Below are 55,244 nucleotides of genomic sequence, written 5' to 3'. Positions count from 1 at the left end.
GAGGCCGGCGGTTTTATCCTGCGTACCGCCGCGGAAGGCGCCGGGGCCGATGAGATTCTGATGGACATCCGTTACCTGCGACGGCTGTGGGATCAGATCGGCGCCCAGATCAAGACCATCGGCGCGCCAAGTGTCATTTATGAAGACCTGGGCCTGGCCTTGCGCACGCTGCGCGACCTGGTCAGCCCCAAGATTGAGAAAATTCGCATCGACTCGCGGGAAACCTTCCAGCGCACCACGCAATTTGTTGCCGAGCTGATGCCGGAAATTGCCGACCGCCTGGAACACTATCCTGGTGAGCGGCCGATCTTCGACCTGTACGGCGTCGAAGATGAAATCCAGAAGGCCCTGGAGCGCAAGGTGCCGCTCAAGTCCGGTGGCTATCTGGTGGTGGACCCGGCGGAAGCCATGACCACCATCGACGTCAACACCGGCGCTTTTGTCGGCCATCGCAACCTCGAAGAGACCATCTTCAAGACCAACCTCGAAGCGGCCACCGCGATTGCGCGCCAACTGCGCCTGCGCAACCTGGGCGGCATCATCATCATCGACTTCATCGACATGGAAGACGAAGAGCACCAGCGCCAGGTGCTGCGCACGCTCGAGAAACAACTGGAACGCGATCACGCCAAGACCAACATCATCGGTATTACCGAGCTGGGACTGGTGCAAATGACCCGCAAACGTACCCGCGAAAGCCTGGAGCAGGTGCTGTGCGAGCCGTGCAGCAGTTGCCAGGGGCGCGGTAAGTTGAAAACTCCGGAAACGGTTTGCTACGAGATTTTCCGGGAAATCTTACGAGAGGCGCGGGCCTACCAGGCCGAAGGTTATAGAGTGCTTGCCAACCAGAAAGTGGTCGACCGCCTGCTGGATGAAGAGTCCGGTAACGTTGCCGAGTTGGAGGGATTTATCGGGCGCACGATTCGCTTCCAGGTAGAAACCATGTATTCCCAGGAACAATACGACGTGGTGCTGCTCTGATCCCCATTCGCTTGCCTTTTTTGATCCCGGCAGACCTTGTCTGCCGCCTGCCTACTGCCTTGAGGGTCGCCTGACATGGAGCGTCTGACACGCTTTTTTGCCGCTTTGACCCGTTGGGGCTTGGGCCTGTGCGCCTTGCTGCTGGTTTTGGCGGCGGTGTACGTGAGCCTGGGGCGTGAGTTGACACCGCTTGTTGCCGAATACCGAGCGCAGGTCGAGGCCAAGGCCCAGGCCGCGGTCGGTATGCCGATGCACATCGGCATGCTTGAAGGGCGCTGGAGCGGTTTCGCACCGGTGCTGCTGGCCCGCGATGTGATGGTGGGCGAAGGCAGCAATGCCTTGCGCCTGGATCAGGTGGAAGTGGTGCCGGATATCTGGGCCAGCCTGATGGCGCGTGAAGTGCGCCTGGCTCACTTGCAAGTCAGTGGCCTGCAACTGAGTGCCAAGGAAGACAGGGACGGCCATTGGGCACTGCAAGGCCTGCCGATGCCGGACGACCAACCGCTGGACCCGCAGCAACTGCTCACGCGCCTGCAGAGGGTCAAGCGCGTGTCGCTGCTCGACAGCCAGGTCACCTTGCAACCGCTCGACCAATCGCCCCTCACCCTTACCTATGTGGGCTTTAGCCTGCATACCGGTATCACCCGCCAACGTCTCGACGCGCGCCTGACCCTGCCCGACGGCCAGCCCCTGGCTGTCAGCCTGCGCAGCCGCATACGTGCCAGTCAATGGAAAGACGCCGAAGTCCAGGCCTACCTCAGCCTGCCGCAGAGCGACTGGGCCAAGTGGATTCCGAGCAAGCTGACCCAGCAGTGGAAGCTCACGCAGTTCAAGGCCGGCGGGGAGTTCTGGCTGAACTGGGGCAAAGGCGCCGTGCAAAGCGCGGTGCTGCGCCTCAACTCGCCGCAGGTCAAGGGCAGTTACGCCGAGCGCAAGCCGGTGCACATCGAAAACCTCGCCCTTACCGCCTACCTGCAACGCAGTGATAGCGGCATGAAGGTGCTGTTTGATTCGTTGGCGATGAACCTGGGCGATACCCGTTGGGAATCGCGCCTGCAATTGCAGCAGAGCCTGGCGACCGACAAGGGCCAGGAGGTCTGGAAACTGCAGGCTGACCGCCTCGACCTGACACCGATCACGCCGCTGCTCAACGCTCTGGCGCCATTGCCGGAAGGCTTCGCCAAAACCGTCGAACATCTCAAGGCCACTGGCCTGCTGCGTAATGTGCTGGTGGATTTTCGTCCCCAGGACACTACCGATCAAAAAGTCAGTTTTGCCGCCAACCTGGAACGGGTGGGCTTTGATGCCTACTTTGGCGCGCCGGCCGCACGCAATGTATCCGGTAGCATCAGCGGCGACCTGGGCCATGGCGAACTGCGCATGGACAGCAAGGATTTCTCCCTGCACCTCGACCCGATCTTCGCCAAGCCCTGGCAATACCTGCAGGCCAATGCGCGGCTGACCTGGAAGCTCGATAAGCAAGGCTTCACCCTGATCGCCCCTTATATCAAGGTGCTGGGTGAAGAGGGCAAGATTGCCGCCGACTTCCTTATTCGCCTCAATTTCGACCATAACCAGGAAGACTATATGGACCTGCGGGTCGGCCTGGTCGATGGCGATGGGCGCTTCACCCCCAAATACCTCCCCGCAGTGCTGAGCCCCGCATTGGATGAGTGGCTGCGCACCGCGATTCTCAAGGGCGCGGTAGACCAGGGGTTCTTCCAGTATCAGGGCTCGCTGAGCCATGGTGCGCTGCCGGCCTCGCGCAATATCAGCCTGTTCTTCAAGGTGCATGACGCCGAGTTGGCGTTCCAGCCGGGCTGGCCCCATGTGAGCAAGGTTGATGGCGAGGTGTTTGTCGAGGAGAGCGGCGTCCGCATTCTGGCCGACAAAGGCCAGTTGCTCGACACCCAGGTCAAGGACATCTACGTCAATATTCCCCACGCTCTGCCCGGCAAGGACAGCCATTTACTGCTGACCGGGGCGTTTGCCGGCGGCCTGGGTGATGGCCTGAAAATTCTTCAAGAGGCGCCGATCGGCACCGCTTCGACCTTTGCCGGTTGGAAGGGCGAGGGCGACCTGCAAGGCAAGCTGGACCTGGATATTCCGTTGGCCAAAGGCACTGAGCCCAAGATCGTGGTGGACTTCCAGACCGATAAGGCACGGCTGCAATTGGCGGAACCCACCCTGGACCTGACGCAGCTCAAGGGCGATTTCCGTTTTGACAGCACCAAGGGCCTGAGTGGCGAAAAAATTACCGCCCAGGCGTTTGACCGGCCTATCACCGCGCAGATTTTTGCCGATGGCAAGCCGGGCAATATCAGTACCCGTGTCGCAGCCAAAGGGCAGGTCACGGTCAAGCGACTGATGGACTGGCTAAAAATAACTCAGCCGCTGCCGGTGTCCGGCGACATTCCGTACCAGTTACAACTGAACCTGGACGGTGCCGACAGCCAGTTGATGATCAGTTCCAACCTCAAGGGCGTTGCGCTGGACCTGCCGGCGCCGTTCGGCATGCCCGCCAGCCAGGGGCGTGACAGCGTCTTTCGCATGACCTTGCAAGGCGCCGAGCGCCGGTATTGGTTCGATTATGGTGAGCTGGCGAACTTCACCTTCGCCGCGCCGCCGGACAAATTCAATGAGGGCCGTGGCGAGTTGTTCCTCGGCGATGGCGACGCAGTACTGCCGGGCGCCAAGGGTTTGCGCATTCGGGGCGTGCTGTCGGAGCTGGACATCGATCCGTGGAGAAAGCTGGTCAACCAATACGCCGGCAACGATCCGGGCGGCAGCGCCAAGCAACTGTTGAGCAGTGCCGATTTCAAGATTGGCAAGCTCACGGGTTTAGGCACCCAGTTCGATCAGGTCAATTTGCAACTCGATCGCAAAGCCGCGGCGTGGGGCCTGCAGTTCGACAGTCAGCAGGCCAAGGGGCGCGTGAACCTGCCGGATGCCAAGGGCGCACCGATTGCGATCAACCTGCAATACGTAAAACTGCCGGCAGTGGACCCTTCCGTACAGGCGGATGAAAATGCGCCGGACCCACTGGCGAGCATCGACCCCAAGGATATTCCAGCGCTGGATATCGCTATTGACCAGCTGTTCCAGGGCCCGGACCTGGTGGGCGCCTGGTCGCTGAAGATTCGACCTACCGCCAAGGGCCTGGCCTTCAACGATCTGGACCTGGGCCTCAAGGGCATGCTGCTCAAGGGGGCCGGAGGATGGGAAGGCGCACAGGGCGACAGCGGCAGTTGGTACAAGGGGCGCCTGGACGGCAAGAACATCGGCGACGTGCTCAAGGGTTGGGGCTATGCGCCAACGGTAACCAGCGAGGACTTCCATCTGGATGTGGATGGGCGTTGGCCGGGTTCGCCGGCCTGGGTCGGGCCAAAACGCTTCTCCGGCAGCCTGGATGCAACCTTTCGCAAGGGCCAGTTCGTTGAAGTGGAAGGCGGTGCGCAGGCGCTGCGGGTTTTCGGCCTGCTCAACTTCAACTCCATCGGGCGCAGACTGCGCCTGGACTTTTCGGACCTGCTTGGCAAAGGCTTGAGCTATGACCGGGTCAAAGGGTTGTTGGCCGCGAGCAATGGTGTGTTCGTGACCCGCGAACCGATCACATTGACCGGCCCGTCGAGCAACCTGGAGCTCAACGGCACCCTGGACCTTGTGGCTGACCGCGTGGATGCCAAGCTGTTGGTGACGTTGCCGGTGACCAACAACTTGCCGATCGCGGCGCTGATCGTCGGCGCACCGGCCATTGGCGGTGCATTGTTCCTGATCGACAAGCTGATCGGCGACCGGGTTTCGCGTTTTGCCAGCGTGCAATACAAAGTGGAAGGGCCGTGGAAGGACCCGAAAATCAGCTTCGACAAACCATTTGAAAAACCAAACTGAGGGTCTGTGGAGTAGCATGGCCGCATGCCCATTACGGAGTGTCGGCCCATGTCCTTTGCGGTAATTCAAATGGTCAGCCAGAGCGATGTACTGGCCAACCTGGCCCAGGCCCGGCGTTTGCTGGAACAAGCGGCGGCCGGCGGTGCGAAGCTTGCGGTGCTGCCGGAAAACTTCGCCGCCATGGGCCGTCGCGATGTGGCGGATATCGGTCGTGCCGAAGCGCTGGGTGAAGGTCCGATACTGCCCTGGTTGAAACAGACCGCCCGCGACCTCACCTTATGGATAGTGGCTGGCACATTGCCGTTGCCGCCCAGGGGATCAACCGCACGCCAAGCCCAATGCCTGTTCGCTGCTGATCGATGATCGCGGCGAAATCGTTGCCCGTTACGACAAGCTGCATTTGTTTGATGTGGATGTGGCGGACGCTCGGGGTCGCTATCGCGAATCCGATGACTATGCTTTCGGAAGCCATGTGGTGGTGGCGGATACGCCGGTCGGTCGCCTGGGCATGACGGTGTGTTACGACCTGCGCTTCCCCGAGTTGTACAGCGAGTTGCGTGCGGCGGGGGCTGAACTGATTTCCGCGCCCTCGGCCTTTACCGCCGTGACCGGAGCGGCGCATTGGGATGTGCTGATCCGCGCCCGCGCCATCGAAACCCAGTGCTATTTGCTGGCGGCAGCCCAGGGCGGTGTGCATCCGGGGCCACGGGAAACCTATGGCCATGCGGCGATTGTCGATCCGTGGGGGCGTGTGTTGTCTCAACAGGATCAAGGCGAAGCGGTGTTGTTGGCCGCGCGCGATAGCAGTGAACAAGCGTCGATACGGGCGCGCATGCCGGTGGTCAACCATCGGCGCTTTTTCTCGCAGGGCGCGCAGCGGCCTGCCTCGCAACGATGAATTTAAGGCCAAACCTATGAGCGAGTTGTTGTCCTCAGTCAGTGAACACCTCCTGGCACCCGGTGGCGTGACCATCGAAAGTTTGCAAACCGTGCTGGGTGATCTCGCCGGGCCGGGTATCGACGCGGCAGACCTGTATTTCCAAGGGCAGATCTCCGAGTCCTGGGCGCTGGAAGATGGCATCGTCAAGGAAGGTAGTTTTAATCTCGACCAGGGCGTCGGTGTGCGGGCGCAATCCGGGGAAAAAACCGGTTTTGCCTACAGCAACGCGATCACCCTGGAGGCCTTGGGCCTGGCCGCTCGTGCGGCGCGCTCGATTTCCCGCGCCGGCCAAAACGGTACGGTGCAGGCGTTCAGCACCCAGGACGTGGCCCAGTTGTACGCGCCGGATAACCCACTGGAAGTGATCAGCCGTGCGGAAAAGGTCGAGCTGCTAAAGCGTGTCGACGCGGCCACCCGCGCCCTGGACCCGCGTATCCAGCAGGTTACCGTGAGCATGGCGGGCGTATGGGAACGCATCCTGGTGGCCTCGACCGATGGTGGCCTGGCGGCGGATGTTCGACCGTTGGTGCGCTTCAACGTCAGCGTGATCGTCGAACAGAACGGCCGCCGTGAGCGCGGTGGTCATGGTGGTGGCGGGCGAACCGACTACCGTTATTTCCTCGCCGAAGACCGCGCGATGGGCTATGCCCGTGAAGCGCTGCGTCAGGCGCTGGTGAACTTGGAAGCCATTCCGGCACCGGCGGGTACGTTGCCGGTGGTGTTGGGTTCGGGTTGGTCCGGCGTGTTGTTGCACGAAGCGGTGGGGCATGGCCTGGAAGGCGACTTCAACCGCAAGGGCAGCTCCGCCTATAGCGGGCGCATGGGCGAAATGGTTGCATCCAAGTTGTGCACCATCGTCGATGACGGCACCCTGGCCGGTCGTCGGGGCTCGCTGAGCGTGGACGACGAAGGCACACCCACCGAATGCACCACGTTGATCGAAAACGGTGTGCTCAAGGGCTACATGCAAGACAAGCTCAATGCCCGCCTGATGGGCGTGGCGCGTACCGGTAACGGTCGCCGTGAGTCCTACGCCCATCTGCCGATGCCGCGTATGACCAATACCTACATGCTCGGCGGCGAAAGCGACCCGGCGGAAATCATCGCGTCGGTGAAGCGTGGCATCTATTGCGCCAACCTCGGCGGCGGCCAAGTGGACATCACCAGCGGCAAGTTCGTGTTTTCCACCAGCGAGGCGTACCTGATCGAAGACGGCAAGATTACCGCGCCGGTCAAAGGGGCAACGTTGATTGGCAACGGGCCGGAGGCCATGAGCAAGGTGTCGATGGTCGGTAACGACCTGTCGCTGGACAGCGGCGTGGGCACCTGTGGGAAAGATGGGCAGTCGGTGCCGGTGGGTGTCGGCCAGCCAACGCTGAAGATCGATGCAATCACCGTGGGTGGCACGGGATCGTAAGCGGTGGAGCTTCGGGTGGCGAGGGCCGCCACCCGGGGAAAGGCATCAACGCAGGCCGCGTTGAGTCTCGTCCAGCTCACGGATGTACTTGAAGATTTTACGGCTGGTGGCCGGCGCCTTGTTATGCGCCTGCTCGTGCTGGGCCTGACGGATGAGGGAGCGCAATTGCTGGCGGTCCGCGTCCGGGTAGTCCAGCACGAATTTTTCCAGCACCGCGTCATCGCCCGAAATCAGGCGGTCACGCCAACGCTCCAGGTTGTGGAAGCGTTCATTGTACTGGCGAGTGGAGGCATCGGTTTGATCGAGCAAGGCCAGAATGGCGTCAGTGTCCTGATCACGCATCAGCTTGCCGATAAACATGATGTGCCGTTTACGCGCGATATTCGCGGTGTGCTTGGGCGCGTCCGCAAGTGCCCGGCGCATTTCGTCGGTCAGCGGCAGTTTTGCAATCAAGTCTTTTTTGAGCGTTGTAAGGCGCTCGCCAAGGTCAACCAGAGCATGCAGCTCACGTTTGACCTGGGTTTTGCTTTTCTCCCCATCGAGGGAGTCGTCGTAAGAATCAACCATGGTGGCAGTCCGCAAAGAAACGCCGCCATGATAACCAGTCGGGGGCCGCTTGTCCGGCCCGGTCGCTCGATGGCCTTAACCGAAAGCAGAATTTGAGTGGAGAAAACCATGAGTGCAGCCCAAAGCGTCGGCCCACAAGCGTTACCGGCCCTGCAGGAACAAGTCGAGCAGATCCTTGCCGAGGCCAAGCGCCAGGGGGCCAGTGCGTGTGAAGTCGCGGTGTCGCTGGAGCAGGGGTTGTCAACGTCGGTACGCCAGCGGGAAGTGGAAACCGTTGAGTTCAACCGTGACCAGGGGTTTGGCATCACCTTGTACGTGGGGCAGCGCAAAGGCTCAGCCAGTACCTCGGCCAGTGGCCTGGACGCGATTCGTGAGACCGTGGCCGCCGCGTTGGCCATCGCCAAGCACACCTCCGAGGACGAAAGCTCAGGCCTGGCCGACAAGGCGTTGATGGCCAAGGACTTGAAAGACTTTGATCTGTTCCACGCCTGGGACATCACGCCAGAGCAGGCCATTGAACAGGCACTGACCTGCGAAGCCGCCGCGTTCGATGCTGATGCCCGCATCAAGAACGCTGATGGCACCACATTGAGCACCCATCAGGGTTGCCGCGTATACGGTAACAGCCATGGTTTTATCGGCGGTTATGCGTCCACCCGCCATAGCTTGAGCTGCGTCATGATCGCCGAGGCCAATGGCCAGATGCAGCGTGATTACTGGTATGACGTAAACCGCCAGGGTGAATTGCTGGCAGACCCTGTGAGTATTGGCCAGCGCGCCGCACAACGTGCCGCGAGTCGTTTGGGCGCACGCCCGGTGCCGACCTGTGAGGTGCCCGTGCTGTTTTCGGCGGAACTGGCCGGTGGGTTATTCGGCAGTTTCCTGGGGGCGATTTCCGGCGGCAACCTGTATCGCAAGTCGTCGTTTCTTGAGGGGGCAATTGGCCAGGAACTGTTTCCGCACTGGCTGACCATCGATGAGCGACCGCACTTGATGCGCGCCATGGGCAGCGCGGCGTTCGATGGTGATGGCTTGGCGACCTATGCCAAACCGTTCGTCGAGAAGGGTGAGTTGGTGTCCTACGTGCTGGGCACCTACGCCGGCCGTAAACTTGGCCTGCCAAGTACTGCCAACTCGGGCGGCGTGCATAACCTGTTCGTAACTCATGGCGACGAAGACCAGGCGGCGCTGCTGCGGCGTATGGGGCGTGGCCTGCTGGTGACCGAATTGATGGGGCACGGCTTGAACATGGTTACCGGTGATTATTCCCGTGGCGCGGCGGGCTTTTGGGTGGAAAACGGTGAGATTCAATTCGCCGTCCAGGAAGTGACCATCGCCGGCAATATGCGCGACATGTTCAAACAAATCGTCGCGGTAGGTAATGACTTGGAATTGCGTAGCAATATTCGCACGGGTTCGGTACTAATCGAGCGGATGACCGTCGCGGGCAGCTGACCGACTCGTTCCACAAATAAGAAGCGCGCTATCCCCGGATAGCGCGCTTTTTTTATGGGCGCAGGAAAAGTGGAAGACCATGTTGGCGTTGCTTTGATTCTCAATATCATTTAATAATAAATATCATTACCGAATGAGTGTGGATCATGAGTTCTGTCCTGCATGAGGATCCGTACCTGGAAAGCTGGCGCTGGATGAGTCGTCAGATTCGCTGCGGCCTCGATCCCAATGAGCCTCGCCTGATCGAACATTACCTCAATGAGGGGCGATACCTGGCGTGCTGCACCGCGACTCATCCGTGGACGATCGCTGAAACCTCTTTCCGTCTGTTGATCGACACCGCCAGCGATATCGCGTTGCCCTGGCATTGGCGCTCCATGTGCCTGGACCAGGCCTGGCGACCGCTGCGTGACCTGGAAAAACTCTCCCACTGTGCCTGCCGCCTCAAGCGCTGGCAGACCTTTGCCTGGCAATTGGCGACGTGCCAATTGCTGCCTTCGATTTCTCACTCCGACTTGGTGCAAGGATCTAACGATGAGTAACACCCGTATCGAACGCGACAGCATGGGCGAACTGCAAGTACCTGCCGAGGCCCTGTATGGCGCCCAAACCCAGCGCGCGGTGAATAACTTTCCGATCAGCCACCAACCCATGCCGGCGCAATTCATTCGTGCGCTGATTCTGGCCAAGGCCGCAGCCGCCAAGGTCAACGTCGACCTCAAGCAGATCAGTGAAGGGCAGGGCAAGGCCATCGTCGATGCCGCCCAGGGTTTGCTTGAAGGTGATTTCATGCCGCATTTCCCGGTGGATATCTTCCAGACCGGTTCCGGCACAAGCTCCAACATGAACGCCAACGAAGTGATCGCTACCCTGGCCAGCCGTTTGCTCGGTGAGGCGGTCAACCCTAACGACCACGTGAACTGTGGGCAAAGCAGCAACGACATCATTCCGACCACCCTCCATGTCAGTGCCGCGCTGGTGCTGCATGAGCAAACATTGCCGGCCCTGCTGCACCTGGTGCAGGTGATCGAGCGCAAAGCCGAAGAGGTTCACCCGTTCATCAAAACCGGGCGCACGCACCTCATGGATGCCATGCCGGTGCGCATGAGCCAGGTGCTCAATGGCTGGGCGCAGCAACTCAAGGCCAATATCGGTCATTTGCAGGACTTGTTGCCAAGCCTGCAAGCCCTGGCACAGGGCGGCACGGCGGTGGGCACCGGGATTAACGCGCATCCTGAATTCGCCGCACGCTTCAGCCAGCAACTAAGCGGGCTGACGGGGGTTAAATTCACCCCCGGCAAGAACCTGTTCGCGTTGATCGGCTCCCAGGACACCGCTGTCGCCGTCTCCGGACAGTTGAAAGCTACCGCCGTGTCGTTGATGAAAATCGCCAATGACCTGCGCTGGATGAACTCCGGCCCGCTTGCCGGTCTGGGTGAAATCGAGCTGGAAGGCTTGCAGCCCGGCTCTTCGATCATGCCGGGCAAGGTCAATCCGGTGATCCCGGAGGCGACTGCGATGGTCGCCGCCCAGGTAATCGGCAATGACACGGTGATCACCGTCGCGGGCCAATCCGGCAACTTCGAGCTGAATGTAATGCTGCCGATCATTGCCCAAAACCTGCTCAGCAGCCTCGAGTTGCTGGCCAATTCCAGCCGCCTGCTGGCAGACAAAGCCATCGCCAGTTTCAAAGTCAACGAAGCCAAGCTCAAGGAAGCGCTGTCGCGCAACCCGATTCTGGTCACCGCACTCAACCCGATCATTGGTTACCAAAAGGCCGCTGAAATCGCCAAACAAGCCTATCAGCAGGGCCGTCCAGTGATTGATGTCGCCCTTGAACACACCGACTTGCCTCGCAGCCAGCTGGAAATCCTGTTGGATCCGGAAAAGCTCACGGCCGGCGGCGTATAACCACAGACCCTGCTTTGGAGGCTCACCATGGAGCACTGGAAACGCACGATCGAACGCGCCAATCGCTGCTTTATGCGGGGCGAACTGGTGGACGCTCGCGAAGCCTATTTGCAGGCCCTGGCCCTGGCCCACGTGTTGTTCGAACGCTGGGCGGATGCTGACGAAGCAGTGGCAGCCTGTGTCATTTCCCATCACAACCTGGCGGACCTGCACCTGCGCCTCAACCAGCCGGAAGAAAGCGCCGAATACCTGTGTGCCATCCACCAGCGCCTGCTGCAGGCCATGCAGGACTTGCGCTTGAGCCCGCAATTACGCGAAGCAGCGCTGCGCCAGAGCAGCAAGACCTACGTCGAACTGTTGAATTTCATCAGCGATCACGGCGAGTACCCGCGTACCCATCGCCTGCTGGGCGGTACTGCGGCGCAGCCGAATACGCCTCAATACGGAGCACATTGATATGACTTACACCCTGCCTGCCTTGCCTTATGCCTACGACGCCCTGGAACCGCATATCGATGCGCAAACCATGGAGATTCACTACACCAAGCATCACCAGACCTACATCAACAACTTGAACGCGGCGGTAGAGGGCACTGAGTTCGCCGGTTGGCCGGTGGAGAAACTGGTGGCCAGCGTTCAGCAACTGCCGGAAAAACTGCGTGCAGCGGTGATCAACCAGGGTGGTGGTCATGCCAACCATTCGTTGTTCTGGGCGGTGATGTCACCTAAAGGGGGGGCAAGCCCGAGGGCGCACTGGGCAAGGCGATTGACGACCAGTTGGGCGGCTTCGATAGCTTCAAGGAGGCGTTCACCAAAGCCGCATTGACGCGTTTCGGTAGTGGCTGGGCCTGGCTGAGCGTTACGCCGCAAAAGACCCTGGTGGTGGAAAGCAGCGGCAACCAGGACAGCCCGTTGATGAGCGGCAACACGCCCATCCTTGGCCTGGATGTCTGGGAGCACGCCTACTACTTGCTGTACCAGAACCGTCGTCCTGAATACATCAATGCCTTCTACAGCGTTATCAACTGGCCAGAAGTCGCCGCACGCTATCAGGCCGCTCTGGCCTGACATTCGTCTTCATAACAAGATCTAAGGCCGACTATGGGTACTGAAACACTGGCGATCAGCAGCGTGCGGATGTTTCGTTATGCGTTTGGTTCGCTGCTGCTATTGGCGGGGGCTGCATTGCTGGTGGCCCATGGGCTGGCCTGGCTGGACCTGGCGCCGCGCATCCTGCGCGCGTTGCAGGGCGGGGCGATATGCGCGCTTGGCACGGCGTTGGGCGCGGTTCCGGTGCTGGTGATTCGGCGGATGCCGGTAGCCTTGAGCGATACCTTGCTGGGCTTTGGTGCTGGAGTGATGCTGGCGGCAACCGCCTTTTCGCTGGTCGTGCCGGGTATTACTGCGGCGCAAAGCCTGGGGCTCTCGCCCTGGGGCGCTGGCGGCTTGATCAGCTTGGGCATCATGCTGGGGGCGTTCGGGTTGTATCTGGTCGACCGCAAGGTCTCTGGAGCCAGCCCGGAGATGCTGGTGGGTAGCCCCGACAAACCGGTGATTCCTCCACGCATCTGGCTGTTTGTGTTCGCCATTATCGCTCACAACATTCCGGAAGGCATGGCGGTCGGCGTTTCCGCCGGTGGCGGCATGCCGGATGCCGACAGCCTGGCCATGGGCATTGCTTTGCAGGATGTGCCCGAAGGCCTGGTGATTGCCTTGGTATTGGCGGGGGCGGGGATGTCGCGGGTCAAGGCATTCCTGATCGGCGCGGCCTCAGGTTTGGTAGAGCCGGTATTCGCCGTGCTGTGCGCCTGGTTGGTGAGCCTCGCACAAGTGTTGTTGCCTTTGGGGCTGGCATTGGCGGCTGGGGCGATGTTGCTGGTGGTGACTCACGAAGTCATCCCCGAATCGCGCCGCAATGGCCACGAAAAGCTGGCCAGCCTTGGCTTGTGCATCGGGTTCTGCTTGATGATGGTGATGGATACTGCGTTGGGCTGAGGCCATTGCGGCCTCGTGCCTGAGTCAAAAGCGGGTTTATTCGCCCTCGTCAAAGTAGTTGTTGATCAGCGCCACCAGGGCGTCCAGCGCTTCCTGCTCTTGCTCGCCTTCGGTCTTCAAATGAATCTTTGTGCCCTTGCCGGCAGCCAGCATCATCATGGCCATGATGCTTTTGCCATCGACCATGGTTTCCGGGGTGCGCCCGGCGCGGATCTGGCAGGGAAACTGCCCGGCAACGCCGACGAACTTGGCCGAGGCTCGGGCGTGCAAACCCAGCTTGTTGATGATTTCAATTTCCAGAGCGGGCATCGCGGGGGTGTTCCTTTCAGCTAAGGTCGCGGTGGCGGACCTGGACGTTCTTGAGGGTTTGTTGCAGCACCTGGCCCAGGCGCTCGGTCAGGTAGACGGAGCGGTGGTGGCCGCCTGTGCAGCCAATGGCAATCGTGACATAGGCCCGGTTACTCGCGGCAAAGCGTGGCAACCATTTGAGCAAATAGCTGGAAATGTCCTGGAACATCTCCTCCACATCAGGCTGTGCGGCCAGATACTCAGCCACAGGTTGGTCCAACCCGGACTGCTCGCGCAGTTCAGGTTTCCAGTAGGGGTTGGGCAGACAGCGCACATCGAACACCAGGTCGGCATCCACCGGCATCCCCCGCTTGAAACCAAATGACTCGACCAGAAACGCCGTACCGGGTTCGGGCTGGTTGAGCAGGCGCAACTTGATGGCGTCACGCAATTGATACAGGTTGAGGCTGGTGGTGTTGATCTTGAGGTCGGCCAGGTCAATGATCGGCCCCAGCAGCTTGGTTTCATCCTCGATGGCTTCGGCCAGGGAGCGGTGGGGGCTGCTGAGGGGGTGGCGTCGACGGGTTTCGGAGAAGCGCTTGAGCAGTGTCTCTTCGTCAGCGTCCAGGTACAGCACATCACAATGAATATGTTTGGCGCGCACTTCCTCAAGCAGTTCCGGGAAGCGCGAGAGATGGCTGGGCAAGTTGCGGGCATCAATCGAAACCGCCACCAGGGGTTGCGCCAACTCGGTGTGGATAAGCGCCCGTTCGGCCAGTTCCGGCAGCAGGCCGGCGGGCAGGTTGTCGATGCAATAGAAGCCGCTGTCCTCAAGAACATTGAGGGCGGTGCTTTTACCCGAGCCTGAGCGGCCGCTGACGATGATCAAACGCATGATTACTGCCCGTTTTGTTCATCCAGGACAACTTGATACAGCGCCGCGTTGCTGCTGGCACTGCGCAGTTTGTCGCGTACCTCCTTGCGGTCGAGCATGCTGGCGATCTGCCGGAGCAGTTCCAGGTGCGCATCGGTGGCGGCTTCCGGGACCAGCAGCACAAACAGCAGGTCAACCGGGGCGCCGTCGATGGCGTCAAAATCGATCGGAGCTTCCAGATGCAGCAGGGCGCTCACGGGGGTGTCACAGCCTTTGAGGCGGCAGTGAGGAATGGCGATGCCGTTGCCAAAACCGGTGGAACCGAGTTTTTCACGGGCAACCAGTGCCTCGAAGACAACTTGCATCTCCAGATCCGGCACTTCGCGGGCGATCAGGTTGGCAATTTGTTCAAGGGCTTTTTTCTTGCTGCCGCCCGGCACGTTCACGAGGGAACGGCCGGGGGTCAGGATGGTTTCAAGTCGGATCATGGGGGGAGAGTTAACGACCTGTACCTTGCATCAGGTGCAGATTCTTTTCCTTATGCTTTATGAGTTGGCGGTCCAGCTTGTCGTAGAGCGAGTCAATCGCCGCGTACATGTCCTCATGCTCAGCATTGGCGACGAGCTTGGCATTCGGTACGTGCAGGGTGGCCTCGATTTTCTGCTTGAGCTTATCGACCTCCATGATGACCTGCACGTTGGTGATCTTGTCAAAATGCCCCGCAAGCTTGTTCAGCTTGCTCTCGGTGTACTCACGCAGGGGCTTGGTGACTTCCAGCTGGTGTCCACTGATGTTGACTTGCATACAGCTTCTCCTTCGTTGCCAGTGCATAAAGCGGCAGGCAAAGACGCCTGCCACTGGAACGCTGTGGCCCGCCCGTCACATCAAACGCTTACGCTCGCTGGAAGGCGCGATCCCAAGGGACTCGCGGTACTTGGCGACGGTTCGACGGGCGACCTGAATGCCTTGTGCCTCCAGTAAACCAGCGATCTTGCTGTCACTCAACGGCTTTTTCTGATTTTCCGCGGCAACCAGTTTTTTGATGATCGCGCGGATCGCCGTGGACGAGCATTCGCCGCCTTCGGAGGTGCTGACATGGCTGGAGAAAAAGTATTTGAGCTCATATATACCCCGTGGGGTATGCATGAATTTTTGCGTCGTCACCCGTGAAATCGTTGATTCGTGCATGCCTACCGCCTCGGCGATGTCATGCAGCACCAGAGGCTTCATCGCCTCGTCGCCGTATTCCAGGAAGCCGCGCTGATGCTCGACGATCTGGGTGGCAACTTTCATCAGGGTTTCGTTACGGCTCTGCAGGCTCTTGATGAACCAGCGGGCTTCCTGCAACTGGTTGCGCATGAAGGTGTTGTCGGCGCTGGTGTCGGCGCGGCGCACAAAACCGGCATATTGCGGGTTGACCCGCAGGCGTGGCACCGACTCCTGGTTCAATTCCACCAGCCAGCGTTCGTTGTCCTTGCGCACAATCACGTCAGGGACCACATATTCGGCTTCGCTGGACTCGATCTGCGAGCCCGGGCGCGGGTTGAGGCTTTGCACCAGTTCGATAACCTGGCGCAGGTCATCTTCCTTGAGCTTCATGCGGCGCATCAACTGGCTGTAGTCGCGGCTGCCCAGCAGGTCGATGTAATCGGTGACCAGGCGCTGGGCTTCAGCCAGCCAAGGTGTCTTGGCGGGCAGCTGGCGCAGTTGCAGCAACAGGCATTCGCTCAGGGAGCGGGCGCCAATGCCCGCAGGCTCGAACTGCTGGATGCGGTGCAGGACGGCTTCGATTTCGTCCAGCTCAATGTCCAGTTCAGGGTCGAAGGCCTCCAGAATCTCCTCGAGCGTCTCGTCCAGATAACCCTGGTTGTTGATGCAATCGATCAGCGTGACGGCGATCAGGCGATCGGTGTCGGACATCGGTGCGAGGTTCAGTTGCCACAACAGATGGCTCTGCAGGCTTTCGCCGGCGGAGGTGCGGGTGGTGAAGTCCCACTCGTCATCATCGTTGCTGGGCAGGCTGCTCGCGCTGGTCTGGTAGACGTCTTCCCAGGCGGTATCCACCGGGAGTTCGTTGGGAATGCGTTCGTTCCAGTCGCCTTCCTCAAGGTTATCCACCGTTGGGGCGGTTTCCTGGTAGGAGGGTTCCTGCACGTCGGAATTGGTTTTTTGCTCGATGTTGTCGGCCAGCGGGTCTGCATTATCGAAGTCGTCGCCTTCTTCCTGGCGTTCGAGCATCGGATTGGACTCCAGGGCCTCCTGGATTTCCTGTTGCAGGTCCAGGGTCGACAATTGGAGCAGGCGGATGGCCTGTTGCAGCTGCGGTGTCATCGTCAGCTGCTGGCCCATTCTCAGGACTAGCGATGGTTTCATGGCAGGGGCTTAACACCTTATTCGCCGGCGCAATGCGCCATCCACGACAGGGCGCGTGAGCGCCAAACATAAGCAAATTATATGCCTGATATCGAGGGCTTTGCCTAGAGCGCGGTAACAATAAAAAAACCGTAGGTTTTTCTTTGGTACGCGCGCTTCGGACAAACGACCTGCCACCCCCTGTTCATACAGGTGGTTTTACAGGCGGAACTCGTGACCCAGGTACACTTCCTTGACCAGTTCGTTGGCCAGGATGGTCGCGGAATCGCCTTCGGCGATCAACTGGCCATCGTTGACGATATACGCGGTTTCGCAGATATCGAGGGTTTCACGCACGTTGTGGTCGGTGATCAATACGCCGATACCCTTGGCCTTGAGGTGATGGATGATCTGCTTGATGTCGCCGACCGAAATCGGGTCGACGCCGGCAAACGGTTCGTCCAGCAGGATGAACTTTGGCGCGGTCGCCAGGGCGCGGGCGATTTCCACGCGACGACGCTCGCCACCGGACAGGCTCATGCCAAGGTTGTCGCGAATGTGGTTGATGTGGAACTCCTGCAGCAGGCTTTCCAGCTCTTGGCGGCGGCCGTCACGGTCGAGTTCCTTGCGGGTCTCAAGGATAGCCATGATGTTGTCGGCAACCGACAGTTTGCGGAAGATCGAGGCTTCTTGCGGGAGATAGCCGATACCGGCGCGAGCACGGCCGTGCATCGGCTGATGGCTGACATCCAGGTCGTCGATCAGTACGCGACCCTGATCTGCCTGGACCAGGCCGACGATCATATAGAAGCATGTGGTCTTGCCGGCGCCGTTGGGGCCGAGCAAGCCGACGATCTGGCCGCTGTCGATCGACAGGCTGACGTCGCGCACGACCTGACGGCTTTTATAGGCCTTGGCCAGATGCTGGGCTTTCAGGGTTGCCATTACTCGGCCTTCTTCTTCGGCTGGATAACCATGTCGATACGCGGACGTGGCGCAGTTACCTTGTTGCCATTGGCTCGACCGGCGTTGGCGATCTGCTTCACGGTGTCATAGGTGATTTTTTCACCTTCCGTGGAGTTGCCATCGGGGCTCAGCACCTTGGCCTGGTCGATCAATACAATGCGGTTCTGCTGGGCATGGTACTGGATGGTCTTGCCGTAGCCCTTCATCGGGCCTGTATCGGTAGCCGACTGCTTCTGTTCGAAGTAAGCCAGGTTGCCCACCGAGGTCACGACGTCAATATCACCGTTTGGGGTGCGCGTCAGTGTCACGGTATTGCCGGTGATCTTCATCGACCCCTGGGTAATGATCACGCCGCCGGTGTAGGTCGCTACACCTTGCTTGTCATCCAGTTGCGCATCGTCAGCCGAGATGTGGATCGGCTGCTGGCTATCGTTCGGCAGAGCCCAGGCGCTCACGCTTCCCAGTGCTGCGCCCAGACTGAGCAAAATAGGGAGAGTTTTAACGAGCCTCATACTGTCCTCTTACGTTCGATAGCAGGTGTATCCTGCTTTCTTTCAAATACGCTTTCATTCCCTTGCCAGTCGATACACCGCCAGCGCCGTCGATTCTAACGTCTTGCTCGGTCTGCGCATATTGCTTCTGCGGGAATACGGTCATGCGACTGGTAGTAATCACCGTGTCGCGTTTCTGGGCGTCAGTGCGTGCAACACGCACCGAATCAATCAGTTCTACCTCGGTACCGTCCGGGTTCACCTCGCCACGCTTGCTGGTGACGTGCCACGGAAACTCAGTGCCGCGATACAGGTTCAGGTCCGGATTGGTCAGCAGGGTGACTTCGGTCGTCTTCAAATGCTCGACCTTGTCCGAGGTCATTTCGTACTGCACCTTGCCGTCCGGCAGGAACTGCACGCTGTAGGCGTTGGTGGCGTAATAGTCGATAGCGCCTTCGTCGACCTGCGCGGCAGGTTGGTCGAGGAAGCGCTCCGGGCTGATATTCCAGTAGCCCACCGCCAGGAATAGCGCGGCGATGACCCCGAATAGCAGGAAGTTGCGAATCTTTTTGCTCAACATAAAACGCTCTATAGGTAGGCGGCGTGGGCCGCTTCAAGGCTGCCCTGGGCACGCAGGATCAGCTCGCAGAACTCGCGGGCAGCGCCTTCTCCGCCACGGGCGGTGGTGATGCCATGGGCGTGTTCGCGAACGAATGCCGCCGCATTGGCGACCGCCATGCCCAGGCCCACTCGGCGAATGACCGGCAAGTCCGGCAGATCATCACCCAGGTAGGCGACCTGCTCATAGCTTAGGTTGAGTTGGCCAAGAAGCTCGTCCAGAACCACCAGTTTATCCTCGCGACCCTGATACAGGTGAGCAATTCCCAGGTTTTGTGCGCGGCGTTCCACAACGGGGGTTTTTCGACCGCTGATAATCGCCGTTTGCACGCCCGCCGCCATCAGCATCTTGATGCCCTGGCCGTCGAGGGTGTTGAACGTCTTGAATTCGCTGCCATCTTCGAGGAAATACAGGCGCCCGTCAGTCAGCACGCCGTCTACGTCGAAAATCGCCAGTTTGATGTGTTTGCCGCGTTGCAGCAGGTCGCTGGTCATTTACATCACTCCCGCACGCAGCAAGTCGTGCATATTCAGGGCGCCAACCGGATGGTCGTGGCTATCGACCACTACCAGCGCGCCGATCTTGTGGTCTTCCATGATCTTCAATGCTTCGGCTGCCAGCATTTCAGGGCGTGCGGTCTTGCCGTGAGGGGTCATGACCGCGTCGATGGTGGCGGTGTGAATATCGATGGTACGGTCCAGGGTGCGGCGCAAATCACCGTCGGTAAACACGCCGGCCAGGCGACCGTCGGTTTCCAGGATCACGGTCATGCCCAGGCCCTTGCGGGTCATTTCCATCAGCGCGTCCTTCAACAGGGTGCCGCGCTGGACGTGGGGCAATTCATCGCCCGAATGCATGACATTTTCGACTTTCAGCAGCAGGCGGCGGCCCAGGGCTCCGCCAGGATGTGAAAACGCGAAGTCCTCGGCGGTGAACCCGCGGGCTTCCAGCAACGCCACGGCGAGCGCATCGCCCATGACCAGCGCGGCGGTGGTGGAGGAGGTCGGTGCCAGGTTCAGCGGGCAGGCCTCGTGGGCCACGTGAACATTGAGGTTCACCTCGGCGGCCTTGGCCAGCGTCGAGTCCGGGTTGCCGGTGAGGCTGATCATCTGGATCCCGAGGCGCTTGATCAGTGGCAGCAAGGTCACGATTTCGTTGGTGGTGCCGGAGTTGGACAGCGCCAGGATGACGTCATCCTTGGTGATCATGCCCATGTCGCCGTGGCTCGCTTCGGCCGGATGCACGAAGAACGCGGTGGTCCCGGTGCTGGCCAGGGTGGCGGCGATTTTGTTGCCGACATGGCCGGACTTGCCCATGCCGACCACGACAACGCGGCCCTTGCTGGCCAGAATCATCTCGCAGGCGCGTACGAAATCTGCGTCGATATGCGCCAGTAAGCCTTCTACGGCTTCAAGCTCGAGGCGGATGGTGCGTTGCGCGGATTGAATAAGGTCGCTGGATTGGCTCATGTCTGAAATCGTATAGCCTGACGAAAAGTCGGCGATTATAGCGGTAATGATCAATTCCCTCACACAAGTTCGTCAGGCTTTATTCCGCGCTAGCCCGAGATTCATGCCTGGCAACGTTTTTTCACTGTCCCGGATCTGAACAAGCACCGTTCCGGCCTTGGGCGCGTTGTACCAGCAGTGATATAGTTCGCCGCCAGTTCGGTCCGCCCAGCCCACGTGGCTATCTGTTGCGTAACCGTTGAATAGGTTTATCGCATGCGTGGTGTCTGAGTGAAAGGCTGCATCCCAAGGAGTTTAGATGAGTGCCGATAACGCTTACGCGGTCGAGCTGAAGGGACTGACCTTCAAGCGCGGGACGCGCAGCATCTTCAATAATGTCGATATTCGCATTCCCCGTGGCAAGGTCACGGGCATCATGGGGCCGTCCGGTTGCGGCAAGACCACCCTGTTGCGCCTGATGGGCATGCAATTGCGCCCCAGCGCCGGCGAAGTGTGGGTCAACGGCCAGAACCTGCCGACGCTGTCGCGCAGCGATCTGTTCGATGCGCGCAAGCACATGGGTGTGCTGTTCCAGAGCGGTGCGCTGTTCACCGACCTGGATGTGTTCGAGAACGTGGCCTTTCCGCTGCGAGTGCATACCCAGCTGTCTGATGAAATGATTCGTGACATTGTCCTGCTGAAACTGCAGGCCGTGGGCCTTCGCGGAGCTATCGACCTGATGCCCGACGAGCTCTCCGGCGGTATGAAGCGGCGTGTGGCCCTGGCGCGCGCGATTGCCCTCGACCCCCAGATCCTCATGTACGACGAGCCCTTCGTCGGCCAGGACCCGATCGCCATGGGCGTTCTGGTGCGCTTGATCCGCCTGCTCAACGACGCACTGGGCATCACCAGCATCGTGGTGTCCCACGATCTTGCAGAAACCGCGAGCATTGCCGATTACCTCTATGTGGTAGGCGATGGCCAGGTATTGGGGCAGGGCACGCCTGAAGAACTGATGAACGCCGATAACCCGCGCATTCGCCAATTCATGACCGGCGATCCCGATGGCCCTGTGCCTTTTCACTTTCCGGCGGCGGATTACCGCTCAGATCTTCTGGGGAAGCGCTGATGCGCAAGACATCTCTAATCGAGAAGGTTCGCCTTTTCGGTCGCTCCGGCATCGACATTGTCGAAGTGCTGGGCCGTTCGACTATTTTCCTGTTCCACGCCTTGCTCGGGCGCGGTGGCATTGGCGGCGGCTTCGGCCTGTTGATCAAGCAGCTGCATTCGGTAGGCGTGATGTCCCTGGTGATCATCGTGGTTTCCGGGATTTTCATCGGCATGGTGCTGGCGTTGCAGGGCTTCAATATCCTTTCCGGCTACGGTTCGGAGCAGGCCGTTGGGCAGATGGTTGCCCTTACGCTGCTACGTGAGCTGGGGCCGGTGGTCACTGCGTTGCTGTTTGCGGGCCGTGCCGGTTCGGCGTTGACCGCCGAGATCGGCAACATGAAGTCCACCGAGCAATTGTCCAGCCTCGAAATGATCGGCGTGGACCCGCTCAAGTACATTGTTGCCCCGCGCCTGTGGGCCGGCTTCATTTCCCTGCCACTGCTGGCGATGATCTTCAGTGTGGTGGGGATCTGGGGCGGTTCCTGGGTGGCGGTCGACTGGCTGGGCGTCTATGACGGCTCGTACTGGGGCAACATGCAGAACAGCGTGACCTTCAGCGGTGACGTGCTCAATGGCATCATAAAGAGCATTGTCTTCGCTTTTGTCGTGACCTGGATCGCCGTTTTCCAAGGCTATGACTGTGAGCCCACCTCAGAAGGGATCAGTCGCGCCACCACCAAGACCGTTGTGTACGCCTCGCTGGCGGTACTGGGTCTTGACTTTATTTTGACCGCCTTGATGTTTGGAGATTTCTGATGCAAAACCGCACTGTGGAAATCGGTGTCGGCCTTTTCTTGCTGGCTGGCATCCTGGCTTTACTGTTGCTGGCCCTGCGAGTCAGCGGCCTTTCGGCCAGCCCCACCGCCGATACTTATAAACTTTACGCATATTTCGACAATATCGCCGGTTTGACTGTCAGAGCTAAAGTGACGATGGCCGGTGTCACCATCGGCAAGGTCACGGCAATCGATCTGGACCGCGACAGCTTCACCGGTCGAGTGACGATGCAACTGGACAAGAAGGTCGATAATCTGCCGACTGACTCCACTGCATCTATCCTCACTGCGGGTCTGCTGGGCGAGAAGTACATCGGTGTCAGCGTGGGCGGGGAGACAGCCCTGCTCAAGGATGGCTCGACCATCCACGACACACAGTCGTCGTTGGTACTGGAAGACCTGATCGGTAAATTCCTGCTCAATACGGTCAATAAAGACGCCAAATGAGGAATGTGTACATGATCTCTACCTTGCGACGTGGCCTCCTGGTACTGCTTGCAGCGCTGCCATTGATGGCTAACGCGGCGGGTTCTGCGCACGAACTGGTGCAGGACACTACTAACAAGATGTTGGCCGACCTGTCGGCCAACAAGGAAAAGTACAAGCAAGATCCCAGTCAGTTCTATAACGCGCTCAATACCATCGTCGGCCCGGTTGTCGATGCCGAAGGTATTTCCCGCAGCATCATGACGGTCAAGTATTCGCGCAAGGCTACCCCGGCGCAGATGCAGACCTTCCAGGAAAACTTCAAGAAAGGCCTGTTCCAGTTCTACGGCAACGCGCTGCTTGAATACAACAACCAGGGCATTACCGTCGCCCCAGCCGGCGATGAGTCGGGTGATCGCACCAGCGTCAACATGAGCGTCAAGGGCAACAATGGCGCCGTTTACCCTGTGCAGTACACGCTGGAGAAGGTCAACGGCGAGTGGAAGCTGCGTAACGTGATCATCAACGGCATCAACATCGGCAAGCTGTTCCGTGACCAGTTCGCCGACGCCATGCAGCGTAATGGCAATGATCTGGACAAGACCATCAACGGTTGGGCCGGTGAAGTCGCCAAGGCCAAGGAAACTTCCGACAAGGAAGCAGGGAAGTCCGCGCAATGACCGAGTCGGCTGTTCGTCTTGGCGACGCCGGGGAGTTGTTCCTCAGCGGCGTGCTGGATTACCGCACCGGGCCGGACCTGCGCAAACAGGGCCAGGCCCTGATCATGGCCAGCAATGCTCCGGCGCTGGTGTTGGATTGCTCGGCGGTGACCAAGTCCAGCAGTGTTGGTTTGTCGTTGCTGTTGTGCTTCATGCGTGACGCAGGCGCGGCCAAAAAGCCGGTCAGCGTCCGCGCTTTGCCGGAAGACATGCGCGAAATCGCCGAAGTTTCCGGGTTAACCGAGCTGCTGGCGCATCCTTAATACACATTATTAAGAAGCCCCCCGTCAGAGTCCTGCTATGCGGGGTTCGCAGGCGCGGGGCTTTTTTGTATGATGTGCGACCCGTGCGCACTGGGCGCCGATAGAGGTTGAGCATGCAGGCCAACGAAGTGAAGAGCTTCCTTGAAGGAAAGCTGCCGGAAACGACTGTTGAAGTTGAAGGCGAAGGCTGCAATTTCCAGCTGAATGTGATTAGCGATGAACTGGCGGCATTGAGCCCGGTCAAGCGTCAGCAGCAGATCTATGCCCATTTGAACCCATGGATCACCGATGGCAGCATCCATGCGGTCACTATGAAATTTTTCAGCCGCGCGGCCTGGGCCGAGCGCACCTGAGCCCCCAAGGCGTCGAGATTCTTATGGATAAATTGATTATTACCGGCGGTGCCCGCCTTGATGGCGAGATCCGCATTTCCGGTGCGAAAAACTCCGCCTTGCCGATCCTGGCAGCGACCCTGCTGTGCGATGGCCCGGTAACCGTGGCCAACCTGCCACACCTGCACGACATCACCACCATGATCGAGCTGTTCGGTCGCATGGGCATCGAGCCGGTGATTGACGAGAAGCTGGCGGTCGAAATCGACCCGCGCACCATCAAAACCCTGATCGCCCCGTACGAACTGGTGAAAACCATGCGTGCGTCGATCCTTGTGCTGGGCCCGATGGTTGCTCGTTTCGGCGAAGCCGAAGTGGCGTTGCCCGGTGGGTGCGCCATCGGTTCGCGTCCGGTGGACCTGCACATCCGTGGCCTGGAAGCCATGGGCGCAGTCATTGACGTCGAAGGCGGCTACATCAAGGCCAAGGCACCGGAAGGCGGCCTGCGTGGCGCGAACTTCTTCTTTGATACCGTCAGCGTGACCGGTACCGAGAACATCATGATGGCCGCGGCCCTGGCCAAAGGCCGCAGCGTGCTGCAAAACGCCGCGCGCGAGCCGGAAGTGGTCGACCTGGCCAACTTCCTGAACGCCATGGGTGCGAAGGTTTCCGGTGCTGGCACCGACACCATTACCATCGACGGCGTAGAGCGCCTGCACAGCGCCACCTACAAGGTCATGCCCGACCGCATCGAAACCGGTACCTACCTGGTTGCCGCCGCCGTTACCGGTGGTCGCGTCAAGGTCAAGGACACCGATCCGACTATCCTGGAAGCGGTCCTGGAAAAACTGCGTGAAGCCGGTGCCGAAATCACCACCGGTGAAGACTGGATCGAGCTGAACATGCACGGCAAGCGTCCGAAGGCCGTCAACGTGCGTACCGCTCCGTACCCGGCCTTCCCGACCGACATGCAAGCGCAGTTCATCTCCCTGAACGCCATTGCCGAAGGCACCGGCGCGGTAATCGAGACCATTTTCGAAAACCGTTTCATGCACGTGTATGAACTGCACCGCATGGGCGCGAAGATCCAGGTCGAGGGCAACACTGCCATCGTCACCGGCACCGAGAAGCTCAAGGGCGCGCCGGTGATGGCGACTGACCTGCGCGCTTCGGCCAGCCTGGTCATTTCGGCATTGATCGCTGAAGGCGATACCCTGATCGACCGCATCTACCACATTGACCGTGGTTACGAGTGCATCGAAGAAAAACTGCAGATGCTCGGCGCCAAGATCCGCCGCGTACCGGGCTAGCCCCTGGCTTGCTGTGGTGAGCGGGCAAGCCCGTTCACCACAGCCGGTACCCGCTGGCCGCTCGCTGAATTGGTTTCAAATCGAGGCTGTAATGGCCTCGATCTGTGTCTGGCGCCGTTTGCGTCCGGACAGCAATAGCCTGATGAAGGACTGACGTTTCCCATGTTGACCATCGCACTGTCCAAGGGCCGCATCCTTGACGACACCTTGCCGCTTCTGGCTGAAGCGGGCATCGTGCCGACCGAGAATCCGGACAAGAGCCGCAAGCTGATCATCCCCACGACCCAGGATGACGTCCGTCTGCTGATCGTGCGGGCTACCGACGTGCCGACCTACGTTGAGCATGGTGCAGCCGACCTGGGCGTCGCCGGTAAAGACGTGCTGATGGAGTACGGTGGCCAGGGCCTGTACGAGCCGCTGGACCTGCGTATTGCCCTGTGCAAGCTGATGACCGCCGGCCGTGTCGGTGATGTCGAGCCCAAGGGTCGCCTGCGCGTGGCCACCAAGTTCGTCAACGTCGCCAAGCGCTACTACGCCGAACAAGGCCGTCAGGTCGATATCATCAAGCTCTATGGCTCGATGGAGTTGGCGCCATTGATCGGCCTGGCCGACAAGATCATCGACGTGGTCGACACCGGCAACACCCTGCGTGCCAACGGTCTCGAACCTCAGGACTTTATCGCCGACATCAGTTCCCGCCTGATCGTCAACAAAGCATCGATGAAGATGCAACACGCCCGTATCCAGGCGTTGATCGACACCCTGCGCACCGCCGTGGAGTCTCGACACCGCGGTTGACCTACCCGCGTAGCTGAAAAGCTGCGCCCGTCTATCCGCCTCATAGCCAGAATTCTCAGGTGCCCAAGCGGAAACGACTGCTAGTTTAGGGCGCCTGAGTTTTTGCCAATTCTATTGAGGCCCTCGCTATGACCACGTCCACTGCAATTGCCCGACTCAACGCTGCCGACCCGGATTTCGCCCATCATCTGGATCATTTGCTGAGCTGGGAAAGCGTGTCCGACGACTCGGTCAATCAGCGAGTACTCGACATCATCAAGGCTGTGCGCGAGCGCGGTGACGCAGCGCTGGTGGATTTCACCCGCCAGTTCGACGGCCTGGACGTCAAGTCCATGGCAGACTTGATCCTGCCTCGCGAACGCCTGGAACTGGCCCTGACGCGCATCACCGCACCACAGCGGGAAGCCCTGGAAGTCGCGGCAGCACGCGTGCGCAGCTACCACGAAAAGCAGAAACAGGATTCCTGGAGCTACACCGAGGCCGACGGCACCGTGCTGGGCCAGAAGGTCACGCCGCTGGACCGGGCGGGCCTCTACGTGCCGGGTGGCAAGGCGTCGTACCCGTCATCGGTGTTGATGAACGCGATTCCCGCCAAAGTGGCGGGCGTGACTGAAGTGGTCATGGTGGTACCGACCCCGCGCGGTGAAATCAACGAGCTGGTGCTGGCAGCCGCTTGCATCGCCGGCGTGGACCGGGTGTTCACCATCGGTGGCGCTCAAGCTGTCGCGGCGTTGGCCTATGGCACCGAAAGCGTGCCGAAGGTCGACAAGGTGGTCGGCCCGGGCAACATCTATGTCGCCACCGCCAAACGCCACGTGTTTGGCCAGGTCGGCATCGATATGATCGCCGGCCCCTCGGAAATCCTCGTGGTGTGCGACGGCCAGACCGATCCGGACTGGATCGCCATGGACCTGTTCTCCCAGGCCGAGCACGACGAAGACGCCCAGGCGATCCTCGTCAGCCCGGACGCCGAGTTCCTCGACAAGGTCGCCGCCAGCATTAATAAGCTACTGCCGACCATGGACCGCGCCGAGATCATCGAGAAGTCAATCAATGGCCGTGGTGCCCTGATCCTGGTGCGTGACATGGAGCAGGCCATCGAAGTGGCCAACCGCATCGCGCCGGAGCACCTGGAACTGTCGGTGGCCGACCCGCAAGCGTGGCTGCCATCGATTCGCCACGCCGGTGCGATCTTCATGGGCCGCCACACCAGCGAAGCCCTGGGCGACTATTGCGCGGGCCCGAACCACGTGTTGCCGACCTCCGGCACCGCGCGATTCTCGTCGCCGCTGGGGGTGTATGACTTCCAGAAGCGCTCGTCGATTATCTTCTGCTCCCCACAGGGTGCCTCCGAACTGGGCAAGACCGCTTCGGTGCTGGCCCGTGGTGAATCCCTGAGCGCTCACGCCCGCAGCGCTGAATACCGCATCCTTGACGACAAGAAAGGTAATTGAGATGAGCAAATTCTGGAGCCCGTTCGTCAAGGACCTGGTGCCTTACGTACCTGGTGAACAGCCGAAGCTGACCAAACTGGTCAAGCTCAACACCAACGAAAACCCCTACGGCCCGTCGCCCAAGGCGCTGGCTGCGATGCAGGGCGAGTTGAACGACAACCTACGCCTGTATCCGGACCCCAACAGCGACCTGCTCAAGCAGGCCGTGGCCAAGTACTACGGGATCGACGCCGGCAAGGTGTTCCTCGGTAACGGTTCCGATGAAGTGTTGGCGCACATCTTCCACGGTCTGTTCCAGCACGACCTGCCGCTGCTGTTCCCGGATATCAGCTACAGCTTCTATCCGGTGTACTGCGGCCTCTATGGCATCAAGTCCGAGCCGGTGCGGTTGGACGAGCAGTTCCAGATCCGTGTCGCGGACTACGCCAGGCCCAACGGCGGGATTATCTTCCCCAACCCGAACGCGCCGACCGGCTGCGTGCTGGCACTGGATGCGGTGGAGCGGATCGTCAAGGCCAGCCCCGACTCGGTGGTGGTGGTCGATGAGGCGTATATCGACTTCGGCGGCGAAACCGCCATCAGCCTGGTGGACCGTTACCCCAACCTGCTGGTGACCCAGACCCTGTCCAAGTCGCGCTCACTGGCCGGTTTGCGCGTGGGCCTGGCCGTGGGCCACCCGGACCTGATCGAGGCGCTGGAGCGGGTCAAGAACAGCTTCAACTCCTACCCGCTGGATCGCCTGGCGATTGTCGGCGCGGCGGCGGCGTTCGACGACCGTGAGTACTTCGACAGGACCTGCCGGTTGGTGATCGACAGCCGCAACACGCTGGTCGCACAGCTGGAGGCTAAAGGCTTTGAGGTGCTGCCTTCGGCCGCCAACTTCATCTTCGCTCGCCACCCACGGCACGATGCAGCCGGATTGGCCGCCAAGCTGCGTGAGCAAGGGGTGATCGTGCGTCACTTCAAGCAGGAGCGAATTGCTCAATTCCTGCGGATCAGCATCGGTACGCCGGAGCAGAACCAGGCGCTGATCGATGGTCTCGGCGAGCTCTAACAGGCGCTGAAATCAAATGTGGGAGGGGGCTTGCTCCCTCCCACATTGGTTTTGTGTTGCTAATTACAGCAACGGCTCATCCGGCTTCTTGTTCTTCCAGCCATCATTGCCCGGCAGCAGCAGGTTCAAACCAATCGCTACCACCGCACACAGGGCGATGCCCTTGAGGCCGAAATCATCCGGGCCGGTGCCGGTACCGACCAGCACACCGCCAATCCCGAACACCAGGGTTACCGACACAATCACCAGATTGCGCGCCTCTCCAAGGTCGATCTTGTGGCGAATCAGTGTGTTCATGCCAACGGCCGCAATCGAGCCGAACAACAAGCACAGAATCCCGCCCATCACCGGTACCGGAATACTCTGCAGCAGTGCGCCGAACTTGCCGATAAACGCCAGGCTGATGGCAAACACTGCAGCCCAGGTCATGATTTTCGGGTTGTAGTTCTTGGTCAGCATCACCGCGCCGGTCACTTCGGCGTAAGTCGTGTTCGGCGGGCCGCCAAACAGGCCGGCGGCCGTGGTGGCGATGCCGTCACCGAGCAATGTGCGATGCAGGCCAGGCTTCTTCAGATAGTCGCGACCGGTCACGCTACCCACCGCAATCACACCACCGATGTGTTCGATCGCCGGGGCCAGGGCCACCGGGACGATAAACAGGATGGCCTGCCAGTTGAATTCCGGTGCGGTGAAGTGGGGTAGGGCGAACCAGGGTGCAGCGGCGATTTTTGCCGTGTCGACTACGCCAAAGTAGAACGCCATGGCAAAGCCCACCAGCACGCCGGAGATGATCGGCACCAGGCGGAAAATACCTTTGCCGAACACCGCCACGATCAACGTGGTGAGCAGCGCCGGCATCGAGATCATCATTGCCGTCTGGTAATGGATCAGCTCGGCACCGTCGCCGGACTTGCCCATCGCCATGTTCGCGGCAATCGGCGCCATGGCCAGGCCGATGGAAATGATCACTGGCCCGATCACCACAGGCGGCAGCAGCCGGTCGATAAAACCGGTGCCCTTGACCTTCACCGCCAGGCCCAGGAACGTATAAACGAAACCGGCCGCCATCACGCCGCCCATGGTTGCCGCGAGGCCGAACTGGCCCTTGGCAAGGATGATTGGGGTGATAAAGGCAAAGCTCGAGGCCAGGAACACCGGCACCTGCCGGCCTGTCACCACCTGGAACAACAACGTGCCCAGGCCGGCGGTGAACAGTGCGACGTTTGGATCAAGACCGGTGATCAGCGGCATCAACACCAGCGCGCCAAATGCTACAAAAAGCATTTGTGCGCCAGACAGGATCTGGCGCCAAAGCGGGTCGTTGAATTCATCCTGCATGCTCACGCGTCCTTCTGCTTGGTGCCGAAGATCTTGTCGCCGGCATCGCCCAGGCCCGGGATGATGTAGCCGTGTTCGTTCAGGCGTTCATCGATCGAGGCGGTGTAGATCTGCACGTCGGGGTGCGCTTTCTCGACGGCGGCGATGCCTTCGGGGGCGGCGACCAGCACCATCGCACGAATGTCCTTGCAGCCAGCTTTTTTCAGCAGGTCGATGGTGGCGACCATGGAACTGCCGGTGGCGAGCATCGGGTCGATGATCATGGCCAGGCGCTCGTCGATTTCCGGGACAAGTTTTTCCAGGTAGGTGTGGGCCTGCAAGGTTTGCTCATTGCGGGCTACGCCCACGGCGCTGACCTTGGCGCCGGGAATCAGGCTGAGGACGCCTTCGAGCATGCCGATACCGGCGCGCAGGATCGGCACCACGGTGATTTTTTTACCGGCGATTTTTTCCACCTGGACGGGACCGGCCCAACCGGGGATCTCGTAGTTCTCCAGGGGCAAATCCTTGGTGGCTTCGTAAGTGAGCAACGCTCCGACTTCCTGAGCAAGCTCACGGAAATTCTTCGTGCTAATGTCGGCGCGGCGCATAAGGCCGAGCTTGTGTCGGATCAGCGGGTGGCGGATCTCGCGAGTGGGCATGGGAAAGGCTCCGGCGGCGGGCAAAAAAACCGGCCTAGATTAATCTATCCGAGGGTGTTGTCCTATAGACATCTAGCACGTTAGTCCATTAAGGCTTGCTCGGAGCGCACGAGAAGCGTACCTTCGCCCGCTTTTCTTGCCACAGCACCCCTTGGAGAGCGCCATGTCCGCTGATCTCGAGCATATCCGTCAAATCATGCGCGAGGCTGACTGCCTGTACACTGAAGCGCAAGTCGAAGAGGCGATCGCCAAGGTCGGCGCACACATCAGCCGCGAAATGGCCGACACCAATCCGGTGGTTTTCTGCGTGATGAACGGCGGCTTGATCTTCGCCGGCAAATTGCTCACTCACCTGCAATTTCCATTGGAAGCGTCCTACCTGCACGCCACCCGCTACCGCAACGAAACCACCGGCGGCGACCTGTTCTGGAAAGCCAAGCCGGAAGTCTCGTTCATCGACCGCGACGTACTCATCATCGACGACATCCTCGACGAAGGTCACACCCTGGGAGCGATCATCGACTTCTGCAAACACGCCGGCGCACGTAAAGTGCACACCGCCGTGCTGATCGACAAAGACCACGATCGCAAAGCCCGTCCGGACCTGAAAGCCGATTACGTCGGCCTGCCGTGCATCGACCGCTACATCTTTGGTTACGGCATGGACTACAAAGGCTACTGGCGCAATGCCAATGGGATCTACGCCGTCAAAGGGATGTAAGCCATGACCCGTTTTCTTGATCAGACGCTATTTGCCGAACTGGCCGAGAAAGCGGGCGCCAGCCCTCGCGGGCGGCATCACCATAACTTCCACCAAATGCAAGAGCCGTGTCATCGCCTGGCCGTGGGCCTGCAACCGGACACGTACGTGCCACCCCATCGACACTTGAGCGCCGACAAGGCGGAAACCTTGCTGGTGCTTCAGGGGCGCCTGGGGTTGCTGGTGTTCAATGACGCCGGGGAGGTCATCGCCAAGCGTGTAATGCAGGCGGGCGGCGAGTGCTCCGGCGTTGATCTGCCGCCCGGTGTTTTCCACGGCCTGGTGGTGCTGGAACCCGACACGGTCATGTTCGAATGCAAGGCCGGGCCTTATCGTCCGATAGGCGTGGGGGAGCTGGCCGATTGGGCGCCGCGTGAAGGCGACGCCGATGTGCTCGCCTATCAACGCTGGATGCTTGCCCAGTTCGATTGAGCTACAGTGCTGGGCTATCTCGCACGGAGCGGCCCATGAGCCTGTTGATTCGCACCTGCGCCGCCCTGGCGCTGACCCTCAGTTTGCCTCTGGCCGCTGCCCCGGCCCCGATGCACGGCCAATTCCTGCCGCCCGATGACCTCACCCTTCGCACCGAAACGCCTGACCAGCAACAGTTGCTGCAAGTCACCGAGTACGCGGTGGTGGTGGGCAATCAGCGCCAGTCCAACCAGCAACCGATCCCGGTGACCTCGCCGCTGATGATCCGCCTCAAAGGCAAGTCCCTGAATAAAGGCGCGACCATTGCCCAGGTAGTGCTCAACTTCGATGCCGAAAGCAAAAGCCTGAAAAAGCCGGTGTTCGACGATAAGACCAAGACCCTGACGCTGTCTTATCCCGTTGCCCAATACCGCGTGATCATCGACCTGCTGCGCAATGACACGGTATATGTGCAGTTCCTCAGTTATGCCAATGGGCATATCTGGGCGGATTTGCACACCGGGGCGGTCCGTACCCAATAGCAAAAACGCTGAATATCCAAATGTGGGAGGGGTCTCCAGCGCTTTCGAAGCTTGCACGCCGCAGGTAGACTTCAAACCCCGTGTAATGTCTGCAGGCTGGAGTCGGTAATGCGTAAAGATAAGAAACAGGTGATTGGTGACGAGATTGGCGACGACCAGATCAAGTTATTCCTGGACTTCGAGCCGGTCGACGCGACTTCACCGTCCCTGCACAAGCTGATCAAGGCCTACCGTGGCCTGCGTATCGACGACTTCGAGCGGTTCCTGGGTTTTTTCAAGGCGGCCGGCCTGGATCTGGATGGCAAGGATGAGCATGGCCAGACATTTGTTGATCTGATCAAGGACCAGCGCAACGCCGCCGAATACATCGAGCTGATCGATAACGCCCGCGACTGATTCGCCGAGCGAAAAAAAACGCCCCGAGGGGCGTTTTTTTATGGCTTGGCAATGCCTTAAGCGTAGCTTTCGGCCTCGTTGCTTTGCTCAACCAGTTCCAGGCTGATGTTGTTTTGCGTGTTGATCTTGCGATACAGCTCGGCATCCGTCTCCAGTACCTTTTCCCGAGCCGGGAAAATCTCCTGCAGCTTGGTCGCCCACTCGCCGGCGGCTTTGGCCGGGAAGCAACGCTCGATCAGTTCCAGCATGATCGACACGGTCACCGAAGCGCCTGGGGATGCGCCCAACAGAGCGGCCAGCGAACCGTCCTTGGCGGCAACCAGCTCGGTGCCGAATTGCAGCACGCCGCCTTTCTTCGGGTCTTTCTTGATGATCTGTACCCGTTGGCCGGCCACTTCCAGGCGCCAGTCTTCGGCTTTCGCCTGCGGGTAGAAGCGGCGCAGGGATTCCAGGCGTTGCTCCATGGATTGGCGAACTTCGCTGACCAGGTACTTGGTCAGGTCCATGTTGTCGCGGGCCACGGCCAGCATCGGGCCGATATTGCCGGCGCGAATCGACATCGGCAGGTCGAGGAACGAACCGTGCTTGAGGAACTTGGTGGTGAAACCGGCGTATGGCCCGAACAGCAACGACTTCTTGCCGTCCACCACGCGGGTATCCAGGTGCGGCACGGACATCGGCGGCGAGCCCACGGCGGCCTGGCTGTAGACCTTGGCCTGGTGGTGCTTGACCACTTCGGGGTTGTCGCAACGCAGCCACTGGCCGCTGACCGGGAAGCCGCCGAAGCCTTTGCTCTCTTCGATGCCCGAGGCTTGCAGCAGGGGCAGCGCCGCGCCGCCGGCGCCAAGGAACACGAATTTGGCGTCCACTTCACGGCTATTGCCGCTGTTGACGTCCTTGATGCTCACGGTCCAGCCGGCACCGTTGCGCTTGAGGCCGGTGACGCGCTTGCTGTACTTGACCTGAGCGTCCGGCGAGCTGGTCAGGTGGCCGAGCAACTGGTTGGTCAGGGCGCCGAAGTTGACGTCGGTGCCGTTCGTCACACGGGTAGCGGCGATTTTTTCGTCGAGCGGACGCCCCGGCATCATCAGCGGCATCCACTCGGCCATCTCGCTACGGTCTTCGGTGTAGTGCATATCCGAAAACGCGTGGTGCTGGCTGAGGGTTTCAAAGCGCTTCTTGAGGAACGACACGCCTTTTTCGCCCTGCACGAAGCTCAGGTGCGGCACGGGGCTGATAAAGGACTTGGACGAGCCAAAGGTGCCCTTTTTGGTCAGGTACGCCCAGAACTGCTTCGACACCTCAAACTGGGTGTTGATGTGGATGGCTTTCTTGATGTCGATGGAACCATCGGCGGCCTGCGGGGTGTAGTTCAGCTCGCACAGCCCGGCGTGGCCGGTACCGGCGTTGTTCCACGGGTTGGAACTCTCCGCTGCACCCGAGTCCATCAGCTCAACGACTTCCAGCTTGAGGCCGGGGTCGAGCTCTTTGAGCAGAACGGCCAGGGTGGCACTCATGATGCCGGCCCCTACCAGAACTACGTCGACTGCTTCGTTATGCGCCATTTAACGCGTCTCCAAAATCTGCAGCACCAAATTGACGGCATGGCTGCCAGGAGTGACGGGGCGGTTCACGTGATGCCCCAGGTTACCCATGGCCAGGATCGCCATGTCCGTTTCGCAATTCTTTGCAACTTCAGCGCACGCTTCCTGCCTGCCTAATCCGCCTATGAACGCATTCATGGGCGCCTGTGGCAATTCGACTTATGGTCAAAGCGTGCGATGGGTGCAATCAATCCGTAGCGGACAGGCTCAAGCTCCCGTTGTCGAGGAGTACTCAATCCTGTGTGGTTGGGCTGTTCCAGACGCTGATGGTGCTTGTACAAACGCCAAACTATTCATTTGCTCGCCACACTCTTGTGAAGTTGTGAAAACCCGTTTTTTCACGCTCTTTTGAAGACGTGAACCTCAAAAAAGGGCTGCCTCAGCCTGGCACCTGGCCCGCGGTACTTTTGCCGACATGCGGCAAAACGGGCAAACAACTCAAGTGGCCGAGCGCAATGGCAGCTCTGGCAGATTCGGTAAAGGCGGGTGGTTTGCAAAGGAAACAGCAAGCGCGCCAGCTTCACTCGATCTGTGTGGGCGGCTCTCTGTGGGCGATTCTTGAGGTTAATACCGAGGCATTAACGTTGCTGCGAGGCCCGATCAGGAGACGTCCTTATAATCGGGGGGAGATTGTAGCGAAGAACGTCAGGGAAATGGACGTGTTTTATGACTTTTATTCGAGTTGTGGTCAGGAGGCCAACGCTTGGCGCGGTTGTGCGTGTATCACCGCTGGGCGAACCCGGGCGCTGGCCGGCAGCGGGCGGTGCATCCAGCATAGCCGGGTCTCGGTCACTTCCACCCAGCCTTCGCCGACAGGCGGCAGGCTGCACTGCTTGAATGCCAGGCAATGGCCCTTGGCGTCGAGCAAGGCGAACTGGCGATGACGGGTGTGTGACATGAACAGCGATTTGAGAAGGCGCATGGTTTTGTACCGGTTGCGTTACATGCTTGAAGGTTGCCAGTCTGCCATGACATTGAAATGACGGATTTATGCGAAATTGTAATTTCGCCGTGGTTTCAGGTGCTGTTCAGGATGACTGGTGGGTGCCCTGCGCACACCGTTATACTGCCCGCCTGTTTGCACCTAGTCCTGGAGAAATGAGTATGTTGCAACGCCTGTTGTTCGGTTTGATCACTGTGACCAGTTTGACTTTGGTTGGCTGCGCCAACAGCCCGCAACAACTCAGCCCGCAACCTAAGCTCACCACCCAGCTGGCGCCGGTAGGCCATGGCCAGCCGGTGTCGGTGCGTGTAGTGGATGGTCGCCCGTCGCCTACGCTCGGTTCGCGCGGCGGCCTGTACCCGGAGACCGCGCTGATTTCGGTCACCGGCCAGGACGTGCTGCCCAAGCTGCAGGCTCAGGCTGAAGCGGCCGTGCGCCTGTTGGGCTTCACCCCGAGCCCCAACGCCCCGGGCGCTCCCCAGTTGACCATCACCCTGGCGGAGCTGAAGTATCAGTCGCCCAAAGAAGGCCTGTACGTGACTGAAGCCGCCATCGGCGCTACGTTCAAGTCCGACGTCACCGCCGGCACCCGTCGCTACAGTGGTCGCTATGGTGCGTCGCTCAACCAGCGCTTCGGCATGTCGCCCAACCAGGAAACCAACACCAAGCTGGTCAGCGACGTCCTCAGTGACGCGTTGACCCGCCTGTTCAAAGACCCGAGCATCGGCCAGTTGCTCAGCGCGCAATAACCGTTTCGCAAAAAAAACCGGGCTTGGTTGAGCCCGGTTTTTTTATGTCTTGAGTTTCATGCGGCTGTGTCGATACGGAAGTCCAGCATGCTTACCCCCGTCAACAGGTCGGCTTCCGGCAGGTCGGCATGTTGATGTCCGCCAAGGGCGCAATACACCAGCCAGTGGCGGTCCTGCACGTTGAACGCCAGGCTGCCGACCAGCGCCTCCTGCTCGTCGCTTTGGGCCATCAGATACAGCCGATCCTGGTTGTGTGCGTGCAACATGACAAGCTCCCGAACGTTCGAAGGGCAACAGAGTGGCTTGTTAAGGTGACGTTCAGGTGACGCTGTAAATTACTGGATACATTAACCGTTCATGGGGGATGGAGCGTTTTCGGCGCTGGAGGCCACTATCGTCCAGGTTTGTAGCTGGGCTGATACCCAGTCACTGTTTCGCTGAGGTTTGCGATGGCCCTGCCCGCACTATTGATCAATGCTCTCGCTTTAGCGGTGGCCTGCCCCGGCGCAGCGCTCCTGTTCATTACCCGACTGCGCGAGCAACGCGCGATGGCTGACCTGACCGCGCAAAGTGAGAAGCGCACGATCGACCAACCCATGCTGTTTCTGGATGTGCGCACCGAGCGGGCGCACCGTGTGGCTTATCGAGTCGGTTTTGTGTGTATGGGGCTGGCGCTGAGCATCTCCTGGCTCAGCACCCACCTATAAACGCAGCGCAAACCAAATGTGGGAGGGAGCAAGCCCCCTCCCACATTTTCAAGCTCGGCGTTTACAGGGGAATGCCGGCTTTAACGCGGTACTGGTTGCGCACAGGTGTCGCGTACTGCACCACCAGGTAGGGCCGGTGCTCAGCGGGGCACTCGTTCAAGCGTCGGTCCCATTCCGCTTGCGCCTTGGCCAGTTCATCTGCGGGGAACAGCTCGGCGGCCTTTGGTACCTGCAATTGCGGGTCGGCGTCGCTCCACTGGGCGTAGGCCAGATAGTGCACCGGGAACAACCGATAACCGCCCAGAATCTGCCGGTCCATCTCCACGGCCAGTACTTTGGTGTCTTCGAAACGCTCGGTAATCGGAGGTGCGAAGTTGATATGGACGCGGCCTTTATAGCCGGTGATGCCCAGGGCAATGCTGACGTCATCCTCGCCCTGCGCTTTTACATAAGTGCCCGTGGTTGCGCGGATGTACAACTCGCGCGCCTTGGCCGAATCACACGGGTCGTATTCGTAGCTGATGGACACCGGCGTCAGGTTCAGCGACTGGATCACTTCGGCAAACGGCTCGTCCTTGCGGCTGACGTGAAACATCTTGAGGATCGCCGATTCGGTGCGATCATCCCCATCCTTGGCCCGGCCTTCTGCCTGGGCTATCCAGATCGACTGGCAGTCGTTGCGGATCGAATGATTGATGTAGGCCGACAATAGGTTGAACGCCGCCATCTTCTCCTTTCGCCCAGTGATTGAACGGTGCACGATAAAGCTCTTGTTCAGGCGCATCAGGTCGCTGACGAAGGGCTTTTGCAGCAGGTTGTCACCAATGGCGATGCGTGGCGTCGGCAGGCCAGCGTGATACACGGCGTAGTTGACGAAGGCCGGGTCCATCACGATATCGCGGTGGTTGGCCAAAAACAGGTAGGCGCTGCCGGACTTGAGCTGCTCGACGCCAGTGTAGGTCACGCCGTCGGTCGCCCGGTCGATGGTGTGGTCGACGTAATACTCGACTTTGTCCTGCAGCGTGGCCACGGTGGTGACCCCGGCGAATTCACGGCGCAGCTTGCGAGCGATCATCGGCTTGAGCAACCAGCCCAGGGGGCCGGCGAAGCGCGGGAAGCGGAAGTGGGTCAGGATGTCCAGAAAGGCCTTGTCACTGAACAGCCGGTCCAGCACTGCCGGGACTTCGCTGTCGTTATAAGGTCGGATGGTATCGAATTCGCCCATCATGCTCTCTTGTTAGAAACGGCTAGGGTAAGTAAAGGAAAAACCAGGGTGCGGACCAGGTAATGGGCCAGGCCGAAAATAGCCCTGTAAATAGACCGGCGATTATACGCACAAGTCACTTGGGAGACTGCGATGCTGGAAACTGCGACGTACGATTGTCCTTATTGCGGTGAAAAGGTCGAGACGACGGTGGACTTGTCGGGCGCAGATCAGTGTTATATCGAAGACTGTCAGGTGTGCTGCCGCCCGATTATTTTCGACCTGCAGGTGCATGGTGACGAGTGGATGCTCGACACCCGCAGTGAAAACGAATAGCAGGTACGCCCATGCAGCGAATCTACGAACCGGAAAACCTGATGGAGGGCGAGCTGTTGCAAAAGATGCTCGCCAGCGAGGGCATCGAGGCGCACCTGGTGGGGCGTCATTTGCTCGGCGGCACCGGCGAATTGCCGATCTTCGGCTTGCTGGGTCTGGAAGTCGATAATGACCGCGCCGCCGATGCCCGCGAGCTGATCACTGCCTATATCGGTGCGCAGCCCTTGCCCGGCGATGAACCCGACAGCTTCCCCGACGTGCTGGTCTGTTAGGCTGTCGGTCGGTTTACCCAAGAGTCGTGTTGCCCCATGTGTGGACGTTATGCCCTGTTTCGCTGGAACCCTTCCTTTGCTGCCTTGCCGGGCTTTCCGGCCGACCAGCAAGCCCAGTGGAACATCTCCCCGAATGATTCCGTGCTGATCCAGCGCGCCGCCGACGGCCAGCGCACCCTGGCCCGCGCCCGCTGGGGCCTGACGCCACCCTGGCTCACCGACCTTTCCCGCACCCCGGCCCATGCCCGCGCCGAAACCCTGGCCGAACAACCGATGTTCCGCGAGGCGTTCCGTCAGCGGCGCTGCCTGCTACCGGCCAATGGTTTCTACGAGTGGCGTGGCACCCAGCGCAAGCGCCCGTACTGGCTGACACCGGGGGAGGGTTCCACATTGTTTTTTGCCGCGATCTGGGAAGCCTATCCGGTGCAGGAGCAGGTGTGGCTGAGCACGGCAGTGGTCACCCAGGCCGCGCAGAGCCAGCGTCGACCACTGATTCTGGATGTGGCGGGGCAGGCGGCCTGGCTCGACCCCGAGACGCCGCTGCATGTGCTGCAAGGCCTGTTGGCCAGTGAACCGGTCGCATTGCGCGAGCGCGTCCTGGCCAATATGGTCAACGATCCCAAGCTCAATGGGCCGGAGTGCCTGACGCCGGCTTAAGCCTGGCGACTGTGGGATGTATCTGAAAATTTGCAGCTACACGTCTGGTGTATCTGGCGTGGATACAAATGAGCGCCTACGATACGCGCCATGTTTCAAGGGCGTTTTTTCAGGGAGAGAGTGTTGATGAAAAAAACAGTGGCGGTAAGCGTACTGGCTGCGGCGATGCTGCTGGCTGGGTGTCAGTCGGTCAATACCACCAGCGGCGGCGCCGTTGGAGTTGAGCGCAAGCAATACATGTTCAGCATGCTGTCGAGTCAGGAAGTTGACCAGATGTATGCCCAGTCCTATCAGCAGACCCTGGGTGAAGCCAGTGGCAAAGGGGTTTTGGACAAGACCAGCGCCAACGCCAAGCGCGTGCAGGCCATCGCCAAACGCTTGATCGCCCAGGCGCCGACCTTCCGTGCGGATGCCGCCCAGTGGAACTGGGAAGTCAACCTGATCAAGAGCGATGAGATGAACGCCAACTGCGGGCCTGGCGGCAAGATTCTGGTTTACAGCGCGCTGATCGACAATCTCAAACTCACCGATGACGAGCTGGCTGCGGTGATGGGCCATGAAATCGCCCACGCCTTGCGTGAACACGGTCGCGAAGCCATGTCCAAGGCCTACGGTATCGAGATGGCCAAGCAGGGCGCCGGTGCGTTGTTCGGCCTGGGCCAGGACAGCCTGGCACTGGCCGACACCGTGGCCAACTATGGCATGACCTTGCCCAACAGCCGCAGCAATGAAAACGAAGCCGACCTGATCGGTCTGGAGCTATCGGCCCGCGCCGGCTACAACCCGAACGCGGCCATCACGCTGTGGAACAAAATGGCCAAGGCATCGGAAGGTGCGCCGCCGGAGTTCATGAGTACGCACCCTGCGTCCGACAGCCGGATTGCGTCGCTGCAGGCGGCGATTCCGAAGGTGATGCCGCTCTACCAACAGGCCAAGAAGTCCTAAGGCTTGATGAAGACCTAAATGTGGGAGGGTTCTACACCCTCCCACATTGGTTTGGGTTTGCAGGCTTAGCGCCTTAGATCCAGCCACTGCTTTGCATGGCTTTGTACACCGCCACAATCGCCAGCACGAAGAACGCCGTTGCCGCCAATCGACGAATCAACGTCAACGGCAATTTTTCCGCCGCGAAATTCCCCGCCAGAACCACCGGTACGTTGGCAATCAACATACCCAGGGTGGTACCGATGATGACCAGCCACAGCTCAGGGTATTGCGCCGCCAGCATCACCGTGGCGATCTGCGTCTTGTCACCTATTTCTGCCAGGAAAAATGCAATCAGTGTGGTCAGGAACGGCCCGAACTTGCGTGTGGTGCTGGCTTCGTCGTCGTCGAGCTTGTCGGGCACCAGGGTCCACAGGGCGGTCGCGCAGAAGCTCGCCGCAAGGATCCAGTGCAACACCGCATCCGAGAAGAAACTGCCAAACCAGGCGCCCACGGCACCGGCGGCCGCATGGTTGGCCAGGGTCGCGGCAACGATGCCGGCGATGATCGGCCAGGGCTTGCGGAAGCGAGCGGCGAGAATGAGTGCGAGCAGTTGCGTCTTGTCGCCGATTTCGGCCAAGGCAACGATTGCAGTTGGAACGAGGAGTGAATCCAGCATCAGGTAGGTTTCCAGGGGCGGGTCGACACGGCTATGACACGTACAGCCTTCCCGCCCCGGGTAAGGTGTGCGTGCCATAGGTCTTGTCAAACCCCGGTCCGTCTGTGCGGACTCCTGGGTCGCATACGCCATGGTCTGCTGACCAAGTATGTTGACGTATGCCGGACGAGCGTGAGGCTCGTGGGAGACTACTCCCCTAGGACGGAGCGGATTCTGCCTAGGCAAAACCTATTCGGCAAGCCTTCTTTTTCAAACGCCTGTCAGCCGCGCTTGGCGCGGTAGATGCGAAAACCATTGCCCTCGGCCTTGATCGCACACACGCCCAAGTGCTCTTCGATCAGCGGCTGGTACTTGAGGAAACTGTTGGCGACCAGCCGAAGTTCACCGCCTTTTGCCAGGTGTTTGGCTGCTTTTCGCAGCAGGTTCTCGGTGGCGAAATAATCGGTGTGTACCCCGACATGGAACGGTGGGTTGCTCAGAATCGCATTCAACCCCATCGGCGCGGCGTCGATGCCATCGCCGGTCAGCACCTCGGCTTCCAGGCCGTTGGCCGCCAGGGTCAGGCGGCTGCTGGCAGCCGCGAAGGCGTCTACGTCCAGCATCGTCACGCTGTTGTGCGGGTAACGGCGTTTCACCGCAGCCCCCAGCACGCCGGCGCCGCAACCGAAGTCCAGCAGGTGGCCACTCGGCAGTTTGTCCAAGTGCTCCAGCAACAGCTCGGTGCCACGGTCCAGGCGGCCATGGCTGAACACACCCGGCAAGCTCACGACATTGAGTGGACCTTCGGCCAGCGGCACTTCAAAGACTTGCGCCAGACTCTCCAGCGCCACCGCTTGTGGTGCGTTGGCCACGGTGATTTGCCACAGCTGGCAATGCCGCGCGTTGTCGAGCTTGCGCGGCTTGCCCAAGGGGATCATCTGTTTGGCGGCGCTTTCAATACCGCTTTTTTTCTCTCCGACCAGAAACAGCTCGGCGCCGGGTAGGCGCGCGGCCACGGCGTTCAGCAGGTAATCGGTGAGGTCCTTGGATTTGGGCAGGAAGATCACCGCTGCATCGAACTCACGCTCTGGCACATTCACGCCAAACTGGCTGCGCTCGGGGAACCGTGCGTCGAGCGCCGCCTGGTCACCGGCGTGCCAGCACCAGCCGTGGGCATTGGGCAGTCGTCCCAGCAGGTCGTCGGCGGGCAAACCCACCAACAGCAAATTGCCTTGAAAAAGTTCGGCCTGACGAAGCAGTACTTCACTGCGCGGATCCATGGTCTGCTCCTTGAAAAGGGGCGCAGTTTATCAACTGACGACGCGCAGCGGGGCGCCGCTGAAAAAGCCCAAGGCGTTTTCCGTCAGTTGGCCGACGATGCGCTGTCGTGCTTCGCGACTGCCCCAGGCGTTGTGGGGGGTGACGATCAGCCGTGGAATGTCAGCGGCCAGCAACGGGTTGCCGTCGACCGGCGGCTCCACGCTCAGTACGTCGGTGGCCGCGCCACCCAGATGACCGCTGCGCAAGGCCTCAGCCAGGGCCTGTTCGTTGATCAAACCACCGCGCGCCGTATTGACCACCAACGCGCCCGGCTTGAGCAGTGCCAGTTCACGGGCGCCGATAAAGCCGCGGGTGTGCTCGTTGAGCGGGCAGTGCAACGTGAGGGCGTCGACTTGGGGGAGCAACTCATCCAACGGCACGCGATCTGCGCGGGCGGGGCGCCCTGGGATGGCGCCGAGCAGCACGCGCATGCCAAAAGCTTCGGCCAGGCGCGCCACGGCACTGCCCAGCTCACCGTGGCCCAGCAGACCAAGGGTCTTGCCTTCCAGTTCGACGATAGGATGGCCCAGCAGGCAGAACTGCTTGGCTTCCTGCCACTTGCCGGCGGCCACATCCCGTTGATAGTCCTTCAGGCGCGTCGCTAGGTTAAGCAGCAGCATAATCGTATGCTGCGCCACCGACGGCGTGCCGTAACCCTGGCAATTGCTCACGGTGATGCCGTGGGCGCGGGCCGCTTGCAGGTCGACGTTATTGGTGCCGGTGGCCGACACCAGGATTAGCTTGAGCGCCGGGCAAGCCGCGAGGGTTTCGGTGTTCAAGGCGATTTTGTTGCTGATGACCACCTCGACGCCTTGCAGGCGCTCAATCACATTCGTCGGCGTGGTATCCGAGAACAACTGCAGGTCACTGAAGCAGTTGCGTAAGCGGCTCAGATCCAGGTCCCCAAGGTCCAGGGACGGGTGATCAAGGAAGACGGCGCGGCGATTGTTCGTCATCAACTGTACCTTTTGCGGCAGGGTTCGAAGGCGTAATCTCCCGAGCCTATCAGATGAAATAATCCGTTACTTAATGGAGTGCGTATGTACCTCGCCGAGTTTTTGACCGTGGCCCTGATTCACCTCCTGGCGGTGGCCAGCCCCGGCCCGGATTTCGCCGTGGTGGTGCGTGAAAGCGTGACCCATGGCCGTCGCGCCGGCACCTGGACGGCGCTGGGCGTGGGCTCGGCGATTTTTCTGCACGTGGGGTATTCGTTGCTCGGCATCGGCTTGATCGTGTCCCAGTCCATCGTGCTGTTCAATGCATTGAAATGGGCTGCGGCGGCGTACTTGCTGTACATCGGTTTCAAGGCCCTGCGCGCGCAACCGGCCAAGCCCGCCGCCGAGGGCGAGTTACATCGTGAAGCGGGCGAACGCACCCCACGCGGCGCGTTTACCGCGGGCTTTGTGACCAACGGCCTGAACCCCAAGGCGACGTTGTTCTTTCTGTCGCTGTTCACCGTGGTCATCAACCCGCACACGCCGCTCGCGGTGCAGGCGGGTTACGGTGTGTACCTGGCGGTGGCGACGGCGTTGTGGTTTTGCATGGTAGCCATGTTGTTCAGCCAGCAGCGCGTGCGTGCGGGCTTTGCGCGAATGGGCCACTGGTTCGATCGCACCATGGGCGCGGTGTTGATCGCCATCGGCGTGAAGCTGGCCTTTACCAGCATGAAATAACCGCTGCTCGCTCAAGTAGGCACGGTCAAAATGTGGAAGGGGGCTTGCCCCCGATAGCGGTGGATCAGTTGATAAACATTTGCCTGAAACGCCGCCATCGGGGGCAAGCCCCCTCCCACATTGATCTTTGTGAGTCCAGGATGGTGGCGCAAAGCTAGTATTTGCCGGGCTCTGCAAATCATTCCTTTGGCTGATTTGGCTGAAACATAAGCGCTCTACAGTGCAGATCGTTCAGCCAAGACCGTGCAGTCATAAAAGGGATTCGTATGTTGCAGACCCGTGTTATCCCCCCCGCCGAAGGTGCCTACCAGTACCCGCTGTTGATCAAGCGTTTGCTGATGTCCGGCGCCCGCTACGAAAAAACCCGGGAAATCGTCTATCGCGACAAACTGCGTTACACCTACCCGACGCTGATGGAGCGGGTTGCGCGCCTGGCCAATGTGCTGACCGAGGCCGGGGTCAAGGCCGGTGATACCGTGGCGGTGATGGACTGGGACAGCCATCGCTACCTGGAATGCATGTTCGCCATCCCGATGATCGGCGCGGTGATCCACACCATTAACGTGCGTCTGTCGCCGGAACAGATTCTCTACACCATGAACCATGCCGAGGACCGTTTCGTACTGGTCAACAGTGAGTTCGTGGGGCTTTACCAGGCGATTGCCGGGCAACTGACTACGGTTGACAAGACCCTGCTGCTCACCGACGGGGAGTCCAAAACCGCCGAGTTGCCCAGCCTGGTGGGCGAGTACGAAACGCTGCTGGCCGCCGCCAGCCCTCACTACGACTTCCAGGACTTTGACGAGCATTCCGTCGCCACCACCTTCTACACCACCGGCACCACCGGCAACCCCAAAGGGGTGTACTTCACCCATCGTCAATTGGTGCTGCACACCATCGGTGTGGCGACCATTATGGGCAGCGTCGACAGCGTGCGCCTGCTGGGCACCAACGACGTGTACATGCCGATCACGCCGATGTTTCACGTACATGCCTGGGGCTTGCCGTATGTGGCGACCATGCTCGGCCTCAAGCAGGTTTACCCTGGCCGCTACGACCCGGAATACCTGGTGGAGCTGTGGCGCAAAGAAAAGGTCACCTTCTCTCACTGCGTGCCGACCATCCTGCAAATGGTGCTCAATGCCAAGGCTGCCCAAGGCGTGGATTTCGGGGGCTGGAAAATCGTCATCGGCGGCAGCGCGCTCAACCGTACGCTGTATGAAGCGTCCAAGGCCCGTGGTATCCAGCTGACCGCCGCGTACGGCATGTCCGAGACCGGGCCGCTGGTGTCCTGTGCCCATCTCAACGAAGAACTGCTGGCCGGCGGCGAAGACGAGCGCATCACTTACCGTATCAAGGCGGGGGTGCCGGGGCCGCTGGTGGAAGCGGCGATCATGGATGGCGACGGTAACTTCCTGCCCGCCGACGGTGAGTCCCAGGGCGAGTTGGTGCTGCGCGCGCCGTGGCTGACCGAAGGCTATTACAACGAGCCGCAAAAGGGCGCCGAGCTGTGGGCCGGTGGTTGGATGCACACCGGAGACGTGGCCACGCTGGATGCGTTCGGGGTGATCGATATCCGCGACCGCATCAAGGATGTCATCAAGACCGGTGGCGAGTGGATTTCCTCGCTGGCTCTTGAGGACCTGGTCAGCCGTCACCCGGCGGTACGCGAAGTAGCGGTGGTGGGCATCGCCGATCCGCAGTGGGGCGAGCGCCCGTTTGCGCTGTTGGTGGTGCGTGATGGCCATATGATAGGGGCCCGCGAGCTCAAGGAGCACCTCAAGCCTTTTGTGGAATTGGGCCATTTGAGCAAGTGGGCGATTCCGAGCCAGATCGCCGTTGTTACGGAAATTCCCAAGACCAGCGTCGGCAAGCTCGACAAAAAACGTATCCGCATTGACATCATTGAATGGCAGGCCAACAACAGCACCTTCCTGTCCACCCTCTGACGCCCTTCGCCGTGCCCGTTCGGGCACGGCAATGCTCTATCTTGCGCCTTCACTTGTGATTTACGGATTTTCAGCCATCCTCTCCGCGTCGGCCTTCGCCGGCATGGCGAAAGGACTGTGGCAGACGGGTCGGTGATGCAAATCACACTTTAGAGGGATCAAGCGGTACCCCCTGCTGGCTATAGTCCCACCATGGGTTTTTCAAGGATGCGTCGCTTCGGGCCATGGAGGTTCAGTTGCCGGGCGGCATTGGAATCGTTGTATTCCGGCCGATACAAGCATCACAGAAAGAACTCACTGCCATAACAATAATGCACATGGAGTAGCGTCGATGACCTCAGTAAACCAGTTCTGGCGCCGGGCAAGATTGCCCCTGGCCGTCAGCCTCGCCTCTACGCTCGCCGGGCCTGCATTCGGCGTCAGTTTCAATATCGGTGAAATCGAAGGGAGCTTTGACTCGTCGCTTTCTGTGGGGGCGAGTTGGGGCACGGCTAAACCCAACAAAGATCTGATTGGCGTCAACAATGGTGGCTCGGGCTTGTCCCAAACCTCCGACGACGGTCACCTGAATTTCAAACGTGGTGAGACGTTCTCGAAGATCTTCAAGGGCATTCATGATCTGGAACTGAAGTACGGCGATACCGGTGTGTTTGTGCGTGGCAAGTATTGGTATGACTTTGAGTTGAAAGACGAGAGTCGTCAGTTCAAAGACATCAGCGACAGCAACCGCAAAGAGGGGGCCAAGTCATCCGGCGGCCAAATTCTTGATGCATTCGTTTATCACAACTATGCAATTGCCGATCAGCCTGGGTCGGTGCGCTTTGGCAAGCAGGTTGTCAGTTGGGGGGAAAGTACCTTCATCGGCGGCGGCATCAACTCTGTCAACCCTATCGATGTGTCCGCGTTCCGTCGTCCGGGGGCCGAGATCAAGGAAGGCCTGATTCCGGTCAACATGTTCTATGTGTCGCAGACCTTGACCGATAACTTGTCGGCCGAGGCGTTTTATCAGTTGGAGTGGGATCAGACTGTTACAGATAACTGTGGGACATTCTTTTCGCAGCCGGACGTAGTTTCGGATGGTTGCAGCGACAATTTGCGCCTGCTCGCCAAGCGTTCGACCATTGCAGCCACTGCTCCAGGCCGTGGCGCGTTGGCACAGTTCGACGCGCGGGGTCTGAACATCAACGAAGAGGGTACGTTGGTGCGGCGTGGCGGTGATCGTGACGCGCGTGATAGTGGCCAGTTTGGTGTGGCCATGCACTACAACTTTGAACCGCTGGACACCGAGTTCGGTGCCTACTTCATGAATTATCACAGTCGCGCACCGATCTTCAGCGCAACCGCCGCTCCTGCATCGGCCTACACAGTGGCTCCCGCTTTTGGCTCCCTGGCGCCAGTGTTCATTGCGGGTAACTCCAAGTATTTCATTGAGTACCCTGAAGATATCCGTCTCTATGGGTTGAGCTTCTCCACCACTTTGCCTACAGGGACGGCCTGGAGCGGTGAAATCAGCTACCGCCCTAATGCACCGGTGCAACTCAATACAACCGACATTCTCTACGCGGGTGTGAGAGATTTGGGCGGTCTTTATCAAAATGCTTCCCCGCTTCGCGGTGCGAAGGGTCAAGACTTGAATGGCTACCGTCGCAAGGAAATCACTCAATTCCAGACCACACTGACGCATTTCTTTGATCAGGTGATGGGCGCGAGCCGTTTGACCCTGGTAGGTGAGGTGGGTATCACTCATGTGGGTGGGCTGGAGAGCAAGTCTGATGCACGTTACGGTCGTGACCCGGTGTTTGGTCCGGGTGCATTGCCAGCCACTTTAGGACGTAATACCTGCTCGGCAATTCTTAACACGGGAACCATCGGTGGTGCAGGGCCCGGCGCCGATGCCAGCAATCTTTCCGAGAATTGCAACAATGACGGCTTCACCACTGCTACCTCCTGGGGTTATCGCGGTCGTGCGATCTGGGAATACCCGGATGTCTTCGCAGGTGTGAATCTCAAGCCAAGCGTGGCGTGGTCCCACGACGTCAAAGGTTACTCGCCAGGCCCTGGTGCTAACTTCGAAGAAGGTCGAAAAGCCGTCAGCCTCGGTCTGGACGCCGAATACCAGAACACCTACACCGCCAGCCTGAACTACACCAACTTTTTTGGCGGTGATTACAGCACTGTTGATGATCGAGACTTCGTCGCCCTCAGCGTTGGCGTGAACTTCTAAGCACACTGCATTTCAGGAAGAACAAGAACATGAAAATAACCAAAAGTCTGTTGCACGTGGGTGTGCTTGGGCTGTCGATCCTGGCGAGCAATGTCATGGCGGCAGTGTCGGCGGATGAAGCCGCCAAGCTGGGCACGACCCTGACGCCGATGGGCGCGGAAATGGCCGGTAACGCGGCCGGCACCATCCCGAAATGGTCGCCGATGCCGACCAACGCCGGCGCTGTGGATGCCAAAGGTTTCCTCGCCAACCCGTACGCCAGTGAGCAACCGCAATTCACCATCACCGCGCAGAACGTCGAGCAGTACAAGGACAAGCTGGCGCCGGGGCAGTACGCGATGTTCAAGCGTTACCCGGAGACCTTCAAGATGCCGGTCTACCCGACCCATCGCGGTGCCACGGTGCCGGCGGAGGTGTTCGCCTCCATCAAGAAGAACGCCACCACCACCAACCTGGTGTCCGGCGGCAACGGCCTGGAAAACTTTGAAACCGCCGTGCCGTTCCCGATCCCAAAAAGCGGTGTGGAAGTCATCTGGAACCACATCACCCGTTATCGCGGCGGCAGCGTGACGCGCCTGGTCACCCAGGCTACGCCGCAAACCAACGGTTCCTACAGCCTGGTGTACTTCCGCGATCAGTTCGTGTTCCGCGACAAGATGAAGGATTTCGACCCGAAAAATCCGGGCAACATCCTGTTCTACTTCAAGCAGCAAGTGACGGCGCCGGCACGTCTGGCCGGTGGTGTGCTGCTGGTGCATGAAACCCTGGACCAAGTGAAGGAGCCGCGTTCGGCGTGGGTCTACAACGCCGGCCAGCGCCGTGTGCGCCGGGCACCGCAAGTGTCCTATGACGGCCCGGGTACCGCCGCCGACGGCCTGCGCACCTCCGACAACCTCGACATGTACAACGGTGCGCCGGATCGCTACGACTGGAAACTGGAAGGCAAGAAGGAAATCTACATCGCCTCCAACAGCTACAAGATCGACGATCCCAAGCTCAAGTACGCCGACATCATCAAGGCCGGCCACATCAACCAGGACCTCACGCGCTACGAACTGCGCCGCGTCTGGCATGTGGTCGCCACCTTGAAGGAAGGCCAGCGTCACATCTATGCCAAGCGTGACTTCTACATCGACGAAGACACCTGGCAAGCCGCGGTGATCGATCACTACGATGGTCGTGGCCAACTGTGGCGCGTCGCCGAAGCCCATGGCGAGAACTACTACGACAAGCAAGTGCCGTGGTACGCCCTGGAAACCCTCTACGACCTGCAGTCCGGCCGCTACCTGGCCCTGGGCATGAAGAACGAAGAGAAGCAGGCGTATGACTTCGGCTTCACCGCCACCACCAGCGACTTTACCCCAGCGGCCCTGCGCCAGGATGGTGTTCGCTAAGCAGCAGCGGTAACCCAATGTGGGAGGGGGCTTGCTCCCGATAGCGGTGTGACAGTCAGCATAGACATTGACTGATCCACCTTTATCGGGAGCACGCCCCCTCCCACTTTTTGTTTGTTGCGATATTTTTTGTCTCAGTTCTTTTTCAGGCAAATGTTGCAAAGATCTACAAAGCAGCGGCTTTTACCGCTAGTCTGCGGACATCTGCAATGCCGACAACAGCCTTCTACAAGAGCCCGGCGATGACTGATCTGTCCCGAATCCAAGGGCCTCCCAGTGCGGTGATCCCAACCCTGGAAGGTCGCTTCTACAGGCCTCCGCTGCCCGACGGCTACGTGCCGCGACCGCGGCTGTGCGAGCGGCTGAGCGCCGGTCTGCAAGGGCGACTGTTGCTGGTCAGCGCACCGGCCGGGTTCGGCAAGAGTTCGTTGGCCGTAGAGTTCTGCCAGAGCCTGCCGGCGCACTGGCAAAGCCTGTGGCTGGGCCTGAGCCCGCGAGACAACGACCCGGGCCGGTTTCTTGAGCGCCTGCTTGAAGGCTTGCAGCAGTACTTCCCGCAACTGGGCAGCCATTCCCTGGGCCTGTTGAAAATGCGCCAGCGGCACCAACCGTTTGCCTTTGAAGAGTGGCTTGACGGCTTGCTTGATGAGCTGGCCGTTCACCTGTCTACTCGCGCGCCGCTGTTGCTGGTGCTGGATGACTACCATCTGGCCCAGGGCCCGGTGCTGGATCGCTGCCTGCAATTTTTCCTCAACCATTTGCCTGACGGCCTGCTGGTACTGGTGACCAGTCGCCAGCGCCCTGACTGGCACCTGGCGCGCTTGCGTCTGTCACGGCACTTGCTGGAGCTGCACGAACAAGACCTGCGTCTGACCCATGCCGAATCCCTGGCGGTGCTGGACCGCCACAGCAGTTCCCTGAAGGGCGAGGCCCTCGACAACCTGATCCGCCGCAGCGAGGGTTGGGTGGCCGGCCTGCGTTTCTGGTTGCTGGCCGCGTCCGAAGCCGGCAACGAAGGCGCGTTGCCGCAAAGCCTGCACGGTGGGGAAGGGCTGATCCGCGACTACCTGCTCGAAGAAGTGATCGACTGCCTGCCCGCCGAAGTGCAGGCGTTCCTGTTCGACACCGCGCCCCAGGAGCGCTTTTGCAGCGAGCTGTGCGATGCCGTGCGCGAAGCCCACGACAGCGCGGAAATCCTGCGTTATCTACAAGCCCATCAAGTGTTTTTGGTGCCTCTGGACGAGCAGGGGCACTGGTACCGTTATCACCACTTATTCTCCGACCTGCTGCGCACCCGACGCGCAAGCAACAACCTATTACCCGCCGCCAGCCTGCACCTGCGCGCGTGTCGTTGGTTCAATGGCCAAGGCCTGATCGACGAGGCGGTGGAGCAGGCGTTGCGCGCCGGCCACCTCGATGTGGCGGCGAACCTGGTGCAGAACCTGTCCGAGGAACAGCTGCTGGCCGAACAGAATGTGGGCATGCTGCTGCGCTGGAAAATGGACCTGCCCGACAGCCTGCTGATCAGCACGCCGCGTCTGATCGTGCTGTACAGCTGGGCATTGGGGCTGGCCTGCCAGTTGGATGCGGCGGAAGAGTTGTCCGGCTACCTCAGCCGCTTCCTGCCGGCGCCGTCGGCCACCGCACAAAAGTCGATGCTGGCCCAGTGGCTGGCGCTGAGCGGAATTATCGCGCGGGGCCGAGGTGATCGTGAGTTGACCCAGCGCTATTGCAGCGAGGCCCTGGAAAGCTTGCCGCAGCGGCGGTACGGCCAGCGCCTGGTGTGCCTGTCGACGCTGTCCAACCTGGCCATCGCCGATGGCGATCTGTGGCGCGCCCGCGGCTTGAACCGTGAATCCTTGGAGCTGGCGCAGCGGGTCGGCAACCCGCTGTTCGAGGCCCTGGCCCACTATGACCGTGCGCGTGTCCTGCAGGCGCGCGGCGAGATCCTGCGTGCCCTCGATGAGGTGCGCCAGGGCCTGCAACGTTTGCAGGGCCTGGCGCCGCAACGCTTGTACGCGGTGCGCGCGCGCCTGTCGTTGTACGAAGGGTACTTGCTGTTGTTACGCAACCAGCCCGACGCCGGCATCAGCCATCTTCGCGCAGGCCTGGCCGAAGCGCGTGCCTGTCGCGACATCAGCGTGCTGATCGGCCATTGCGTGATCGCCAGCTTCGAAGGGCGCCGTGGTGACTTTGCCAAGGCCTTCGCCGAACTGGCCGAGGCGGAGCGCTTGATGCACATTTGGGATGTGCCGCCGATCTACTACCTGGCGATGATCACCCTGATCAAATGCGAACTGTGGCTGGCCCAGGGCCGCACCGACCTGGCCGACGCCTGGCTGACCCGACTGGGGCAGACCTATAACGGTGAGCAGGCCGCCGCCGCGCCGGAGTTTCATCCGCACCTGCCGCAACATATCGGCCTGCAACAAGCCGCGCTCGATGCCGTCCGCCATCAACCCGACGCGGCATTGCAACGGCTCGCTGCACTGGCACAGCGGGCCCATGACAGCGGGCGCCTGATGATTGCCCTGATGGCGCTTACCCAACAGGCGCAGTTGCTGCTCGATGGCGGCCAGGAACTCAAGGCACGGCCGGTGTTGGCCCGGGCGCTTGAAACGGGCGCAGGCGGGGCATTGCAACCCTTCCAGCGCTTGCTGGACAGCTACCCGGACTGGATGCGCGAGCAGTTGGGCAAAGACCCGCACGGCTTACTGAGCCAGAGCCTGTCGGCACTGTTGCCGGCGGCCGTAATAGCCGAAACAGTGTCCAATCACGAAACCCTGAGCGTGCGTGAACTGGCAGTCCTGCAACTCATCGCCCAAGGTTGCTCCAACCAGGAGATCAGCAACCGGTTGTTTATCTCCCTGCACACGGTCAAGACCCACGCCAGCCATATCAACAGCAAACTTGGCGTGGAGCGACGCACCCAGGCGGTTGCGCGGGCGCAGGAGTTGAGGTTGATTGGTTAACGCCTGACCGCTTGCTCACCGGGGGCCGCGAAGCGCCCACCTACTCTGGTTTAATAGTGCAATTATTCTGGCGATAGCCGCCCGAACACCGCATTTGATGTGCACTAGAGGTCCGTTCATGGAAACCGCAACACCATCCCTCATCCGCGAAACCTTCCCCGTCGGCCCTTTGCAGTGCAACTGCACCATCATCGGCGACGCCCTCACCAAAAAAGCCATCGTGGTCGACCCGGGCGGCAATCCGGAATTGATCCTGGCGCGCCTGGATGCGCTGGGTTTGAAGGTGGTGAGCATCATCCATACCCATGCCCACCTGGATCACTTCCTGGCCTCGGGCCAGTTGAAAGAGAAGACCGGCGCCACCTTGCACCTGCACAAGGACGATCAGTTCCTGTGGGACAACCTGGAAATGCAGTGTCAGATGTTTCGCGTGCCTTACACGCCAGTACCGTCTCCGGATCGCTGGCTGGACCACGATGAAGAGTTGGCCTGCGGCTGCGGCGTAGCGTTGCACACTCCGGGCCACACGCCAGGATCGATGAGCTTCTGGTTTGCCGATGCCAAGTTACTGATTGCCGGAGATACGTTGTTTCGACGTGGCGTAGGGCGTACGGATTTGTGGGGCGGGGACCAGGCGACCCTCGTGCGCTCGATCAAGCAGCGCCTCTACACGCTGGATGAGGGCGCCACGGTGGTAGCGGGGCATGGGCCCGATACGCGGCTGGGTGATGAAATGCGCGAGAACCCGTTTGTGCGAGCGTGATGGGCAAGCGAGCAACCTGTTGTAGCAAAACCGCAGGTTGTGTTCAGCCTGCGTCTGCTACGGTTTCACAGCAGCAGGCCGAATCTTTTGTTACGGCTCGGCGCGCGCCAACGGAATCTTTGCCGTTTGTCGTGTTCAAAACTGCGCACAGGTCCATTGCCAATTGTCCTCTGCACCACAGAATGCAAAAGTAGGAGCTCACCTTAATGTTCACTCCGCGTCGTCTGCTTGTTGTCGCCACCGCCGTAGCCATGTTGTCCGGCTGCGCTTCACCTAATCCTTATGATGGCAGCAGCCAGGGACAGGCGAATAACGAATCCGGCGGTATGAGCAAAACCGCCAAGTACGGTGGGCTCGGTGCCCTGGCGGGTGCGTTGGCTGGTGCGGCCATCGACCATAACAACCGTGGCAAGGGCGCGCTGATCGGTGCCGTTGTTGCTGGTGCAGGTGCGGCCGGTTATGGATACTACGCTGACCAGCAAGAGAAAAAGCTGCGCGAAAGCATGGCCAACACCGGGGTTGAAGTGCAGCGCCAGGGCGACCAGATCAAGTTGATCATGCCGGGCAACATCACCTTCGCCACCAACTCGGACGCGATCTCCAGCAGCTTCTACCAGCCGCTGAACAACCTGGCCAACTCCCTCAAGCAGTTCAACCAGAATACGATCCAGATCGTCGGCTACACCGACAGCACCGGTAGCCGTCAGTTGAACATGGACCTGTCCCAGCGTCGTGCGCAGAGCGTGGCCAACTACCTGACGTCCCAAGGTGTGAACGGCGCCAACCTGAGTGCTCGCGGTGCCGGCCCGGACAACCCGATTGCCAGCAACGCCGACGTCAATGGCCGCGCGCAGAACCGTCGCGTAGAGGTCAACCTTGGCCCTATCCCTGGCCAGCAATACGGCCAGCCGTCGGGCCAGCAGCAGGCACCTCAGCAAAACAATCAGTTCCAGGGCAACCCGTACCAGCAGTATCAATAAACGCTGGCCACAAAAAAGGGCGCCGTGCAGTCAATGCACGGCGCCCTTTTTTGTGGCTGTCGGTTACATCAATCGATGTATTCGAACACTTTGACGATTTTCTGTACGCCGGACACGCCTTGCACCAGGTTGGCGGCGCGGGTGGCTTCGGCCTGGGTCAGCAGGCCCATCAGGTAGACGATGCCGTTGTCGGTGACGACTTTGATGCGCGAGCCGGGGATGGCGTTGTCTGTCAGCATCTGCGCCTTGATCTTGGTGGTCAGCAGCGCATCGTTGCTGATGGCCAACAGGGTGATCGGGTCCATCACTTGCAGTTCGTTATGGACCTTCTTGACCCGCTGCACCGAAGCGGCGGCTTGTTCGGCCTGGGCCTTGAGGTCGGCGCGCGGGGTTTGACCAGCCAGCAGTACCACGCCGTTGAAGCTGGTTACGACGATGCGCGATGCACCGTTGCCCAGGTCCGTTGCGGCTTTGGCGATGTTGACTTCAACCTTGGTTTCGATCAATGAGTCGTCAATCTTGCTGCCGAAGGTACGGGTGCCCTTGTCATCCTGAATAGGGGTGTCACGTGTCGCAGTGATTGCCGTGCTGCAGCCGCTGATACCGAGGCACAGCGTAATGGCCAAGAGGCCGAGGCGGTTAACGGTCATTCTTCACTCCCAAACAGTTGGCTGTCGATCAGATCGCACAGGCAGTGGATCGCCAGCAGGTGGACTTCCTGAATACGTGCGGTGACATTGGCCGGGACGCGAATCTCGACATCTTCGGGCAGCAGCAGCGAAGCCATGCCGCCGCCATCGCGTCCGGTCAATGCTACGACAATCATTTCGCGATCATGTGCGGCCTGGATCGCTTGAATAATATTCGCCGAGTTGCCACTGGTGGAAATCGCCAGCAGCACATCGCCTGGTTGGCCCAGGGCGCGGATCTGCTTGGAGAAGATTTCGTTGTAGCTGTAGTCGTTGGCGATCGAGGTGATCGTCGACGAGTCGGTGGTCAAGGCGATGGCCGGCAGGCTCGGGCGCTCACGCTCGAAGCGGTTGAGCAGCTCGGACGAGAAATGCTGGGCGTCGCCGGCCGAACCGCCGTTGCCGCACGAGAGCATTTTGCCTTCGTTTAGCAAGGCATTGACCATGACCTGACTGGCTTGCTCGATGTGCGGTGCAAGTACGTCCATCGCCTGTTGCTTGGTGTCGATACTGGCCTGGAAAAGCTGGCGAATTCGGGATTGCATGTCCATCTGTGTGACCTTAAGTAGCGCGGCTGTTTGGCACAGGAATGTGCAGCCCGCAAAGCAAAGAGCAAAAGTGTGTGGTGAAGATGTCCGGCG

At 60.1% G+C, this 55,244-nt stretch carries 57 protein-coding genes, 2 pseudogenes and 1 riboswitch (1 of these 60 cut by a window edge); of the genes and pseudogenes, 37 read left to right on the top strand and 22 right to left on the bottom strand.

The genetic code is table 11. The annotated features are described in order from the left end of the window. From rng to tldD, 4 genes and pseudogenes are all read left to right on the top strand, one after another. Positions 1-981 carry the 3' portion of a ribonuclease G gene (gene rng / locus AB4N98_RS08205; protein WP_003171790.1) on the top strand. Its footprint begins 477 nt before the window's first position, so 981 of the gene's 1,458 nt are visible here — the last part of the coding sequence; its start codon lies beyond the left edge, outside the window; its stop codon occupies positions 979-981. Positions 982-1,056: 75 nt separating this feature from the next. Continuing rightward, positions 1,057-4,872, top strand: coding sequence for a YhdP family protein (locus AB4N98_RS08200; protein WP_135196378.1), 3,816 nt, complete (start codon positions 1,057-1,059; stop codon positions 4,870-4,872). Between the two features lie 48 nt (positions 4,873-4,920). Then, positions 4,921-5,770: pseudogene (locus AB4N98_RS08195) on the top strand (carbon-nitrogen hydrolase family protein). 16 nt (positions 5,771-5,786) lie between these two features. Next, positions 5,787-7,229 carry a metalloprotease TldD gene (gene tldD / locus AB4N98_RS08190; RefSeq protein WP_017529090.1) on the top strand — a complete coding sequence of 481 codons (1,443 nt, stop codon included), beginning with the start codon at positions 5,787-5,789 and terminating at the stop codon, positions 7,227-7,229. Between the two features lie 45 nt (positions 7,230-7,274). Here tldD and yjgA read toward each other — a convergent pair whose 3' ends face one another. Further along, the gene (gene yjgA / locus AB4N98_RS08185) at positions 7,275-7,796 is read right to left on the bottom strand and encodes a ribosome biogenesis factor YjgA (RefSeq protein ID WP_017138246.1); all 522 of its coding nucleotides are present in this window, start codon (positions 7,794-7,796) and stop codon (positions 7,275-7,277) included. 108 nt (positions 7,797-7,904) lie between these two features. Here yjgA and pmbA point away from each other — a divergent pair, with 108 nt between their 5' ends. The 6 genes and pseudogenes from pmbA to AB4N98_RS08155 all read left to right on the top strand — a co-directional run bounded on the left by pmbA (position 7,905) and on the right by AB4N98_RS08155 (position 13,157). After that, positions 7,905-9,251 (top strand): metalloprotease PmbA, encoded by a 1,347-nt coding sequence (pmbA, locus tag AB4N98_RS08180; protein WP_065877284.1) that lies wholly within the window; start codon positions 7,905-7,907, stop codon positions 9,249-9,251. Positions 9,252-9,397: 146 nt separating this feature from the next. Continuing rightward, positions 9,398-9,793, top strand: a complete 396-nt coding sequence (locus AB4N98_RS08175) for a hypothetical protein (RefSeq protein ID WP_017526125.1) — start codon at positions 9,398-9,400, stop codon at positions 9,791-9,793. Continuing rightward, a complete protein-coding gene (locus AB4N98_RS08170) occupies positions 9,786-11,162 on the top strand; it encodes a class II fumarate hydratase (RefSeq protein WP_017526126.1) in 1,377 nt (458 codons plus the stop codon). Before AB4N98_RS08175 ends, AB4N98_RS08170 begins: the two co-directional genes overlap by 8 nt. A gap of 27 nt (positions 11,163-11,189) precedes the next feature. Next, positions 11,190-11,618 (top strand): hypothetical protein, encoded by a 429-nt coding sequence (locus AB4N98_RS08165; protein ID WP_017526127.1) that lies wholly within the window; start codon positions 11,190-11,192, stop codon positions 11,616-11,618. Position 11,619: 1 nt separating this feature from the next. Further along, positions 11,620-12,230, top strand: a pseudogene (locus tag AB4N98_RS08160) (superoxide dismutase). Between the two features lie 33 nt (positions 12,231-12,263). After that, positions 12,264-13,157, top strand: a complete 894-nt coding sequence (locus AB4N98_RS08155; RefSeq protein ID WP_017526129.1) for a ZIP family metal transporter — start codon at positions 12,264-12,266, stop codon at positions 13,155-13,157. Positions 13,158-13,193: 36 nt separating this feature from the next. On the opposite strand, the gene AB4N98_RS08150 is transcribed toward AB4N98_RS08155, so the two are convergent. The 10 genes from AB4N98_RS08150 to AB4N98_RS08105 all read right to left on the bottom strand — a co-directional run bounded on the left by AB4N98_RS08150 (position 13,194) and on the right by AB4N98_RS08105 (position 20,216). After that, complete coding sequence (locus tag AB4N98_RS08150) at positions 13,194-13,466, bottom strand: HPr family phosphocarrier protein (protein ID WP_068936328.1); 273 nt, start codon at positions 13,464-13,466, stop codon at positions 13,194-13,196. 16 nt (positions 13,467-13,482) lie between these two features. Further along, a complete protein-coding gene (rapZ, locus tag AB4N98_RS08145; protein ID WP_017526131.1) occupies positions 13,483-14,340 on the bottom strand; it encodes an RNase adapter RapZ in 858 nt (285 codons plus the stop codon). A gap of 2 nt (positions 14,341-14,342) precedes the next feature. After that, positions 14,343-14,807, bottom strand: coding sequence for a PTS IIA-like nitrogen regulatory protein PtsN (gene ptsN, locus AB4N98_RS08140; protein ID WP_017526132.1), 465 nt, complete (start codon positions 14,805-14,807; stop codon positions 14,343-14,345). A 10-nt stretch (positions 14,808-14,817) separates the two neighbouring features. Then, complete coding sequence (gene hpf, locus AB4N98_RS08135; RefSeq protein ID WP_003171804.1) at positions 14,818-15,123, bottom strand: ribosome hibernation-promoting factor, HPF/YfiA family; 306 nt, start codon at positions 15,121-15,123, stop codon at positions 14,818-14,820. Positions 15,124-15,198: 75 nt separating this feature from the next. Beyond that, positions 15,199-16,692, bottom strand: coding sequence for an RNA polymerase factor sigma-54 (locus tag AB4N98_RS08130; protein WP_065877281.1), 1,494 nt, complete (start codon positions 16,690-16,692; stop codon positions 15,199-15,201). A 198-nt stretch (positions 16,693-16,890) separates the two neighbouring features. Then, positions 16,891-17,616 carry an LPS export ABC transporter ATP-binding protein gene (lptB, locus tag AB4N98_RS08125; RefSeq protein ID WP_004372092.1) on the bottom strand — a complete coding sequence of 242 codons (726 nt, stop codon included), beginning with the start codon at positions 17,614-17,616 and terminating at the stop codon, positions 16,891-16,893. Further along, positions 17,616-18,149 carry a lipopolysaccharide transport periplasmic protein LptA gene (gene lptA, locus AB4N98_RS08120; RefSeq protein WP_017526134.1) on the bottom strand — a complete coding sequence of 178 codons (534 nt, stop codon included), beginning with the start codon at positions 18,147-18,149 and terminating at the stop codon, positions 17,616-17,618. The genes lptB and lptA overlap by 1 nt, the downstream gene beginning before the upstream one ends. Further along, a complete protein-coding gene (gene lptC / locus AB4N98_RS08115; protein WP_017526135.1) occupies positions 18,136-18,708 on the bottom strand; it encodes an LPS export ABC transporter periplasmic protein LptC in 573 nt (190 codons plus the stop codon). Before lptC ends, lptA begins: the two co-directional genes overlap by 14 nt. An 8-nt stretch (positions 18,709-18,716) precedes the next feature. Then, positions 18,717-19,241, bottom strand: a complete 525-nt coding sequence (locus AB4N98_RS08110; protein ID WP_003171809.1) for a KdsC family phosphatase — start codon at positions 19,239-19,241, stop codon at positions 18,717-18,719. Next, the gene (locus AB4N98_RS08105) at positions 19,242-20,216 is read right to left on the bottom strand and encodes a KpsF/GutQ family sugar-phosphate isomerase (protein WP_017526136.1); all 975 of its coding nucleotides are present in this window, start codon (positions 20,214-20,216) and stop codon (positions 19,242-19,244) included. Positions 20,217-20,514: 298 nt separating this feature from the next. On the opposite strand from AB4N98_RS08105, the gene AB4N98_RS08100 reads away from it, so the two are divergent. The 10 genes from AB4N98_RS08100 (at position 20,515) to hisC (ending at position 28,497) form a co-directional block, all read left to right on the top strand. After that, positions 20,515-21,324, top strand: a complete 810-nt coding sequence (locus AB4N98_RS08100) for an ATP-binding cassette domain-containing protein (protein ID WP_003171811.1) — start codon at positions 20,515-20,517, stop codon at positions 21,322-21,324. Continuing rightward, complete coding sequence (gene mlaE / locus AB4N98_RS08095) at positions 21,324-22,121, top strand: lipid asymmetry maintenance ABC transporter permease subunit MlaE (protein WP_017526137.1); 798 nt, start codon at positions 21,324-21,326, stop codon at positions 22,119-22,121. The genes AB4N98_RS08100 and mlaE overlap by 1 nt, the downstream gene beginning before the upstream one ends. Continuing rightward, on the top strand, positions 22,121-22,588 hold the full coding sequence (gene mlaD / locus AB4N98_RS08090; RefSeq protein ID WP_003171814.1) for an outer membrane lipid asymmetry maintenance protein MlaD: 468 nt from the start codon (positions 22,121-22,123) through the stop codon (positions 22,586-22,588). The genes mlaE and mlaD overlap by 1 nt, the downstream gene beginning before the upstream one ends. Before the next feature lie 11 nt (positions 22,589-22,599). Further along, entirely contained in the window at positions 22,600-23,247 is a 648-nt protein-coding gene (locus AB4N98_RS08085; protein WP_017526138.1) for an MlaC/ttg2D family ABC transporter substrate-binding protein, read from the top strand. Continuing rightward, a complete protein-coding gene (locus AB4N98_RS08080) occupies positions 23,244-23,549 on the top strand; it encodes an STAS domain-containing protein (RefSeq protein WP_017526139.1) in 306 nt (101 codons plus the stop codon). Before AB4N98_RS08085 ends, AB4N98_RS08080 begins: the two co-directional genes overlap by 4 nt. Positions 23,550-23,662: 113 nt before the next feature. After that, positions 23,663-23,902, top strand: a complete 240-nt coding sequence (locus tag AB4N98_RS08075; protein ID WP_003171818.1) for a BolA family protein — start codon at positions 23,663-23,665, stop codon at positions 23,900-23,902. 23 nt (positions 23,903-23,925) lie between these two features. Continuing rightward, on the top strand, positions 23,926-25,191 hold the full coding sequence (murA, locus tag AB4N98_RS08070) for a UDP-N-acetylglucosamine 1-carboxyvinyltransferase (RefSeq protein WP_017526140.1): 1,266 nt from the start codon (positions 23,926-23,928) through the stop codon (positions 25,189-25,191). Positions 25,192-25,353: 162 nt separating this feature from the next. Then, the gene (gene hisG / locus AB4N98_RS08065; protein WP_003171824.1) at positions 25,354-25,989 is read left to right on the top strand and encodes an ATP phosphoribosyltransferase; all 636 of its coding nucleotides are present in this window, start codon (positions 25,354-25,356) and stop codon (positions 25,987-25,989) included. A gap of 128 nt (positions 25,990-26,117) precedes the next feature. Beyond that, positions 26,118-27,443 carry a histidinol dehydrogenase gene (gene hisD / locus AB4N98_RS08060; RefSeq protein WP_017526142.1) on the top strand — a complete coding sequence of 442 codons (1,326 nt, stop codon included), beginning with the start codon at positions 26,118-26,120 and terminating at the stop codon, positions 27,441-27,443. 1 nt (position 27,444) lies between these two features. Further along, positions 27,445-28,497 (top strand): histidinol-phosphate transaminase, encoded by a 1,053-nt coding sequence (gene hisC / locus AB4N98_RS08055; protein ID WP_065877280.1) that lies wholly within the window; start codon positions 27,445-27,447, stop codon positions 28,495-28,497. Positions 28,498-28,560: 63 nt separating this feature from the next. Here the strand turns inward: hisC and AB4N98_RS08050 are convergent, their stop codons facing one another. Then, positions 28,561-29,835 carry a uracil-xanthine permease family protein gene (locus AB4N98_RS08050; protein WP_017526144.1) on the bottom strand — a complete coding sequence of 425 codons (1,275 nt, stop codon included), beginning with the start codon at positions 29,833-29,835 and terminating at the stop codon, positions 28,561-28,563. Positions 29,836-29,837: 2 nt separating this feature from the next. Beyond that, positions 29,838-30,476, bottom strand: coding sequence for a uracil phosphoribosyltransferase (gene upp, locus AB4N98_RS08045; protein ID WP_017526145.1), 639 nt, complete (start codon positions 30,474-30,476; stop codon positions 29,838-29,840). A 163-nt stretch (positions 30,477-30,639) separates the two neighbouring features. Between upp and AB4N98_RS08040 the strand changes: the two genes are divergently transcribed. The 4 genes from AB4N98_RS08040 (at position 30,640) to AB4N98_RS08025 (ending at position 32,585) form a co-directional block, all read left to right on the top strand. After that, entirely contained in the window at positions 30,640-31,197 is a 558-nt protein-coding gene (locus AB4N98_RS08040; RefSeq protein WP_017526146.1) for a hypoxanthine-guanine phosphoribosyltransferase, read from the top strand. 3 nt (positions 31,198-31,200) lie between these two features. Beyond that, entirely contained in the window at positions 31,201-31,668 is a 468-nt protein-coding gene (locus tag AB4N98_RS08035; RefSeq protein ID WP_017526147.1) for a WbuC family cupin fold metalloprotein, read from the top strand. Between the two features lie 35 nt (positions 31,669-31,703). Beyond that, positions 31,704-32,189 carry a hypothetical protein gene (locus AB4N98_RS08030; RefSeq protein WP_116078449.1) on the top strand — a complete coding sequence of 162 codons (486 nt, stop codon included), beginning with the start codon at positions 31,704-31,706 and terminating at the stop codon, positions 32,187-32,189. Positions 32,190-32,297: 108 nt separating this feature from the next. After that, positions 32,298-32,585 carry a PA4642 family protein gene (locus AB4N98_RS08025; protein WP_017526149.1) on the top strand — a complete coding sequence of 96 codons (288 nt, stop codon included), beginning with the start codon at positions 32,298-32,300 and terminating at the stop codon, positions 32,583-32,585. Between the two features lie 56 nt (positions 32,586-32,641). Here AB4N98_RS08025 and mqo read toward each other — a convergent pair whose 3' ends face one another. Continuing rightward, positions 32,642-34,150 carry a malate dehydrogenase (quinone) gene (mqo, locus tag AB4N98_RS08020; protein ID WP_135196380.1) on the bottom strand — a complete coding sequence of 503 codons (1,509 nt, stop codon included), beginning with the start codon at positions 34,148-34,150 and terminating at the stop codon, positions 32,642-32,644. A 727-nt stretch (positions 34,151-34,877) separates the two neighbouring features. Then, positions 34,878-35,111, bottom strand: coding sequence for a hypothetical protein (locus AB4N98_RS08015; protein ID WP_017526151.1), 234 nt, complete (start codon positions 35,109-35,111; stop codon positions 34,878-34,880). A gap of 182 nt (positions 35,112-35,293) precedes the next feature. Here AB4N98_RS08015 and AB4N98_RS08010 point away from each other — a divergent pair, with 182 nt between their 5' ends. Then, on the top strand, positions 35,294-35,881 hold the full coding sequence (locus AB4N98_RS08010; protein WP_017526152.1) for a YajG family lipoprotein: 588 nt from the start codon (positions 35,294-35,296) through the stop codon (positions 35,879-35,881). 56 nt (positions 35,882-35,937) lie between these two features. On the opposite strand, the gene AB4N98_RS08005 is transcribed toward AB4N98_RS08010, so the two are convergent. Next, positions 35,938-36,147: a hypothetical protein gene (locus AB4N98_RS08005; RefSeq protein WP_017526153.1), complete on the bottom strand. Its 210-nt coding sequence runs from the start codon at positions 36,145-36,147 to the stop codon at positions 35,938-35,940. Positions 36,148-36,330: 183 nt separating this feature from the next. Here AB4N98_RS08005 and AB4N98_RS08000 point away from each other — a divergent pair, with 183 nt between their 5' ends. Next, positions 36,331-36,588: a hypothetical protein gene (locus AB4N98_RS08000; RefSeq protein WP_017526154.1), complete on the top strand. Its 258-nt coding sequence runs from the start codon at positions 36,331-36,333 to the stop codon at positions 36,586-36,588. Between the two features lie 61 nt (positions 36,589-36,649). On the opposite strand, the gene AB4N98_RS07995 is transcribed toward AB4N98_RS08000, so the two are convergent. Beyond that, positions 36,650-37,813, bottom strand: coding sequence for a 1-acyl-sn-glycerol-3-phosphate acyltransferase (locus AB4N98_RS07995; protein WP_026067128.1), 1,164 nt, complete (start codon positions 37,811-37,813; stop codon positions 36,650-36,652). A 132-nt stretch (positions 37,814-37,945) separates the two neighbouring features. On the opposite strand from AB4N98_RS07995, the gene AB4N98_RS07990 reads away from it, so the two are divergent. The 4 genes from AB4N98_RS07990 to AB4N98_RS07975 all read left to right on the top strand — a co-directional run bounded on the left by AB4N98_RS07990 (position 37,946) and on the right by AB4N98_RS07975 (position 40,002). After that, positions 37,946-38,128, top strand: coding sequence for a CPXCG motif-containing cysteine-rich protein (locus AB4N98_RS07990; RefSeq protein WP_017526156.1), 183 nt, complete (start codon positions 37,946-37,948; stop codon positions 38,126-38,128). Positions 38,129-38,139: 11 nt separating this feature from the next. Next, complete coding sequence (locus AB4N98_RS07985; protein WP_065877278.1) at positions 38,140-38,400, top strand: putative signal transducing protein; 261 nt, start codon at positions 38,140-38,142, stop codon at positions 38,398-38,400. Between the two features lie 36 nt (positions 38,401-38,436). Further along, positions 38,437-39,057: an SOS response-associated peptidase gene (locus tag AB4N98_RS07980; protein WP_017526158.1), complete on the top strand. Its 621-nt coding sequence runs from the start codon at positions 38,437-38,439 to the stop codon at positions 39,055-39,057. A gap of 126 nt (positions 39,058-39,183) precedes the next feature. Further along, on the top strand, positions 39,184-40,002 hold the full coding sequence (locus tag AB4N98_RS07975) for a M48 family metallopeptidase (protein WP_017526159.1): 819 nt from the start codon (positions 39,184-39,186) through the stop codon (positions 40,000-40,002). A gap of 73 nt (positions 40,003-40,075) precedes the next feature. Here the strand turns inward: AB4N98_RS07975 and AB4N98_RS07970 are convergent, their stop codons facing one another. The 3 genes from AB4N98_RS07970 to AB4N98_RS07960 form a co-directional block, all read right to left on the bottom strand. After that, positions 40,076-40,660: a TMEM165/GDT1 family protein gene (locus AB4N98_RS07970; protein WP_005784895.1), complete on the bottom strand. Its 585-nt coding sequence runs from the start codon at positions 40,658-40,660 to the stop codon at positions 40,076-40,078. An 88-nt stretch (positions 40,661-40,748) separates the two neighbouring features. Next, positions 40,749-40,870: riboswitch (yybP-ykoY riboswitch) on the bottom strand. A gap of 50 nt (positions 40,871-40,920) precedes the next feature. Next, positions 40,921-41,919: a class I SAM-dependent methyltransferase gene (locus tag AB4N98_RS07965; RefSeq protein WP_017526160.1), complete on the bottom strand. Its 999-nt coding sequence runs from the start codon at positions 41,917-41,919 to the stop codon at positions 40,921-40,923. Between the two features lie 30 nt (positions 41,920-41,949). Next, positions 41,950-42,915 (bottom strand): 2-hydroxyacid dehydrogenase, encoded by a 966-nt coding sequence (locus AB4N98_RS07960; protein WP_460149360.1) that lies wholly within the window; start codon positions 42,913-42,915, stop codon positions 41,950-41,952. Between the two features lie 84 nt (positions 42,916-42,999). Between AB4N98_RS07960 and AB4N98_RS07955 the strand changes: the two genes are divergently transcribed. The 7 genes from AB4N98_RS07955 to AB4N98_RS07925 all read left to right on the top strand — a co-directional run bounded on the left by AB4N98_RS07955 (position 43,000) and on the right by AB4N98_RS07925 (position 53,914). Then, positions 43,000-43,632 carry a LysE family translocator gene (locus AB4N98_RS07955; protein ID WP_017526162.1) on the top strand — a complete coding sequence of 211 codons (633 nt, stop codon included), beginning with the start codon at positions 43,000-43,002 and terminating at the stop codon, positions 43,630-43,632. 266 nt (positions 43,633-43,898) lie between these two features. Then, on the top strand, positions 43,899-45,581 hold the full coding sequence (locus tag AB4N98_RS07950; RefSeq protein WP_068937027.1) for a fatty acid--CoA ligase: 1,683 nt from the start codon (positions 43,899-43,901) through the stop codon (positions 45,579-45,581). Positions 45,582-45,912: 331 nt separating this feature from the next. Then, positions 45,913-47,805 carry a DUF1302 domain-containing protein gene (locus tag AB4N98_RS07945; RefSeq protein ID WP_217855788.1) on the top strand — a complete coding sequence of 631 codons (1,893 nt, stop codon included), beginning with the start codon at positions 45,913-45,915 and terminating at the stop codon, positions 47,803-47,805. Between the two features lie 29 nt (positions 47,806-47,834). After that, entirely contained in the window at positions 47,835-49,199 is a 1,365-nt protein-coding gene (locus AB4N98_RS07940) for a DUF1329 domain-containing protein (protein ID WP_017526165.1), read from the top strand. A gap of 242 nt (positions 49,200-49,441) precedes the next feature. Continuing rightward, positions 49,442-52,171, top strand: a complete 2,730-nt coding sequence (locus AB4N98_RS07935) for a LuxR C-terminal-related transcriptional regulator (RefSeq protein ID WP_065877274.1) — start codon at positions 49,442-49,444, stop codon at positions 52,169-52,171. 118 nt (positions 52,172-52,289) lie between these two features. Further along, entirely contained in the window at positions 52,290-52,934 is a 645-nt protein-coding gene (locus tag AB4N98_RS07930) for an MBL fold metallo-hydrolase (RefSeq protein ID WP_460149359.1), read from the top strand. 206 nt (positions 52,935-53,140) lie between these two features. After that, positions 53,141-53,914: an OmpA family lipoprotein gene (locus AB4N98_RS07925; protein WP_017526168.1), complete on the top strand. Its 774-nt coding sequence runs from the start codon at positions 53,141-53,143 to the stop codon at positions 53,912-53,914. A gap of 68 nt (positions 53,915-53,982) precedes the next feature. Here AB4N98_RS07925 and AB4N98_RS07920 read toward each other — a convergent pair whose 3' ends face one another. Together AB4N98_RS07920 and AB4N98_RS07915 are read right to left on the bottom strand one after the other, a co-directional pair. Beyond that, positions 53,983-54,564, bottom strand: a complete 582-nt coding sequence (locus tag AB4N98_RS07920) for a BON domain-containing protein (protein WP_017526169.1) — start codon at positions 54,562-54,564, stop codon at positions 53,983-53,985. Continuing rightward, positions 54,561-55,154 (bottom strand): phosphoheptose isomerase, encoded by a 594-nt coding sequence (locus AB4N98_RS07915; RefSeq protein ID WP_007904374.1) that lies wholly within the window; start codon positions 55,152-55,154, stop codon positions 54,561-54,563. Before AB4N98_RS07915 ends, AB4N98_RS07920 begins: the two co-directional genes overlap by 4 nt. Between the last annotated feature and the right edge of the window lie 90 nt (positions 55,155-55,244).

This window comes from Pseudomonas sp. S3_E10, from assembly GCF_054667615.1.
The sequence above is the reverse complement of the archived record's forward strand: the minus strand, read 5'-3'. Positions and strand labels throughout refer to the sequence as shown.

Bases quoted from the DNA above. Each gene is read 5' to 3' on its own strand.
- AB4N98_RS08100 (WP_003171811.1), top strand. From the start codon at position 20,515: ATGAGTGCCGATAACGCTTACGCGGTCGAGCTGAAGGGACTGACCTTC.
- AB4N98_RS08030 (WP_116078449.1), top strand. From the start codon at position 31,704: ATGAGCCTGTTGATTCGCACCTGCGCCGCCCTGGCGCTGACCCTCAGT.
- AB4N98_RS08075 (WP_003171818.1), top strand. From the start codon at position 23,663: ATGCAGGCCAACGAAGTGAAGAGCTTCCTTGAAGGAAAGCTGCCGGAA.
- AB4N98_RS07960 (WP_460149360.1), bottom strand. From the start codon at position 42,915: ATGACGAACAATCGCCGCGCCGTCTTCCTTGATCACCCGTCCCTGGAC.
- hisG (WP_003171824.1), top strand. From the start codon at position 25,354: ATGTTGACCATCGCACTGTCCAAGGGCCGCATCCTTGACGACACCTTG.
- AB4N98_RS07995 (WP_026067128.1), bottom strand. From the start codon at position 37,813: ATGGGCGAATTCGATACCATCCGACCTTATAACGACAGCGAAGTCCCG.
- AB4N98_RS08000 (WP_017526154.1), top strand. From the start codon at position 36,331: ATGGCCCTGCCCGCACTATTGATCAATGCTCTCGCTTTAGCGGTGGCC.
- mlaD (WP_003171814.1), top strand. From the start codon at position 22,121: ATGCAAAACCGCACTGTGGAAATCGGTGTCGGCCTTTTCTTGCTGGCT.
- rapZ (WP_017526131.1), bottom strand. From the start codon at position 14,340: ATGCGTTTGATCATCGTCAGCGGCCGCTCAGGCTCGGGTAAAAGCACC.
- AB4N98_RS07930 (WP_460149359.1), top strand. From the start codon at position 52,290: ATGGAAACCGCAACACCATCCCTCATCCGCGAAACCTTCCCCGTCGGC.
- AB4N98_RS08200 (WP_135196378.1), top strand. From the start codon at position 1,057: ATGGAGCGTCTGACACGCTTTTTTGCCGCTTTGACCCGTTGGGGCTTG.
- pmbA (WP_065877284.1), top strand. From the start codon at position 7,905: ATGAGTGCAGCCCAAAGCGTCGGCCCACAAGCGTTACCGGCCCTGCAG.
- AB4N98_RS07975 (WP_017526159.1), top strand. From the start codon at position 39,184: ATGAAAAAAACAGTGGCGGTAAGCGTACTGGCTGCGGCGATGCTGCTG.
- AB4N98_RS07935 (WP_065877274.1), top strand. From the start codon at position 49,442: ATGACTGATCTGTCCCGAATCCAAGGGCCTCCCAGTGCGGTGATCCCA.
- AB4N98_RS08015 (WP_017526151.1), bottom strand. From the start codon at position 35,111: ATGCGCCTTCTCAAATCGCTGTTCATGTCACACACCCGTCATCGCCAG.
- AB4N98_RS08085 (WP_017526138.1), top strand. From the start codon at position 22,600: ATGATCTCTACCTTGCGACGTGGCCTCCTGGTACTGCTTGCAGCGCTG.
- AB4N98_RS08110 (WP_003171809.1), bottom strand. From the start codon at position 19,241: ATGACCAGCGACCTGCTGCAACGCGGCAAACACATCAAACTGGCGATT.
- mqo (WP_135196380.1), bottom strand. From the start codon at position 34,150: ATGGCGCATAACGAAGCAGTCGACGTAGTTCTGGTAGGGGCCGGCATC.
- AB4N98_RS08050 (WP_017526144.1), bottom strand. From the start codon at position 29,835: ATGCAGGATGAATTCAACGACCCGCTTTGGCGCCAGATCCTGTCTGGC.
- lptA (WP_017526134.1), bottom strand. From the start codon at position 18,149: ATGAGGCTCGTTAAAACTCTCCCTATTTTGCTCAGTCTGGGCGCAGCA.
- murA (WP_017526140.1), top strand. From the start codon at position 23,926: ATGGATAAATTGATTATTACCGGCGGTGCCCGCCTTGATGGCGAGATC.
- upp (WP_017526145.1), bottom strand. From the start codon at position 30,476: ATGCCCACTCGCGAGATCCGCCACCCGCTGATCCGACACAAGCTCGGC.
- AB4N98_RS08130 (WP_065877281.1), bottom strand. From the start codon at position 16,692: ATGAAACCATCGCTAGTCCTGAGAATGGGCCAGCAGCTGACGATGACA.
- AB4N98_RS08005 (WP_017526153.1), bottom strand. From the start codon at position 36,147: ATGTTGCACGCACACAACCAGGATCGGCTGTATCTGATGGCCCAAAGC.
- AB4N98_RS08080 (WP_017526139.1), top strand. From the start codon at position 23,244: ATGACCGAGTCGGCTGTTCGTCTTGGCGACGCCGGGGAGTTGTTCCTC.
- AB4N98_RS07920 (WP_017526169.1), bottom strand. From the start codon at position 54,564: ATGACCGTTAACCGCCTCGGCCTCTTGGCCATTACGCTGTGCCTCGGT.
- AB4N98_RS08165 (WP_017526127.1), top strand. From the start codon at position 11,190: ATGGAGCACTGGAAACGCACGATCGAACGCGCCAATCGCTGCTTTATG.
- AB4N98_RS08105 (WP_017526136.1), bottom strand. From the start codon at position 20,216: ATGAGCCAATCCAGCGACCTTATTCAATCCGCGCAACGCACCATCCGC.
- AB4N98_RS08175 (WP_017526125.1), top strand. From the start codon at position 9,398: ATGAGTTCTGTCCTGCATGAGGATCCGTACCTGGAAAGCTGGCGCTGG.
- AB4N98_RS07915 (WP_007904374.1), bottom strand. From the start codon at position 55,154: ATGGACATGCAATCCCGAATTCGCCAGCTTTTCCAGGCCAGTATCGAC.
- AB4N98_RS07950 (WP_068937027.1), top strand. From the start codon at position 43,899: ATGTTGCAGACCCGTGTTATCCCCCCCGCCGAAGGTGCCTACCAGTAC.
- lptB (WP_004372092.1), bottom strand. From the start codon at position 17,616: ATGGCAACCCTGAAAGCCCAGCATCTGGCCAAGGCCTATAAAAGCCGT.
- ptsN (WP_017526132.1), bottom strand. From the start codon at position 14,807: ATGATCCGACTTGAAACCATCCTGACCCCCGGCCGTTCCCTCGTGAAC.
- AB4N98_RS08150 (WP_068936328.1), bottom strand. From the start codon at position 13,466: ATGCCCGCTCTGGAAATTGAAATCATCAACAAGCTGGGTTTGCACGCC.
- AB4N98_RS07955 (WP_017526162.1), top strand. From the start codon at position 43,000: ATGTACCTCGCCGAGTTTTTGACCGTGGCCCTGATTCACCTCCTGGCG.
- AB4N98_RS08035 (WP_017526147.1), top strand. From the start codon at position 31,201: ATGACCCGTTTTCTTGATCAGACGCTATTTGCCGAACTGGCCGAGAAA.
- AB4N98_RS08155 (WP_017526129.1), top strand. From the start codon at position 12,264: ATGGGTACTGAAACACTGGCGATCAGCAGCGTGCGGATGTTTCGTTAT.
- hpf (WP_003171804.1), bottom strand. From the start codon at position 15,123: ATGCAAGTCAACATCAGTGGACACCAGCTGGAAGTCACCAAGCCCCTG.
- AB4N98_RS08010 (WP_017526152.1), top strand. From the start codon at position 35,294: ATGTTGCAACGCCTGTTGTTCGGTTTGATCACTGTGACCAGTTTGACT.
- AB4N98_RS08040 (WP_017526146.1), top strand. From the start codon at position 30,640: ATGTCCGCTGATCTCGAGCATATCCGTCAAATCATGCGCGAGGCTGAC.
- yjgA (WP_017138246.1), bottom strand. From the start codon at position 7,796: ATGGTTGATTCTTACGACGACTCCCTCGATGGGGAGAAAAGCAAAACC.
- AB4N98_RS07990 (WP_017526156.1), top strand. From the start codon at position 37,946: ATGCTGGAAACTGCGACGTACGATTGTCCTTATTGCGGTGAAAAGGTC.
- AB4N98_RS08170 (WP_017526126.1), top strand. From the start codon at position 9,786: ATGAGTAACACCCGTATCGAACGCGACAGCATGGGCGAACTGCAAGTA.
- AB4N98_RS07940 (WP_017526165.1), top strand. From the start codon at position 47,835: ATGAAAATAACCAAAAGTCTGTTGCACGTGGGTGTGCTTGGGCTGTCG.
- lptC (WP_017526135.1), bottom strand. From the start codon at position 18,708: ATGTTGAGCAAAAAGATTCGCAACTTCCTGCTATTCGGGGTCATCGCC.
- mlaE (WP_017526137.1), top strand. From the start codon at position 21,324: ATGCGCAAGACATCTCTAATCGAGAAGGTTCGCCTTTTCGGTCGCTCC.
- AB4N98_RS07970 (WP_005784895.1), bottom strand. From the start codon at position 40,660: ATGCTGGATTCACTCCTCGTTCCAACTGCAATCGTTGCCTTGGCCGAA.
- AB4N98_RS07945 (WP_217855788.1), top strand. From the start codon at position 45,913: ATGACCTCAGTAAACCAGTTCTGGCGCCGGGCAAGATTGCCCCTGGCC.
- AB4N98_RS08025 (WP_017526149.1), top strand. From the start codon at position 32,298: ATGCGTAAAGATAAGAAACAGGTGATTGGTGACGAGATTGGCGACGAC.
- tldD (WP_017529090.1), top strand. From the start codon at position 5,787: ATGAGCGAGTTGTTGTCCTCAGTCAGTGAACACCTCCTGGCACCCGGT.
- hisD (WP_017526142.1), top strand. From the start codon at position 26,118: ATGACCACGTCCACTGCAATTGCCCGACTCAACGCTGCCGACCCGGAT.
- AB4N98_RS07980 (WP_017526158.1), top strand. From the start codon at position 38,437: ATGTGTGGACGTTATGCCCTGTTTCGCTGGAACCCTTCCTTTGCTGCC.
- AB4N98_RS07985 (WP_065877278.1), top strand. From the start codon at position 38,140: ATGCAGCGAATCTACGAACCGGAAAACCTGATGGAGGGCGAGCTGTTG.
- AB4N98_RS07925 (WP_017526168.1), top strand. From the start codon at position 53,141: ATGTTCACTCCGCGTCGTCTGCTTGTTGTCGCCACCGCCGTAGCCATG.
- AB4N98_RS07965 (WP_017526160.1), bottom strand. From the start codon at position 41,919: ATGGATCCGCGCAGTGAAGTACTGCTTCGTCAGGCCGAACTTTTTCAA.
- hisC (WP_065877280.1), top strand. From the start codon at position 27,445: ATGAGCAAATTCTGGAGCCCGTTCGTCAAGGACCTGGTGCCTTACGTA.